Below are 53,644 nucleotides of genomic sequence, written 5' to 3' on the forward strand. Positions count from 1 at the left end.
CTCGACCCGCACGCGGCGCTCGCGACCTACGTCCAGGTCTTCAACCAGATCGGCTGGTTGTCGATTTGGATCGGCGTTGGTTTGGGCGTGGCGTCGCCGCTGCTCCGCTACATGGCGCACCTGAAGGTCATCGACGCCCGCAAGCGCTCAATCCGCGAAGGCGAGGCCGGCTCGCCAGTCAAAGGCTAGAATCGGGTCCCGCCGGCCTTTGGAGGGCCGGCGGGACCGTTTTCCAAATCCGGTATGGGCGGCCTCGGCGCCCGCCACGCCTTGTAATCATTTCGCTTTCGACGCGTCGGTCGCCTTTGGGGTTAACCACAGGCGCGGCCGAAAAATATCAAGATAAATCCTGTCGTTACGAGATTTCCTCGGCCGCCTGCTGGTGTCGCTTATTGCGCGCGCTTAGCTTTCCGGATGAACTGATGGAGCCGAGGGGCGGGGACGCCTTCAAAGCCGCCGGTCCGCCCGAATTGGTCGCTTCCCAGCCTCAATCCGGAACGGCTCTGGTCCAGAATCGAGAACTACACGTGATGCCCGGTCGTCTCCCCAGGACCGGCGCTAAGGAGGTGCTGACATGTCTCGGCCGCGCACGACCCGCTCCCGCAAGAAGCCTCCGGTGGCTTCCGAGCAGGTATTGCGCCCAGAGGTCATGGACCTCCTGCTGGGGTGGAAGCACGAAGACCAGAAGGACCCGATCGGCTTCGGCGCCCCGCGCGCCAACGAGGCCGCGATCCAGGGCGAGGTCCCGATCCTCTACAGCGAGGATCGCCACCTGCTGACCATCGCGCCCACGGGCGCGGGCAAGGGCCGCGGCGTCATCATCCCGAACCTGCTCCGCTTCGAAGGCTCGGTGATCGTCATCGACCCTAAGGGCGAGACTTGGCACGTCACCCATCGCCGCCGGAAGGAGATGGGGCAGGAAGTGCGCCTGCTCGATCCGTTCGGCGCCGTCTCCAAGAAAACCGATGCCCTGAACCCGTTCGATCTGTTCGATCGCCCCGGAGCGCTGCTCGACGCCGACGCCGAAATGCTGGCCTCGCTGCTGGCGGGCGACGTCGGTTTCCACAAGGAGCCCTTCTGGGACAATTGGGGCCGTTCGCTGATGGCCGGCGTCATCGCCGCCGTCGCCGAAACCGCGCCGAAGAGCGAGCGCCATTTCGGCCGCGTCCGCGAAATCCTGATGAGCGACGACGCGGTGTATAATCTCGCCGCGTTGATCGAGAACCACGAGCAGCTCAACCGGTTGTCGAAGCAGAACATCTCGAGCTTCCTGCCGATCACAGAGCAAACCCGTTCCGGCATCCTCTCCACCGCGCAGAGCTATCTGAAGGTGGTGAACTCGGATTCTGCGCTGCGTTCGCTGTCGAAGTCGACCATCGATCTCGGCGCGGTGCGTCGCGGCGATCCGATGACGATCTACATCGTCATCCCGCCGGACAAACTCGAAAGCCACGGCGCGTTGCTGCGTCTCTGGGTCGGCGCGCTGATGCTGACGGTGATGGGCCGCAAGCGCCGTCCGAAGCGCTCGACGCTCTTTCTGCTGGACGAGTGCGCGCAACTCGGCGAGTTCGGCCCGCTGCGGCAATCGATGACGCTGCTGCGCGGCTACGGCCTACAAGTGTGGCCGTTCTTCCAAGATTTGTCGCAGCTGCAGCGGCTCTATCCGAAAGACTGGCGCACCATCTTCAATAACGCCGGCGTGTTTCAACTCTTCGGGGTCGCCAACCACCTGATGGCGAAAGAGAGCTCAGAGCTGATCGGCGACATCAACGCAGACGTTCTCCGCGCCATGGCCAAGGACCGCCAGATTATCTCGGTGTCGAACGAGAAGGCGATGAGCGCGCGCTTGCCGGATTATCTGATGGACGCGCCCTTCGCTGGCCAGTTCGATCCGAACCCGATGTTCGAACCCGACCCTGGCCCGACCAAACGCCGGCCCTCGCGCGCCCGCTAATTCGCGGCGGCGGTTTGGCGCGCCAGTTCAGCTTCAAACGTCGCCTGAAGCCGCGTGTTCAAGCGCTGCAATTCGCCCGCGTCCACGAACGCGTTGGCGTCGCCGGCGATTTGACGCGCACGCTTGCCGACAAGATCGGCAAACTCCGGATGGTTGGTCAGCAGCACGTCTGCTTCAATCGTGCGGAGACGCGCAAACGTGGCGCGAAAATTCTCCGCGATGCCGGGGTAGGCGGGCGGCACGAGTGATCGGCCGGCCAACGTCGTGCTGCAGTGAAAGAACGCACGATGTGGCGCGCCGTCCGCACCGCGCACATCCATGCTCCATGACGTGCAGCCAGGGGTGTGGCCCGCGGTGATCAGCGCCGTCATCGTGACGCCGCCCAGCGTCAGCGTTTCGCCGTCGCCGATCACACGGTCCACGCGCACCCGCGGCGCAATCGCGCCAAACCCGACGCGGCCGGACTCTAACGCCTCGCGGTCGCCCTCGCTCGCCACCATCGTCGCACCGCTTGCTTGTTGAAGCCGCGCCAGGCCGCCGGCGTGATCGATGTGCGCGTGTGAGTTCAGCAGATATTTCACATCACGAATGTTGAAACCGAGCGCCTCGATGTTTGCGATGATCGCCGGCGCACTCTGCGGGAAGGCGCCGTCGAGCAGGAAATGCCCGTCCGGCGTCGTGATCAGAAAGGCGCTGACCCCGCTGACGCCGACATAGTGGATGTTGCCGATCAGCGCGTAGGGCGCGACCGGCGCATTCCACTCGCCCCAATCGTCCTCAAGCGGCGCTTGCTCCGCCGCCGCCATTTCGGCTTCGCTGGCGAGTGGGGGAAGGGGCGCGGGCTCCGGCGCGCTTGGCGCCGCACACGCCGCCAGAGCCACACAAACGAAGAGCGCGCGCAGAGGGATCATGCGCGCGCTCTAACGGTCTTCGTCCCTCTGATCAAACGATCAGAACGAGCCGCTTAGTTCCAGGATGAACCACGGACTGGTCGCGAATTCCCGGTTGGTGAGCTGTTGGGCAACGAGCGGGCCGTTGCGGTCTGGGCCGAAGATGCGGCGATCACGCAACACTTCGCCGTTGCCGATGTTGGCCGCCCACAGACGGAGCTTCATGTTGTTGGGCAACGCTGTCGTTTCCCACCACAGATCGACCCACGGGCCTTCTTCCTGCGTATCGACGTCGGTCAGGCGATAGCCCTGAACTTCGCCTTGCTTGTACGCTTCGATGCCCCAGGACCAGCGCTGCTCGGGGAAGTCTTGTCGGAAGGCGATATCGACCTCCGATTCCGGTTGCCACGAAATGATCCGAGGATTGCCGGTCACTGGGTCGGTGACTTCCGTGTCCCAGAACTCCGCCTCAACGGTGAGCCGCGAATTCGGGATAAAGGGAATGCGCGACGAGAAGTTGAGGTCGAGGCTCCATGCCTCGGCGTCCCCGATATTGCCGGGCGCGTCGAACGGCTCATCGTCACCCGGATCCGGCGTACCCTGGGTATTGATCAGGACAACCAGATCGTTGACGTCGCTGATCTGGTGGTGGACGAGCGCGAAGCCCAGCGCGGCGCCGCCGGGGAATCTCAAGTCGCCGCCCACCTCCGCGCGCCAATCGGTCTGTGGTTGGAGGTCAGGGTTGCCGCCATCGATCAGATCGTCGGCGAGCGAGGTGGATGAAACGAAATCGTCGAAATCAAGCTGGCCGACATCCCGATAGTAACGGAGGCGCAGCTGGTTGTTGCCGCCGAATGTGCGCGTGAGCTGGAATGACGGCTTCCAGAATGAAAGCTCCGTCGTCTGATCGGCGTCACCAGTGAAGGTGAGCGTGGATGTTTCCCACGCCACGCGGGACTCGAGTGACCAACGGTCGTTGGGCCGCCATGTGTGGACAGCGAAAAGGTCTGCGCGTTCTTCTTCGACGGTAACGTTCGAGTTCGGGATTGGGATCACGCTCGGCCCGCCGCCGGTATCGAGTATGAATTGAAACTCGGAATCGAGCGTGTTGACCGCGCCTTCGCCGCCAAACTCGATGCGGTGCTGCGGGCCGAAACTGCGCGAAAGCGTGCCACGCAAGATCGTCTCGATGGTCTCGCGTTCGGAGTTCACGACCGCCGTTTCCGTGACGACGCCTAGCGCATCATACTCGACCGCCGTTTCGTTGTACTCGAACGGGTGCTGCGTGCGCAGGCCAACCAAAGCGAGCGACCACGGACCGAAATCGCGGTCGTAGTTCAACCCAACTTCGGAGAGCGTGCCTTCTTCCTTCCAACGCTGCGTGAGAGAGCCGTCGGGATCGCCCGTGGGCGTTGTGAAGTCGAACGTCTGGCGCTGTGCGTTGAACCAATCCGGATTGATCATGCCGGTGGCGCTAAAGCGGCCGCCAAACAGCGGGAAGGCGATGTTGGCGTTGTAGTAGGGATCCCAGAGATTGCGCGGGTTCGTCATGTCGGCGTGGCGCTGAAGCACGCCTGCGCCATCGTAGAAATCGCGTTCGCCGATGAGATCGCGGTTTTGCGTGATCAGACGCAGACCGACGCCCCATTCGAGTTGCCCGTTGCGCCCGTTGTAGCCGATGTCGGCGCGCGGCATCAGCCGGTCTTGGTTCTGGTTGGAGTACTCAAAGCCGACTTCGTAGACGCCGCTGCCGGCCGTTGGCGCGCGCACGATGTTGATTAGCGTGGCTTGGCCCGATGCGTCGCCCGCGACTTCGGCGCCGCGAAGCACTTCAAGGCGCACGATTTGGTTCGCCGGAATGCGCGCGAGGATGCTGTCGATGCTCTGGCCTTTTGCGGTGGGGCGCAGGCCGTCGACTAGGACGTTGCCGACCGCTCCCGAGAAGCCGCGCCGTTCATCGCCGGAATTGAGCGTGAAGCCAGGCGTGTTGTTGACCATGTCCATCGCGTTCTGCGGGTTGAACCGCGCGTAGAACGCCACCTCATAGACCACCCGATCGTTCGTCGCGCTGGCCGGTGCGCTCGTCGGCGCCGGAACGGGCGTTTCAGTCGGCGCGGTTTGCGCATATGCGACGCCACTCATCAGCGCCAGCGCCGATACCATCATTCGACCAAGCATCTTAGTCCCTCCCGTCGCGCCGTCTCCCGCGGCGTGCGGCGTCCGCTTCATGCGGTGCTGCATGTTTCAAGATGATTGCAGCACGTTTCACAGATGCAGATGCGCGGGCTTTTTCTAGGCAAATGGCAGCGTTTGCGACGAAGCAGCGTCTGGGCGCGACGATCACTAACGAAAACGCCGCCGAAGGTTGCCCCTCGGCGGCGTTCGTTTTCTCTGGAAGGAGAAGAAGTCCTACTTCTTCTTTTTCGCCTTGGCCTTCTTGCCAGCCTTAGCAACCTTCGCAGCTTTCTTTTTCGCAGCCATAGTATCAACCTCCCCAGACCATTGGGATGCTCATAGTCTCTGCGTCGATTCTCTAAATTGTAAATGCACGCTGACGAACTAGCCGCCGCCGACAGTCAGCCCGGTGATGTACAAAGTGGGCTGTCCGACGCCCACCGGAACGCTCTGTCCGGCCTTCCCGCAGGTGCCGACTCCTTCGTCGAGTTGCAGGTCGTTGCCCACCATCGTCACGCGTGTCAGCGCGCTCGGACCATCGCCGATCAACGTCGCGCCCTTGATCGGTGCTTTGATCTTTCCGTCCTCCACCAGGTACGCTTCCGTGCATTGGAAAACGAACTTGCCGGAGGTGATATCGACCTGACCGCCTCCGAAATTAACCGCATAAATTCCGGACTTCAGGCTGGTCAGGATCTCGCCAGGGTCTTTGTCGCCGGCGGTCATGAAGGTGTTGGTCATGCGCGGCATCGGCCGGTGCGCGTAGCTTTCGCGGCGGCCGTTTCCGGTCGCGGCGACGCCCGAGAGACGTGCGTTCATGCGGTCCTGCAAATAGCCTTTGAGGATGCCGTCTTCGATCAAAACGGTGCGCTGAGTCGGCGTGCCTTCGTCGTCGATCGTTAGAGAGCCGCGACGATTTTCGATCGTCCCGTCATCCACAACTGTTACACCGGGTGCGGCAACTCGCTCACCCACCATGCCGGCAAAAGCGCTCGTGCCTTTCCGGTTGAAGTCGCCCTCAAGACCGTGACCGACCGCTTCATGCAGCAGCACGCCAGGCCAGCCCGGACCGAGCACCACATCCATCTCGCCGGTCGGCGCCGGAATCGCGTCGAGGTTCACCAGCGCGATGCGCAGCGCTTCGTCCGCCAGCTTCTTCCAGCGCTCGGGTGAGATGAACACTTCGTATGGCTCGCGACCGCCTGCGCCGGCAGAGCCAGACTCGCGGCGGCCATCACGCTCCACCGTCACCGAGACGTTCACCCGCACCAGCGGCCGGTGGTCTGTCAGTTTCGCGCCGTCCGGCCGCAGGATCGTCAGCCCGCGTCGCGCGCCAGCCAGCGTCGCCGCGACCTGCACGACCTTGGGATCTTTGGCCCGGCAATACGCGTCAATCTCGGCCAGAAGCGCGGTCTTGTCTGTGAACAGCGGAGATTCGATCGGGTCGAAGTCGGCATAGAGCTGCCGGTTCACCTTGGCGGGGCTCACATCGAGCGTGCCCTGATGTCCCATCTTGACCGCGGCGGCGGCTTCGGCCGCCCGTGAGACAGCGTCCGTCTCCAGCACGCTGGCATGCCCATATCCGGCCCGCTCACCTGCCACGACCCGCAGGCCAAAGCCCTGGGTGGCGTCGAATGAGGCCGACTTCAGTCGGCCGTCGTCCCAATAAAAGCTCTCGGTGCGGCTATCTTCCATGAAGATCTCGCCGTCGTCGGCGCCTTGGGTGGCGTTGGCCAGAATGCGCGCGGCGGCGTCCCAGTCCATTTCAGCAGCTTGTTCAGGGGCGGCGCGCAGACCGTCGGCCATAAGTCATTTCTCCGGTGGCGGGGGTGTCGGCCCAATATAGGCGCCGAGTCGGCCGATGGCGTCCCCGAAACGGAGATGTGTCCCTTACGGCGTGGGCTGGTCGGCCAGTACGGTAGCCAAATGATCCCGGCGATTTCGGGCAAACCGGGCCAATTCGGCGTTGGCAGGCCCCCAATCGGGCTGAATTTCCAGGGCTGTGGAATAATCCTCGTACGCCCCGCGCAGGTCGCCCAGGGCCTCACGGGCCGCGCCTCTGTTATAATAGGCCTTGTGCGGCTCTTGAACGCCGAGCCCCAGCGCTTCCGTAATGGCTGCGATCGCGAGCCCATGCCGGTTGAGCTGAACCAGGGCCGCGCCGCGGTTCAGATGCGCTTCTGCGTTGCGGGGTTCGCGAGCGATTACCGCGTCGAAATCAGCCAGCGCCAGTTCACCGTCGCGCCGGCGCAAGTAGACGATGCCGCGATCCACCAGCAATTGGCGTTCGCCGGCGCGGGTGAGGCGCCGATAGCTCAGCGCGCGCGTGCACGCGTCGAGCGTCGCGTCGCTCGAATCGCCTGCGGCGACGTTTGCGATGCACGCCCGGCCGTTGCGGTCGTTGCCAATCACCGTCACGGCGCTCGCGCCGCCGCCACCCATCTGCGCTGACGCGCTCTCAACGCCGAAGGCGATGAAGGCGATCAGCGCTACAGGAATCCAGACGCGAATGCGCATTGGAAGCCAAGCGCGGCTCATGCTAGCAACCCACCCCGTTAGAGAGTTACAGAACCGACAGGCGCGGTCGAATGCCGCGCCCGGCGACTATAGGCGGGGCGCGTCGAGCGCGCCATACCGGCGCTGAATCTCATGGGAGGAGCAGGCGTGAAGCGAGGGGCTTTGATCGCGGCGGTCGCAAGCGCGGCGCTTACCGGTCCTGCGCAGGCGATGGTCGGCGCACCGACGCCCGGCGGGCACGATTTCCAAGAGCCCGCAACGCAAGTGATGCGTGAGATCATCGATTTCCATAACTTCCTGCTGCCGATCATCATTGTCATCTCGGTGTTCGTGCTCGCACTCTTGTTGTGGGTGATCGTGCGCTACAATCGCCGCGCCAATCCGACGCCGCGCAAGTTTACGCACAACATGCTGGTCGAAGTGATTTGGACGATCGTGCCCGTCCTTATCCTTGTCGCCATCGCGTGGAAATCCTTCCCGCTCATCTACATGCAAGAGCGCATCCCCGAGCAGGCCGAGCTGACTCTGAAAGTCACCGGCAATTCGTGGCGTTGGGATTTCGAGTATCCCGATCTCGGCGTGCGCATGACGGCTAACCTGCTGCCGGAAGAAGAAGCGCGCGCGCAAGGCCGTCCTTACCTCTTGGCGACTGATACGCCGCTCCTGGTGCCAGTCGGCGCCACGGTGCGCGTGCTCGTCACCTCAAACGACGTCATCCACGCGTTCGCCGTGCCCGCGTTCGGTGTCAAGGAAGACGCCATCCAGGGCCGCGTCAACGAAACTTGGTTCAACGTCGACCGCGAAGGCGTGTTCTACGGCCAGTGCTCCGAACTCTGCGGTGTGAACCACGCCTACATGCCGCTCGAAATTCACGCGGTGAGTCGCGCCGAGTTTGACGCGTGGGTCGTCGCCAACGGCGGCGCACTTGCTTCAACCGAAACGCCTGCCGAAGGCGCGCCTGCGGAAGGCGCTGCTCCCGCCGAACAACCCGCCGCGCCTGCCGCGACTCCGACGCGCTGAGGACGAACATGACGCACGAAGCAGCACATGCCGCTGATGATCACCACGAAGATCATCGCCCGAGCCTCTATGACTGGAAGCGCTGGGTTTATTCGACCAATCATAAGGACATCGGCACGATGTACCTTATCTTCGCGATCATCGCGGGGTTGATCGGCGGCGCTCTCTCGGGGCTAATCCGCCTCGAACTGGCCGAGCCGGGCGTCGGCATCCTGACGCAATTGCCTTGGATCCACGATATCGACGCGGCCAAGCACTACTACAACAACATCGTCACCATGCACGGCCTGATCATGATCTTCTTCATGGTCATGCCGGCGATGATCGGCGGCTTCGGCAACTGGTTCGTCCCGCTCATGATCGGCGCGCCGGACATGGCGTTCCCGCGCATGAACAATATTTCTTTCTGGCTGCTGCCGGCGTCATTCGCACTGGCGACCATCTCGATGATCGTGCCGGGCAACGGGACCTATCCGGGCTTCGGCGGCGGCTGGACGCTTTATGCGCCGCTCTCAACATCGCCGACGCACCACGGCGGCCCGTCGATGGATCTCTTGATCCTGTCGCTCCATATCGCCGGCGCGAGTTCGATCCTCGGCGCCATCAACTTCATCACCACCATCTTCAACATGCGCGCGCCAGGCATGACGCTGCACCGTATGCCGCTGTTCGTGTGGTCGATCCTGGTCACGGTGTGGCTGCTGGTGCTGGCGCTGCCGGTGCTCGCTGGCGCGCTCACCATGCTGCTGACCGACCGCAATTTCGGCACGCAATTCTTCGAGCCCGCCGGCGGCGGCGATCCGGTCATGTACCAGCACTTGTTCTGGTTCTTTGGTCACCCCGAAGTTTACATTCTCATTCTGCCCGCATTCGGCATGGTCAGTCAGATCGTCTCGACGTTCTCGCGGAAACCGATCTTCGGGTATCTCGGCATGGCCTACGCCATGGTCTCGATCGGTTTCATTGGCTTCGTCGTGTGGGCGCACCATATGTATACGGTCGGCATGGGGCTTGATCTCGAGGCCTACTTCATCGCGGCGACGATGGTCATCGCGGTGCCGACGGGCATCAAGATCTTCTCCTGGATCGCCACGATGTGGGGCGGGTCGATCAGCTTCACCGTGCCTATGCTGTGGGCGATGGGCTTCATCTTCCTGTTCACCGTGGGCGGCGTCACTGGCGTCGTGTTGGCGAACTCGGGCGTCGATACCGCGCTGCACGACACTTATTACGTCGTCGCGCACTTCCACTACGTGCTGTCGCTCGGCGCCGTGTTCGGCATCTTCGCGGGCTTCTTCTACTGGATTCCGAAGATGAGCGGGTACCGCTACAACGGTTTCCTCGCCGGCCTCCAATTCTGGATCATGTTCATCGGCGTGAATGTGATCTTCTTCCCGCAACACTTCCTCGGTCTCCAAGGGATGCCGCGGCGCTACATCGATTACCCGGAAGCCTTCGCGTACTGGAACCACATCTCGTCGATCGGCTACGCGATCACCGCCGTCGGCGTGCTCGTGTTCCTTTTCGTGCTGGCGGAGATGTTCATGGTTCGACGCAAGGCCGGCGACAATCCGTGGGGTGAAGGCGCGACCACCTTGGAGTGGACCTTGTCCTCGCCACCGCCGTTCCACCAATTCAGCGAGCTGCCGGTGATCAAGCCGGACGCGCACCACTGAGGCGACGATGGCGATTGCCGACGTCACGCATGTAAGGCCAGCCAGCGCGAGCGATTACATCGCGCTGCTGAAGCCGCGCGTGATGTCGCTGGTCGTATTCACCGGCCTCGTTGGCTACATGGTTGCGCCGGGGCAGGGCGACGCTGTCCTCGGTTTCGCTGCTATCCTCGCTATCGCGGTCGCCGCCGGCGCCGCCGGCGCGCTCAACATGTGGTACGATTCCGACATCGACGCGATCATGTCGCGCACGCGGACGCGCCCCATTCCCGCTGGCCGCGTTGCGCGCGAAGAAGCGCTCGGCCTCGGCCTCACGCTCTCCATTCTTTCAGTGCTGACCATGCTGCTCGCGGCGAATGCGCTCGCGGCAGCCCTGCTGGCCTTCACGATCTTCTTCTACGTCGTCGTCTACACGATGTGGCTGAAGCGCTCGACGCCGCAGAACATCGTCATCGGCGGTCTCTCCGGCGCGCTGCCGCCCGCGATCGCGTGGGCCGCCAAGACCGGCGCACTGGCGCTCGATCCGGCGATCATGGTCGCCATCATCTTTGTATGGACGCCGCCGCACTTCTGGGCGCTGTCGCTGCTCTCGCACAAGGATTACGCCGACGCGCGCGTGCCGATGCTGCCGGTGACGCACGGCGCCAAGTCCACGCGCCGCCACGTCTTCGCGTACTCGCTGCTGCTTGCGCCGATCGGCCTCGCACCGATGCTGACGGGCCTTGGCGGCCCAATCTATGGCGCCATCGCCGGCCTCGGCGGCGCGCTCTTCCTGTTCCTCGCCTTCCGCGTCCTGAACTCACGCGCCGGCGAGGGCGACAAAGCACAAGACAAGCCAGCGCGCGATCTGTTCGGCTTCTCGATCCTCTATCTCTTTGCGCTGTTCGCCGCGCTCCTGGCTGAGCGAGGTTTCGCGTGAACGAGACCGTGATCCTCACGCCCGAGCAAGTGAAAGCGCGCAAGCGCCGCAATCTTTGGATCGCGCTCACGATTGGCGGCTTCATGGCGCTCGTGTTCGCCATCACGCTGGCGCAGATGAACGCCGGTGTCATCGCGGGGCTGGCGGCGCAATGAACAAGAAGCTCGTCACCGCCGCGATCGCCACGGCAACCGTGCTGGGCATGACCGGCATGGCCTTCGCCGCCGTGCCGCTCTACCAGGCGTTCTGCAAGATCACCGGCTACGGCGGCACCACCCAGGAAGCAACCGCCGCGCCGTCGCACATCCTCGATCGCCGCATCGAAGTCCGCTTCGACGCCAACATCGCCAATGATCTGCCCGTCGAGTTTGAACCGAAGCAGATCAGCGAAAGCCTTCGCATCGGCGAAACCGGCCTCGCGTTCTATCGCATCCGCAATCTCTCGGATCAGCCCATCGTCGCGCGCGCCACTTACAATGTGACCCCGCACATCGCCGGCCAATATTTCGCGAAGCTCGAATGCTTCTGCTTTCAGGACCAAGTGATCGCCGCCGGCGCCGAAGCCGATTTGCCGGTGGTGTTCTTCGTTGATCCCGAACTGGTCAACGATCCCGATACGCGTGATCTCGATACGCTCACGCTGAGCTACACATTCTTCCGCGCCACCTATCAATCGGCGGCGGCGGGACCACCCACTTTGAACCAACGTCAGGCCGAGCCTGGCAACGCGCGCGAGGGATGAGATGTCGCACGGCGATGTGAAACACGACTATCACTTGGTCAATCCGAGCCCGTGGCCGGCCGTCGGCGCAATCGGCGCTTTTCTCGCGGCGACAGGTTTTGTCGTGTCGCAAAAAGGCCTCGTCGCCGACGAGACCAACTTTCTGCTCGGCCAAGGTCAATGGGCGCTGTTCTGGATCGGCGCACTGGTGCTGATCGTCACCTGCATCGGCTGGTGGGGTGACGTCATCAAGGAAAGCAAAGCGGGCGATCACACGCCGGTCGTCGATATCGGCCTGCGTTACGGGATGATCCTCTTCATCGCGTCGGAAGTGATGTTCTTCGTCGCCTGGTTCTGGATGTTCTTCGAACTGGCGATCTTCCACGGTCATCGCGCCGACTGGATCGTGCCGCTCTGGGATGAAAGCACGACCGCCGCGTGGGCCAACTGGCCACCGCCACACGTCGAAACCTTCGATCCCTTCCACCTGCCGCTGATGAACACGCTGATCCTGCTGCTCTCGGGCACGACGGTGACGTGGGCGCACCACGCGCTGCAGACTGGCGACCGAAAGGGCGCACGCAACGGCCTCATCCTCACCGTGCTGCTCGGGATGATGTTCACCTACATCCAGTTCGGTGTTGAGTACCCCGAAGCTGGCTTTGCCTTTGGCAATGAAGGCGATGTGAGCACGGCCAACGTCTACGGCGCGTCCTTTTTCATGGCGACGGGCTTCCACGGCGCGCACGTCATCATCGGCACGATCTTCCTTGCGGTCTGCTTGATGCGTCTGCTCGCCGGTCAGTTCACGCCGACCAAGCATTTCGGCCTCGAAGCCGCGGCTTGGTACTGGCACTTCGTTGACGTGGTGTGGCTCTTCCTCTTCACCTTCGTCTACGTGATGCCGTACCTCACGATGCAGTCGAATTGACGGATCACGCACGTCCAAGCGCATGGGTGGCGGGGTTGAAGCTCCGCTGCCCGCAATGCGGGGAGGGCGAGGTGTTCCAAAGCTATCTCAAATTCCGCGATCACTGCCGCGTGTGTGGCGCCAATTTCAAGGCCGCCGACGCGGGCGATGGCCCAGCCGTGTTCATCATCCTGATCGTCGGCGCCATCGTCACGCCGCTGCTGATTATCCTGCAATTCGGCACGCCGCTTCCAGACTGGCTCGCGCTCACCATCACCATGATCGCCGCGATCGTGCTGTGCCTGGCGCTATTGCCGCCGTTCAAATCCGTCCTTTTTGCGTTGCAGTGGAAACACAAGGCGCGCGAAGCCACAAACGAAGACATCCAATGATCCGTTTCCGTCCGCTTCTCGTGATGACCATCTTCGCGCTCGTCGCGCTCGTGTTTCTGGTCATTGCCGGCCGCTGGCAGTGGGAGAAGTACGAACTGAAAACCGCCGCCGCTGACGAGCCGGTCGCTGAGATGACAATCGCCAGTTACCAGCCGGTGCCCGACGCGATCCAGTTCGTCCACGGCGTCCGCCCCGATACCCGCGAGCAGGGCTGGCGCGTGTTCGCGCCGGTGCAGTACGGCGACACCACAGTGTTCGTTGATGCCGAGTTCATCCCCGAAATCACACCACCCGAACCGAGCGAAGTGCGCGTGCCCGCGCTGCTGCGCCTCGGCGCGCCGATCAACGGCGCCTCGGTGCGCCCCGAGCCGCCAGCGCCGTTCACGCTGTCGCCCGAGCCGTTGCGCCGGCTTTGGTTCGCAATTGATCTCGACGCCATGGGCCGCAACGGCGGCCTCGCCAACGTCGCTGACTATTACATTGCCAGCTCCTATGTCGGCGCCGACGGCCGCGCCACGCCCAACCCGTTCGCCGCAGCGCCCGGCGCCGACGCGCTGCCGCCCGCGCGCCATCTCGGTTACGCGCTCACCTGGTACGGCCTCGCGCTCGTGCTGCTCGTGATCTACTTCGCCTACCACGCCAGCGTCGGCCGTTTCTCACTGCGCCCACCGCGCCCGCCGGAAGAGTGATGGTGCAGTACAATATGGACCGCCGGCGCCCTCGCCGGCATCGCTGTTTCAATGTGCATAGTCATGTCCGGATATGGCCGTGCTGGCCGGCGAGGGCGCCGGCGGTCCATATTTTATGAGCGAACTCGAACTCATCCGGCTCCCCAACGGCGTCCGCATCGCGCTTGACCCGATGCCCGGCCTTGGCACCGCGTCGCTCGGCGTCTGGCAGCGCGTCGGCGCGCGCTGGGAGCCGCCGGAACTCAACGGCATTGCGCATCTGTTCGAGCACATGGCCTTCAAAGGCGCGGGTTCACGCGATCCGCGCCAGTTCGCCGAAGCCATCGAGAACGTCGGCGCCATCATGAACGCCGGCACCGGCTACGAGCGCACTGCGTACTACGCCCGCGTCCTCGCTGAGCATGCGCCGTTCGTGCTTGGCCTCATCGCCGACGTCCTGTTTGAACCGCACTGGGCGCCGGACGATCTCGAAAAGGAAAAGGGCGTCGTTGCCCAAGAACGCGGGGAAGCCTTCGATGCGCCCGACGACCGTATCTTCGAACTGCACCAAGGCGTGCTCTATCGCGGACAGCCGCTTGGCCGCCCCATCCTCGGCGAAGAGGCGACGCTCGCCAACGTCACCGTCGAAAAGCTCCGCGCTTTCCACGATGCGCACATGACGCCCGAGCGCGTGGTCATCGCCATCGCCGGCGCGTTCGATCGCGACGCGTTTGTGGAAGCGGCGGAAAAGCGCTTCGGCCATCTCACAGCCCGCGCGCAACAACAGCGCCCAGACGCTCGTCCGCAATCCGGCGCCGCGGGCGAGACCCGCAAGCTCGAGCAAACCCATCTCGTGTTCTCATGGCCAGCGCCGCCGCAAGGCAGCGACAAGCTCTTCGCCGCGCGTTTGCTCAGCGAAATCTTCGGCGGCGGCATGTCATCGCGGCTCTTCCAAGAAGTCCGCGAAACCCGCGGCCTCGTTTACGCGATCGATTCCTTCATCGACACGGTCGAGGACGACGGCCGTCTCCACGTCTATGCCGGCTGCTCGGCGAAGAACGCCGCCACCGTCGCCACCATCGTCCGCGATCAGCTCGCGCTGATGGCCGAGCACGGCCCGACACCCGCCGAACTCACGCGCGCCAAGGCCGTCGCGCGGGCGTCGATGTTGATGGGCCTGGAAGCGCCGTCCGCGCGCGCCGAAGCCCGCGTCAGCCAAGTTTTCCTCCGCGACCGCCTCGTCGCGTTCGATGAAATCCGCGCAAGAATGGACGCTGTCACAGCCGAGGAAATCCAGGCGCTCGCCCGCGCCGCGTTGGAGGGCCCCGCATGCGCCGCCGCCATCGGCCCTAAGGCGGGGCATGGCGCGCTCGCCGCGTTTGAGGCAAACTCCTGACGTCATGGCCTTGATGCGTAAAGACAACGAAGGCTCGCGCCGCATCGACGGCGAAGGAATCTACCTGCGCTCGCCGGAGCTGCGCGACTACCAGGAATGGGCCGATGTGCGCGAAGCCAGCCGCGCCCACCTGATCCCCTGGGAGCCCACCTGGGCGCAGGACGAAACCTCGCGCGGCTCCTACCGCTACAAACTCCGCCGCTACGCCGAAGACGCGCGCGACGACAAAGCCTACGCGCTGTTCGTGTTCCGCGAAGATGACGATGCGTTGGTCGGCGGCGTCACGCTCTCCAACATCCGCCGCGGCGTCGCGCAGATGGCCTCACTCGGCTACTGGGCCGGCGCTGCGTTCACAGGGCAGGGCTACATCACCGCCGCCGTGCGCGCGAGCGTGCGCTACGCCTTCGAAGACTTGGATCTCCACCGCGTCGAAGCCGCGTGCCAGCCCGACAACATGCCCTCACGCCGCGTGCTGGAAAAAGCCGGCTTCACGCAAGAAGGTTCGGCGCGCGCCTATCTGAAGATCAACGGCAAATGGCGCGATCATTTGTTGTTCGGAATCGTGAACGGGGCCTAAGCGCTGCCGCCATCGCCCATCAGCTGCGACGGTTCAAAGCCCAGCGTCTTGATCGCGGCGCCCCATTTATCTTCGTGCTCATCGCCAAAGATGATTGCGTTGTCGGCATCGACCACGAGCCACGCATTGTGCTTCAGCTCGTCCTCAAGCTGTCCGGCGCCCCAACCCGCGCAACCCAGCGCCAGCAGAAAACGCTCCGGCGCTTCGTGCCCAGCGACTGCCGCCAACACGTCGCGCGTCGCCGTCAAGCGAATGCCCGGCGCCACGTTTTGCGTTGCGTCGCCCGCCGCGAAATCTTCCGAGTGCAACACGTAGCCGCGATCGGGACGCACCGGCCCGCCATCAAGCACGATGCGATCTGCGATCTCCTCATCGGCTTCCAAGCCGAGTTGCTCCAGCACTTCGCTCAGCGTCAGCTCTTCCTTCGGCTTGTTGATCACCACGCCCATGGCGTGCTCGGCATCATGTGCGCACATCATGATAACGGTGCGGTCGAAGCGGGGATCGCTCATCCCCGGCATGGCCACCAGAAGCTTGCCTTGCAGCGTGTCACTCATGGAACCAATGGTCCCGCGTCCGGCTCTTTCGCGCAAGAGGGCGCTCGCATACCGGCGTCCGCCGCCCTACATTAGCCGCGAAAGCGAGGATAGACATGATCAAAGTTGGCGAAAAACTCCCGGATGTGACCTTCAACGTTCCGACGTCGGAAGGCACCAAGCCAATGACGACATCGGACGTGTTCGGCGGCAAGACCGTGGCGCTGTTCGCCGTCCCCGGCGCATTCACACCGACATGCTCAGCGCGTCACTTGCCGAGCTTCCGCGACAAGGTTGCCGAGTTCAAAGCCAAGGGCGTCGATACGATCGCGTGCACCGCGGTCAATGATCACTTCGTGATGGGCGCGTGGGCGCGCGATCAAGGTGTTTTTGAGGATATCGTCATGCTTGCCGACGGCTCCGGCGAGTTCGCGCGCGCTGTCGGCCTTGATGCTGACTTCTCAAAGTTCGGTATGGGACCGCGATCCAAGCGCTATTCAATGATCGTCAAGGATGGCGTGGTATCTCAGCTCAACGTCGAAGAAGGTGGTGAATACAAGGTGTCTAGCGCCGAGTATTTGCTCGATCAGTTAAGCTGATCGCAACGCGCGCTAACACGGCATGAACCGCCGCAGAAGCGGCTGGAGGGCAGGGAAATGACGCCGGTTCTTATTTTCGCCGCGATGGCGCTCGTGCTCGCGTTCAGCGCCATCAAGGTTGTGAACCAGGGCCAGCAATGGACCGTCGAGCGCTTCGGCCGCTACATCCGCACGCTGAAGCCCGGCATTTCGTTTCTTATTCCTTTCGTCGATCGCATCGGCCGCCGCCTATCGATGATGGAAACCGTGCTCGACGTGCCGCGCCAAGACGTCATCACCAAGGACAACGCCGTCGTTTCCGTTGACGCCGTGGTGTTCATTCAGATCATCGACGCGGCCAAAGCCGCCTACGAGGTGCAAAACCTCAATCACGCCATTCTTAATCTCTGCGTCACCAATGCGCGGACCGTCGTCGGCTCCATGGATCTCGACGAAGTGCTGTCGCAGCGCGACTCCATCAACGCGCGCCTGCTCTCGGTGATTGACGCCGCGACTGGCGCGTGGGGCACTAAGGTGCTGCGGATCGAGATCAAGGACCTGGCCCCGCCCGCGGACATTACCCAGTCAATGGCGCGGCAGATGAAAGCCGAGCGCGAACGCCGCGCACAAATTCTCGAAGCGGAGGGCGACAAAGCCGCCGCCGTGTTGCGCGCCGAGGGCGCCAAGCAATCCGCGATCCTGCAAGCCGAAGGCCGCCGCGAAGCCGCCTTCCGTGACGCCGAAGCGCGCGAACGCTCCGCCGACGCCGAAGCCAAGGCGACGGCTGCGGTGTCGGAAGCGATCGCCAAGGGCGACGTCAACGCCATCCGCTACTTCCTCGGCCTGAAATACGTCGAAGCGTTCGGCCAGCTCGCCAGCTCGAACCAGCAGCGCACCGTGATCATTCCCGCCGATCTCTCCGGCCTTGCCGGCCTTGTCGAGGGCCTGCGCGCGCTCAATGCGCAGGGCGAGGGCGCAACGCCGTTGACCGCGCCGCGTCCGCCCACACCGGCGCCGCGCTAGGAACCACTCGCGCAAGCGCGTCCGCATCGCTACATTGGCGCCATGGATAGCTTGATCTCCCTGCTCACGAGCCTCGGCCCGCAGCACTGGGTTATTCTCGGCCTCATTCTTCTAATCGCCGAAATGGCGAGCGGCACGACGTATCTGCTTTGGCCCGCTGTCGCCGCGTTCATCACCGCGCTAGTGGCGTGGCTTGCGCCCACCGGTTGGATCGCGGAGATCGCGCTCTTCGCCGTCCTTATCCTGGCGCTTACCTATTTCGGCCATCCCCTTGTCAAGCGCTTCCGCAACGATGGCGTCGCCAATGGCTTGAACGAACGCGCCGCCTCGCTCGTCGGCGTACGCGGGGTAGTGGCGAATTTCGCCAACGGCGCCGGCGCGGTGAAGGTGCAAGACACGGTCTGGCGCGTGCTGAGCGATGACGCGCTCGAAGCCGGCCAGGAAGTGGAGATCACCGCCGTCGACGGCCCGACGCTGCGGGTCAAGCGCGTCTAATCCCGCGCCGCGTCCAGCACTTGGCGCAGCTTCACCAGAAAGGGCATGGCGTCCGCGAACGCGTCCGCGCCCAGCGCATCGATCAGCGCCCGCATGCCGCGATCGACGCGCCGAATCGCATCCTCACGCGCCCGCACGCCAGCGTTAGTCAGCCGTACGATCTTCGCGCGTGCATCAGCAGGATCAGCCTCGATCTTCACGTATTTCAGCCCTTCAAGCTGCTGCAGCGTGTACGTCATCCCGCCCTTCGTCACCTGAAACGCCCGCGCCAGCTTGGTCGGGCTTTCGCCCTCGATGCCCAGCCGTGCGAAATGGTTCAGCACGCCAAATCCCGCCACCGAAAGCTCCGCCGGCAACGTCTGCCGCAGAGCCGCATCCGCAAGCTGGCCGATGATCGCGATTTCTGAGAGCGCCTGAAATGCCGTGCGCATGGCGTCGACGTGCTTCATGTCCGGACGAACGCCGCGGCGTCGCGGCGCGGCGCGGGCGGCACAGGATCGGCATAACCAACGCGCACCAGCATCTGCGCTGTTTGATCATCCGTGTTCAGCAGCTGACGCGCTTCCGCGTAGAGATCGGCCATCTCCTCGTATTCCTGCAGCGCCTGGCTCCACGGATGGATCGACAACCCCAGCGCCGTCGTCGCCAAATTCAGCCGCGCGTACGCCATGCCGACCAAGAGCCGCGTCTCGGGTCGATCATCCGGCGTCGCCAGCCACATGAACGCGGGCGAACTATCCGCCTTTTTCTTCCAATCCTTCGCCGCCGATTGGTTCATCATCGAGTCCGGATCGATGAAGTCCGCTTCATCCATCATGCCCGCCGCCTTTAGCAAGCCGATCATCGGCCCCTCAATGCCCAACCCGTCGCGATGCTGCGCCATCTCTTCGCGCCCAAACCTTAGCCAGCGATACGTCTCCTCCTGCGCCCCACGCGTCCGCAGCTCGCGGTCAAACGCGCGCCACACCAGATCGCGCAGCGCCGCGACCCGTTCCGGCTGCACCGTCCATTGTGCTCCACCCAGAAACGCCGCGATCGTACTCACCGCGCGTAGCAGCAGCGCGTCGTCCGGCACGCGCTCTACGTCATAAACATTGCGATTGGTGCGCCGCTCGGTGATGAAACGAAACAGCGGGTCCGGCGCTGCGTTCGCCACCGGCGAGAACGTGACATGCGCGATCGGCCGCTCATCCAAGCGTGGCGTTGGCGCGCCCTCGGGAAACATCGTGATCTCCGCGAACTGCCCGATGCTTGAAGCGGCCACGCGATAGAGCTCAAGAAACGCCCCGCACCCCAACGTGATCTGCCGGTCATTCGGATCGGTGAACGGAAGCCGCCGCTCCAGATCGCAATAGAGCGTCATGCCGGTGTCGCCGTCGAACGCGACTTGCCACGGCTGCGTGTTGTGCGGATTGGGTGCGAGGATTGCGTGCGCCAATGCAAAACGGCGCGGATCAGCCAAGCCGGCGCCGAGATCGCGCCAGCTCGCGGCGGCATCGGGACCGGCGCTGCAAGACGCCGCAAACGGCGTGGCGGCGAGCAAAGCAAGCGCATGGCGGCGGGTCGGCATGACGCAACTCCATTGGTTCAATATTGAACTAGATAGTTCGATATTGAACCATAGTCAAATATGGACCGCCGGCGCCCTCGCCGGCATGCACCGGCGTCAGCCGGCGAGGCGCCGGCGGTCCATATTCACCGCACCGTATCGATCGCCGACCGCGCGAGTTCATCAGCGCGGTTGTTCATAACATCGTCGGAATGGCCCTTGACCCATTTCCACGTCACCTCGTGGCGCGCGTTGGCCGCATCGAGCCGCTTCCACAAATCTTCGTTCTTCACCGGCTTCTTATCGGCTGTTTTCCAACCGTTCTTCTTCCAGCCGTGGATCCACTTGGTCAGGCCATCCATCACGTATTTGGAATCTGTGTGCAGCCGCACGGTGCTCGGCTTTGTCAAAGCCTCCAGCGCCGAGATCGCCGCCATCAGCTCCATACGATTGTTCGTCGTCGCCGCTTCGCCGCCGGAGATTTCCTTCTCCGTTTCGCCATAGCGCAATACCGCCCCCCAACCACCCGGACCAGGGTTTCCACTGCAGGCGCCGTCGGTCCAGATATCCACTGTGCTCATGACGCAGGTGTAGGCGGATTCGGCGGATCGCGATCAGGGCGGCGGATGAGCCATGCGAAAACCGCAGTCAGTCCGCCAAGCGAGGCGCCCAGCGAGAGTAGATTAACGACGCCTACGAAGGTGCTGTACCTTGGCTCCGGCGCGCGGTTCTCGGTCACGACTATCAGGGTCAGCGCCAACAGCGCGCCCACGGCGACCGCCGGCAACGCATAGGCCAGCAGACCCCGCAGGCCGAAGACACGGGCGGACGCATGCCAGAATAATCCAATAGTGCTCGCAATGCTGAGGTTGGCGAAGAGCGCGAGTACGCCAAAAGTCGCCATCGCTTGCGGGAAGTCGACGCTTCGCCCGTCGGACGTGACAACATTCAAGATCGCAAACGCTGCAGTCACGATCACCGCCGAAGCAGCGCTACCTACGAGCAATGCGATCAGTATTCTCATTTCGCGACACCTAAGACACGCCGCTCCTCGTCTAACTCCACCACTACATCCGCCACATGCCCACCCGCCATCATGCTGCGCGTAATGCGCTCATAGTGCATCACGAACCGGTCCAGCTTCGCGCTTTCCTCCGCCGACAGCGCGCGCCCCAACAGCTGCGCTTCCTGCTCCCCCCGCCAGCGCCGCACCACATCCCAGCTCGACGGTTTCAGATAAACGATCGCATCAAACCGCGCGAACAACGGCGCGTAGTCGTCTTGCAAAAACACGCGCTGCGCATTGCGCCAGCGCCCGTCGCTATCGATCGACTCCACCGGGTTGAGCGGCCGGCCATCCTCCGGCGCCGTCGCGCCCAGGCACCAACCATCGAACAAAATCGCCTCCGGCCTGCCGCGATAGACCGGCCAATCGCTCTTCGGCTCAGGCTCATCGCGCGCCTTGTCGAACCGCGGCAGCCGCGTCTCGCTTTTGGCGCTCGCGCGCATTAGCGCCGCAATGGTCGCGTTCGCCAAATCCAGATCATGCGTCCCCGGCGGACCGCGTGTCACAAAGAGCGGATGGATCAGCCGCGCCAGATCCGCGCGCTCTTCCTTCGACCAATACACGTCGTCCAACGAGAAATGCGCAAACCGCGGCCGGTTGGACATTTCCAGCAACTGACACGCCGTCGTCTTGCCCGACCCTTGCGCGCCAGCAACGCCAATCAGCACCGGCCGATCGGCATGCAGCGCGCGCTGTTGTTGGATGACGCCGAAAATGATCTCAGCGACGGCAGTGACGTCGCTCACTCCGCCAACACCCGCGGCAGCTTGAACACCACGTCCTCGCGAGTCACCGCCACTTCTTCCACGCGCGCGTCGAACCGCGCCGCGATCGCCGCAATCAGCTCTTCCACCAAATCTTCCGGTGCGCTCGCACCAGCCGTCACGCCAACCACGCGCACGCCTTCGAACCAAGCCCAGTCCACATCCTCAGCCGAACCCACCAAACGCGCATCCCGCGCGCCCGCGCGCTTGGCGACCTCCACCAACCGCACCGAGTTCGAGCTCTTCGGCGAGCCGATGACCAGCACCATGTCCGCATCGCGCGCCATCGCTTTCACCGCGTCCTGGCGGTTGGTGGTCGCGTAGCAAATGTCTTCCTTGTGCGGCGCCGCGATCCCTGGAAAGCGACGTTGCAGCACGCCCACCATCTCGGCGGTGTCGTCCACCGACAGCGTCGTCTGCGTCACGAACGAAAGCTTCGCGGGATCGCGCGGCTGAAACACCTCCGCGTCCTCAACCGTCTCCAGCAGCGTGATCGCGCCCGGCGGCAATTGCCCCATCGTGCCGATCACTTCGGGGTGTCCCGCGTGCCCGATCAGCACGATCTCGCGCGCGGCCTCGAAGTGGCGCTGCGCTTCCACGTGCACTTTCGACACCAGCGGGCAGGTGGCGTCGACGAAGATCATTTCGCGCGCCCGCGCCTCCGCCGGCACCGATTTCGGCACGCCGTGGGCGGAGAACACCACCGGCCGATCCTGCGGGCAGTCATCGAGTTCTTCGACAAACACGGCCCCCAGCCGCTCCAGGCGCTCGACCACGTGCCGGTTGTGGACAATCTCGTGGCGGACATAGACCGGCGCGCCCCACTTGCGGATCGCCTGCTCAACGATCTGGATCGCCCGGTCGACGCCCGCGCAGAACCCGCGCGGGGCGGCTAACAGGATTGAAATCTGGCGTTTTTCGGGCAGCGTCATCGGCTTTGGGGCGAACTTTTCGTGGCAGGCGCCCGGCCGTGTTGCGGGGCGTCACGGGCGAAGCTATCACGGCCCGTCGCCAAATGCCTTCGGGGCGGGGTGAGACACGCAGCCGCCGCTGCGAAGGTCCCCGAAGGGTCGAAGAGGTCAGAATGAAACTCCGCGCCGCAATCGTCCTTTCGCTCGCCGTTTTGGCGCTTGGCGCCTGCTCAAGCCGCAGCGGCCGCACCGTTGAACTCCCTGGCGGCGTGACGCCTGAGCAGGAACGCGCCGCGACCGGCGCAAACAACGTGAGCTTGTTCGACCGCCTGACTGGCAACGATCCGCGCCGCAACGTCGGCCCGTGCCCATTGATGGGCGTGCTCTACGACACGTCGCGCATGGTCGACTTCGCTCAGCCCAACAATGAGCGCTACGCCAACATCGAATTCACCGGCGAAGTTCAGGGCGTGCGCGGCCTTTGCCGTTACGTCGACGCCGACCCGATCCGCATGTCGATCGAAGTCGATATGGCCTTCGGTCGCGGCCCGGCCTCCACCGCCGAGCGCCAGACCTACCGCTATTGGGTCGCCGTCGCCCGCCGCGGCTACGCACCGATCGAGAAAGTCTATTTCGACGTCGAAGCGCGCTGGGACCGCGACGAGCAAGTCGTGCGCTACACCCAGGAAATCGAGGACATCATCATTCCGCGCGCCAACGCGGAAACCTCCGGCGAGAACTTTGAAGTGCTGGTCGGCTTCGACCTGACGGCCGAGCAACTTGCTTTCAACCGCGCCGGCAAGCGCTTCCGCCTCGACGCCGTCACCGGCGCGCCGTCGTGATCTTGAGGCAGTCGGCGGTAGGCAATCGGCAGTAGCGCCGCTTTTCTTGCTTTCCGGCTGCCCACTGCCTACTGCCTACCGCCCATGAAAGATCTCGCCAGCGCACTGACGGCGGCCAACGCCGCCGTGTTCACGTCCCTTGGCCTCGACGCAAAGCACGCGGACGTACGCCGTTCGGATCGTCCGGACCTGGGCGAATTCCAAGCCAATGGCGCGCTGGCCGTCGCAAAAGCCGCCGGCAAGAAGCCGCACGAAATCGCCCAAAGCGTCGCCGCTGGCTGGAGCGCGACCGATCTCGCGCCAACGCCCACCATCGCCGGACCTGGCTTCCTCAATTTCAAAGTCACGCCGCAAGCGCTGAACAAGCGCGCGCAAGCGATCGCCGACGACGTCCACGCCGGCGCTTCGCCCGTTGAGAAAAAGCGCCGCGTCGTCGTTGATTACGGCGGGCCGAACGTCGCCAAGGGCATGCATGTCGGGCACCTGCGCGCTTCCATCATCGGCGAGAGCATCAAGCGCATCTATCGCTTCCGAGGCGACGAAGTCTGGGGCGACGCGCACTTCGGCGACTGGGGCTTCCAGATGGGCCTCGTCATCACCGCGCTCGAAGACGAACTCGGCGGCTTCGACGATCGCGCCAAACTCGATGCGCGGCTCCAATCACTGACGCTCGATCAGCTTGAAGCGATCTACCCGACTTACGCAGCCAAGGTTCGCGACGGCGACATCGAAACCCGTGACCGCGCCCGCAAAGCCACCGCCGCACTTCAAGGCGGCAGCGCACTGCATCGTGAAATCTGGAAGGTCATGCACGACGTCTCTATGTCGGCGCAAAAGCGCGATTTCCACGCCCTCGGCGTCGATTTCGATCTCTGGCTCGGCGAGAGCGACGCCGATCCGTTGATCCCCAACATGGTCAAGGACCTTGAGAAGCAGGGGCTGCTGGAGGATGACCAAGGCGCTCGCATCGTCCGCGTCGCCGGCCCTGGCGAAACCAAGAAGAAGAAGCTGGACGACGGCACGGTCGTCGAAGTCGAAAGCCCCGATCCGCTGTTGGTGGTGTCGTCCGAGGGCTCGGCCATGTACGGCACCACCGATCTCGCCACCATCCTGCAACGCGTCCGCGATCAGAACCCCGACCTGATCCTCTACACGGTCGATCAACGCCAAGCCGATCACTTCGAGCAAGTTTATCGCGCCGCCGCCAAGGCCAACTACATCGCCCGCGACAAGCTCGAACACGTCGGCTTTGGCACCATGAACGGCCCCGACGGCAAGCCGTTCAAAACCCGCGCCGGCGGCGTGCTCAAACTGCAAGACCTGATCGGCCAAGCCGAAGAGAAAGCGCGCCTGCGTCTGAAAGAGAACGAGATCGGCGCGGATTTCTCAGCGGAAGAATTCGAAGATGTCGCCCACAAGGTCGCCATTGCCGCGCTGAAGTTCGCCGATCTTTCGAACTATCGCGGCACCAGCTACGTCTTCGATCTCGACCGCTTCATGAGCTTCGAGGGCAAAACCGGCCCGTATCTGCTCTACCAAGCCGTCCGCATCAAAAGCATCCTCCGCCGCGCCGAAGGCGAGGGCGCCAAACCAGGCTCGATTCAAATCGAGCACGATGCCGAACGCGCGCTTGCGCTTGCGCTCGATGCCTTCGATGGCGCGCTGAAAGCCGCCTACGATAAGAAGGCGCCGCACTTCCTCGCCGAGCACGCCTACACTCTCGCGCAAGCCTTCTCCGGCTTCTACGCCAACTGCGCCATCATGCAGTCCGAAGGCGCCACCCGCGCTTCGCGCTTGGCGCTCGCCGGCGCCACCTTGAACCAGCTGACGCTGACGCTCGACCTTCTCGGTATCGAAGTACCGGAGCGGATGTAGCGGATGTAAAGAAGAGTCATTCCAGGCGGCCGGAGGCCGATCTGGAATCCAGGGCAAACGCACTCCCGCTGGCCCCGGATTCCAGATCACGCTCCGCGTGTCTGGAATGACTCGTCTTTCTTACATGCAGTTCCTCTGCACCGCGCCGTGGCCCCGACTCTGCATGCGTGCGAAATTGGAGTCGTGCTGTGGAAAGCGGTGATGCCGGGCGCGGTTAACGAAGCCATCGAACGCTATCGCGAGGAAGGCTACGCCATCGTGCGCGGCTTCTTCGCGCCTGATGAAGTCCGTGAGATGGCCGCCGCTTTCGATCTCCACTGGTCGGTCGGCATGTCCCACCGCGCCAGCTGGCGCCATGGCAATCTGTTCTATCGCCTGGGCGAGGACGCCGCTCTTGGCAAGGTGCTGAAGATGGTGCAGTGGCCGGCCTACGAGGACGCTGTGCTCGAACGCATCCGACGCGATCCGCGCTGGTTGCCGCTGCTGAAGCCGCTGCTCGGCGGCGACATCAAGCAGATCATCAACCAGATGCATTGGAAGCCGCCCGGCGCGGCCGCTGCCGAGTTCGCGTTCCACCAGGACGTGAAATCCCGCCGGCCGCGTTCGGCCTATCGCAATCTGCCTGACAGTTACGTCCAGACCGGCATTGCCATCGACCCGCACCGCGCCGCCAATGGCGCCATGCGCATTTTGCCTGGTTCGCATCGTCTGGGTGAAGTGCAGCTTGGCGACATGGGCCATTCGCTCGGCCAGGCGCTGGCTGACGATGCACTCACCGCCGCAGGCCTCGATCCCTCCAAGGTGATCGACCTCGAACTCGATCCCGGCGACGTCGCGCTCTGGAACGTGTTTACTGTCCACGGCTCGGGCCGCAACACGACGCAAGGCGATCGACGCTTCTACCTGAACGGCTACGTCCGCGCCGCCGATTGCGACCGCGGCGAGTACACGTTCCGCAACAGTGAACCGGTCGTGCTCGGCGATCCGGTCCTCGTTCACTACGAGGACCTCCACCGCCGTCCCGAACCGCATTTCATCGACGACTAGCTGCATCATTTGCTCGAATAGCGGTGGTGCACTTCGTGCGCCTTCTCTTCCAGCCAATCCATGGCCGCGACGCACACGCCCGAGAAGATGAACGTCACGTGGATGATCACGTACCAGCGCAGCTGCTGCTCGGTGTAGTTGCTGAGATTCATGAAGATCTTCAGCAGGTGGATGCCGCTGATCGCGACGATCGAGGCGATCAGCTTGATCTTCAACCCACTGAAATCGATCGTGCCCATCCATTCCGGCCGGTCGCGATCCTTGTGCGCCATCTCCATCTTCGAGACGAAATTTTCATAGCCCGAAAACAGAATGATCAGCACCAGATTGCCGGCGAGCGAAAGATCGACCAGCGTCAACACTAGAAGAATGATGTCGGTCTCATCCATGGCCAGCACTTGCGGCGCCTGGATGTAGAGTTCGCGGAAGAACGTCACGATCAGGATGCCGAGCGCCGCGATCAGACCGAGATAGACCGGCGCCATCAGCCAGCGGCTCGTATAGATCAGCCACTCGATGGTCGCTTCGAGGAAGTTGGTGCGGTGTCTCGGCGTGTCGTCGTCGCGGCTCATCGTTTCCCTCGCAAAAAAGTTGGCGGAAAACTAGGGGCGCCAGCGAGCCCCGCCAACCCCGCTCGCGTTAGGGGAGGGTTGCGGGGCGCGGGAACCGGGCGGATGATCTCGCCAAGGGGAGGAAACTATGTACGAACATGGAATGATCACGCCGGTCGTTGCGCTTATCGCATGGTCGCTGCTGATGCTGCTCTGGCTCTACGCCACGCGCATCCCGGCGATGTCGAAGGCTAAGGTGAAACCCGGCGAAGCCACCAAGGCGCAGATGGAAGCGCTGTCCAGCGCCAACGTCGCCAACAACTACAATCACCTGATGGAGCAGCCGACGCTGTTCTACGCGCTCTGCTTTGCGCTGCAGCTGCTCGGCCAAGGCGATCACCCGATCAATATCGGGTTGGCGTGGACCTATGTCGTCATCCGCATCATCCACTCGCTGGTGCAAGCGACGGTCAACGTCATCCTGATCCGCTTCTCGATCTTCATGCTGGGCACGCTCGTGCTGATCGCGCTCTGCGTTCACGCCATGATCGCGGTCGGCATGATCCAGTGGGATTTCACGCACTAGCTTCGCAGCGCATCCCTCCCCGCTCAGGGGAGGGTGTCGCGAAGCTCGCTTCGCGACGGGAGGGGCGGCAGCGCCAACGTCTGCAAGCTTTTGCGCTTCCATCCCTCCCGTCAGTTTGTGCTTCGCACAACCTGACACCCTCCCTTGGCAGGGAGGGATCAGTTTGCGCCTTCGTCCATCTCCGCGATCCACGCGCGGATCAGCGCAACGCCGCGCGCATCGACGCGCTGGCGGCCAAGCTCCGGCATCATCACGCCCGGATCGGTCGATTCCATGCGATAGAGCAGGATCGACCGCTCCGGGTGTCCCGGCTCAATCGCGAACTCGTAGCCGGCCGAACCGCGCCCCGCCGCAACCGGCCGCTTCAACACGCCCCACTGCACCGGCTCATGCTGCGACCAGCGCAGATCCAACCCCGACGTATGCGCAGGCCCTTCCGGGTTATGACAATGCGCGCAGTTCACATCGAGATACGCGCGGGCGCGCTGCTCAACTGTATCGACCGTGTCGTAGGCGCTCGCAACGCGCGGTGCATCGGCCGGGGCTTGATCGAGCAAACCGCGATCGATCCACTCGGCCAGTTGGTTGCGCCATACGCCTTGTGCCGTCATGCCGTGAAGCGCCGGCAGTGGCTCGGCATAGGCGTAGTAGGCGCTCCGATTCAAATTCCGCGCACTCGGCCCGATCGGCACGAGATCGCCGGCGCGATCGTGGCAGCCTTTGCACTGGTTGCGGTTCGGCACGGCCCAATCGAACGCGACCGCCGCGCCGTTCTCATCCGTGAAGCTCACGGGAATATCCGCGCCAATCGGCGACAGCCGCGCTTCGGTCTGCGCCTCGTTCCAAACATAAGGCAGGGCGATCCAGCCGTCGGTGCGCCGGATCAGCAGCCGCGTCTCCAAGAAGCGCACGTTTTCGCCCGGCGTCCGCATGTCGGCGGCAAACGCGAACGTCTTGATCAGCACCGTACCAACCGGAAACTCGAACACACCCTCAGCGTCGTACCGCGCCGTCTGCCCCGGCGGGATGTAGACGTAGCGAAACTTCAGCGCTCCGTCAGAATAAAGCGCGGTGTTCAGATCATACGGCGTCACCCGCGCATTCGGCGCGCGCGCGCCCGCATCCCGGAAGAACCGATATTCCGCCAGTATCTGCGGCGGCCGCTCCGCCAGGATCGCTGCAGTATTCACTGCCTGTGGTGATTGTGCGACGGCGCTCGTGGTCAGCACGAACATCGCGACGAAGAGCAGCGCGCGCATCACCCCCGCCCCTTGTGGGCGGGGGCAGGGGGCGGGGTAACGGCGGTGTTGTTTCCGGAGAAAGCGCCGCCGTCACCCCCATCCGCCGACTGCGTCGGCGCCTTCCCCACAAGGGGGAAGGCTCGATTAGTCCGGAGACTCAATCGTCGATCTCCACGCGCTCCGGCTCAGCCAGCGCCATGAGCGGCGGAAACGTCGGATCCGGCGCGGCTTCGGTGTACGGCGATCCCGCCACCGTCAGGCCGAGCGACAAAAAGCTCGCCGTCCCCGTCCGTGTCGAACGATTGTCTTGCACCACGATGCGCACCTGCTCATTTCGCGGCGTGCCGCCGACGGAATAGAGCGTCGCGCCATCCCACAGCACGTCCGGCATCGGCACGCCCGCCTGCGCCAGAGCCGCGATATCGCCAGTCGGCGAGAACCCAGCGTTCCCGAACCGGTTGTCGCGGATCATGATGTTGCGCGGCAGGGGATTGTAGCGCGCGTCCTGAAACTCGGCCCGATACGACGTGACGATTACGTTGGCGGTGCCGTTCTCGCCAATCTCATTGTCGAACACGTGCACATCGCGGTTGGCCATGATCAGCACGCCCGTGCCCGCCGGCACCGACGCCACGATGTTGCCCGCCGGCGCAAAGTTCGCCGTGTTGTTGCCCGATATCGTGTTCTCGAACACCCGCACCGAGTGTCCGCCCATTTGCGGTAGGTCTGGCAGATCGAACACCAAGACGCCGCCCGTGTTGAAGCGCGCCGTGTTGCCGAACACGTCGGCGTTGTAGCTGTTCTCGATCTCGATCCCGGCCACGTTGAACTCGGCCAGGTTGTTGCGGACGATGATGTTGCGCGATTGGCCAACATAGATGCCCGCGTCCGACGCGCCCCGCGCGATCGAGTCCACGATCAGTACGTCCGAACAATTCACCGGATAGAGCCCGTAAGCGCCATTGTTGGAGTCCGGACCATTGGTCCACTCCGCCCGCACGCGCCGGAAGGTGATACCCTGGCAGTCGCGCGCCTTGATGCCGTCGCCGCGCGCGTTCTCCACCGCGAAGTCCCGCAGCGTCACACCGTTCGATGTCACCAGCAGACCTTCAGCGCCGCGGCGCTGATTGCTGAAGGAGAGAATGGTCTCGTCGTGGCCTTCACCGCGGATGGTCACGCGGTCCACATCGAGCGAAAGCCCGGAGGTCAGCTCAATGCGCCCACGCCCCAGCTGCACCGTATCACCCGGTCGCGCTTCGATCAGCGCCGTTTGCAGCTCTTGCTCGGCCTCCGGCCCCGGCCGCACCCGCCATGTCCGCGCGTCCGCGACGCCGACCATGATCAACACCGCCGCAGCAGCTGCGATCACCCGCATGCAAATCCTCCCGCTTTTGCCGGAGCTTTGCCGCCTCAATCGTCAGTGTAAAGCCGTGAGCGCCGCTGCCGCGGCGTCAGCGCCGGCCGAACCGCGCCACGATGCCGATCAGATCGCGCGCCAAAGAGGGATGCCGCGCCGCGAGAATGCCGCCGAGCGCCGTCACCGCCAGCGTCACGATCGGCCGCTCGCGCGCGATATCGCCCAAGCCCAGCGGCAGTTCGTCCATCACTTCGGCCTGCAGCGCCGCCGCCTCGCGCTCGCGCTCCAGTTCGCGCTTGCGGTTGCGCATGGTCACGAACAGCGCGAACAGCGCCACGCCCAAAGTCGCGATCAGCGCCACGATTGCCGCTGCGCCCGCCGGTCCCGCCGTCGGCAGGATCAGCGCGTAGATCGCGAAGCCCGAGGCGAACACCGCCATGACGGCCGCCGCACTCGCGGCCGCCGTTGAAATCACCGACGCCATGGCGCGGTCGAACATTAGCGACGGCTCCCCAAGATCAGCCCGATCAGCACGCCGACGCCCAACGTCGTCGCCGCGACCGCGACCGGGCGCTCTTTCCACTGGCGCTTCAGATAGCGATGCGCTTCATCCAACCCGTCTTCGACCGCCGAATGCGCCGCCCGATAGGCTTCCTCCGCGCGCTCCCGGGCTTCTTCCGCCAGCTCAACTGCCGCTTCCGCCGCCGCGCGCGCTCTGTCCTTCGCCATCTTCAATTGCTCCTTAACCCCAACCTAAAGGACTCCGGCTACGCTTGCGCGCCGGCAAGCCCCTGGGGCGAAACCACAACCACTGTGAGCGCATGAGCGAGCCGAAAGTTCCCGCCAGCCGCGGCACACATTGGCCCGCCATCGTTGCGGTTGCGATTAACCTTGCGCCGATCATCGGCGTCGCGTTCTGGGGCTGGAATGCGTTTGCTCTGATCTTTCTCTACTGGCTCGAGAATCTAGTGATCGGCGCGCGCACGCTGGCCAGCATGGCGGCGAACGCCACAATGGGCGGCGGCCCAGGTCTTGGCATCATGTTCTACGGCCCAGCGTTCGCGCTGCACTACGGCCTGTTTTGTCTCGTCCACGGCATGTTCGTCATGGCGATGTTCGGCAACGGGGCGTGGGGCGCGGGCTGGGGCGATCTCGCCAGCGCCGCGTTTGCCTTGTTCGCCAAAGAGCCCAATCTCGCGGCCGGTTTCGCGTCCATTGTGTTCTGGCAGGTGCTTCAGTTCGGGACGTTCATCACCAACGGCGCAGTGAACGAGACCGATCAGAAGTCCCTGATGCTCTCGCCGTATCCGCGCATTGTGATCTTGCACCTCTCCATCATCTTTGGCGGCTTTCTGTTGCAGATGCTCAACGAGCCCTTAGCCGGCCTATTGGTGCTGGCGCTGCTCAAGACGGCGTTCGACGTCGCCGAAGCAATGGGCAAGATGCCGGACTTCGTCGCCAAGCTTAAAGAACACGCCGCCGATTACGGCCGCTAGCGGACCATCGCTCGGGCTGCTTCGATGATCCGCAGGGTCTCGCTCCAGAGCCCGAGCGTTTCCAGTTCCGCAGCTGCGAAGAAGCGCGCCTCGCGCGCGTCGTCTCCGGCCGTTGGTTCGCCCCCGGTCCAACGTGCGGCGTAGTCGATCAGCACGTAATGACCCCAAGGCGGCGCATCCGCGCCGCGCCGACTCAGCACCGCGTCCACCACGTCAATCAGCCCGGCGATCTCCGCGTCGCAGCCAGTTTCTTCCTTCAGCTCGCGCCGCGCCGCGTCGGCGGCGCGTTCGCCCCATTCGATTCGCCCGCCGGGCAGGGACCAGCTGTCTTCCAGCGGCGGCGTCCCGCGCCGCACCAGCAGCACATCATCGTCCCGCAGGCAGACGACGCCGACCGCAGCGACCGGGACATTGCGCGCCTCGCTCATGCGCCCGCCGGCTTCAGCGCGGTCCACAATATGAACGCGCCGATCACGACGAAGCCCGCACCGGCGACGATTTTTAGCACCGGACCTTCAATGAACTCGCGCGCCACCGATCCGACAATCGTGGCGAGCCCGGCCGACGCCACCAGCGCGGCGGAAGATGCAACGAAAACAAGCCACTTGGGCCGATTGCCCTCTGCGGCGAACAATGCGGTGGCGAGCTGTGTCTTGTCGCCCAACTCGGCGATGAAGACGGAGAGAAACACGGTGAGAAAGGCTGCCATGGCGCCGAACTAGGCCCGCAACGTGCGCCGCTCAAGCACGCCAACAGTCGCGCCAAAAGAAAAGTGCGCGCCGCTCTCGCGACGCGCACTTCTTGTTTCTTTGGAGCACTCCGCGAGCGAAGTGCTCGAAAGCCGTCCCCGAATTAACGGGAGGCGCGCTTGGCCTTGCGCTTCTTCGCGGCCTTACGCGGCGCCTTCTTTGCGGCGGCCTTCTTCTTCGGTGCAGCGCGCTTCTTGGCCTTCTTGGCCACCTTCTTCGCTGCCTTCTTCTTCTTCATAGCCATGCCCTGGCTCCTTCTCAGTATCAGCAATGAACGCCGATTACGTCTTCGGTTTATGTTGTGCAAGCACAATCGTCACGCAAAACTTTTCGCGCGACGAAATTGCAACATCGCATTGCTTCGCATCCGAAGCAAGTTTGTGTGTGCAAGCGATGCAGATGAGCGCGTGAGTCGCGCTGTCGATCACGGCAACAACGCGCGCGGGTTCATCACGTTGTTGGGGTCGAGCGCGCGCTTCACGGCGCGCATCAGCGCGATCGACTCCGGGTCTTTGAAGCGCGCGAGATCGGCGCGCCGCGCCACACCAATGCCATGCTCCGCCGAGATCGAACCGCCCATCGCATCGGCGATGGTATAGACCGTCTGGCTGAGTTGCTCGCCGGGGAACTGATCCGGCGCCATGCCGACCGGCTGCATCGCGGTGTAGTGAAAGTTGCCATCGCCCATGTGTCCGAACGCTACGATGCGCGCGCCGGGGCAACTTGCCTCCATCGCCGCGTCGGCGCGTTCAAGGAAGAGCGGCGTCTGTGAAACCGGCACGCTCACATCATGATTGACTTGCGCGCCCTCAGGCCGATGGCCCGCCGATACATCTTCGCGAATGCGCCAAAAACCCCTTGCCTGGCTTGCATTTTCAGCAATCAGCGCATTCTTCGCTTCGCCCGCATCAATCGCCGCCGCAAGCGCGCCTTCGATCGCATCGCGCAGGCCCGCCGCGTTCATCGCTTCGAACTCGATCAACACCATGAACGGTGCGCCCGGCATCGGATCGCGCCGGTCAGCGACATTCTTAACGACGAGATCGACCGAGAGCCGGTTCATGATCTCAAACGCCGCGACCGCGCCCGTCGCGCCCTTCATCCGGTGCAACAGGTCGAGCGCCGCCCTCGCCGACGGGACCGCCACCAGCGCCACCTCATGCGCGCGCGGACGGGGGAACAGCTTGAGGCAGGCCGCCGTCACCACCCCCAACGTTCCCTCGGCGCCGATGAAAAGCTGCTTCAGGTCGTAGCCAGTGTTGTCCTTCCTCAGACCCTTCAGTCCGGAGAACACGCGACCGTCTGGCAGCACCGCTTCGATGCCCAACACGAGGTCGCGCATCATCCCGTAACGCAGCACATGCACGCCGCCGGCGTTCGTCGAAATCAGTCCGCCGATTGTGGCGCTGCCTTCGCTCGCGAGGCTCAAAGGGAAGAGTCGGTCCGATTCGCGGGCCGAGTTCTGCACAGCGGAGAGAATCACGCCGGCCTCCGCGATGAGTGAGTCGTTGGCGGGATCGACTGCGCGGATGCGGTTCATGCGCTTCAGCGAGAGCAGCACTTCGCCGTCCGGGATTTGTCCGCCGACTAGTCCGGTGTTGCCGCCCTGCGGCGTGATCGCCGCGCCGGACGCTGCACATAACCGCACGACATCAGACACTTCTTCTGTCGAAGCCGGCATTGCGAGGAAGGGAGTCGCGCCCTGATAGCGGCCGCGCCACTCCGTCAGGAATGGGGCAAGCGTTTCCGCATCGGTGGCGAAGCCCTTCGGCCCCAAACGCGCGGCGAGTTGCTCGTAAAGCGTAGACATGGCGTCAACTTAGCCCGCGTCGCCGCCTGAAGCGACCTAACGCGCCCGCGTGGCGTCCACACGGATGGTGAGCTGGATGTCCCGCGAGATCAGATCGTCGCCCGAACCGCCTTCGCCGACGCCAAAGTCATTGCGGTCGATCGTAGTCGAACCGCGCATCGACGCCCGGTCGCCATCGATGGAGAGCGTGAAAGGCAGGCTCACGTCTCGGCTCTGGCCCCGGATCGTTAGCCGCCCACGCGCCTCATACTGATTGCCGCCGCGCGACCGGATCCGTGTCGTCCTGAACTCCGCCATCGGATGAGCGCCCGCGTTGAACCATTCCGCCGACGGCAGCGCCCCGTCGTGCGCTGTGACGCCCGTGGAAGCCGAAGCTGTCTCGATCCGTACCACGGCGGAGGAGGCGTCCAGATTGCTGGGGTCGAACCGGATGTCGGCGCGCCAGCGCGTGAAACGCCCGTTGAACGGCGTCGAACCGTTCTCGTCCTCATACTCGTACGCAAACCCGATCGAACTCGATCGCGCATCCACCGTCCAGCGCGGCACAGCCGTCGGCGCAACCGGTGCGCTGTCCGGCGCCCCAACATTCGGCGTCTCCGGCGCGGTTGGCTCGGCCTCCACCGCTTCGAACGTCGAAGGCGGCGCTTGCGGCGCGGCAGAGCCAAGCGTCGCCACAGTGAACAGCGCCGCCACAGCGGCAACCGTAACCAAACTCAATCCAACACCGAGCACCGCCAGCCGCACAGGGTTCTTCGGCGGTGCTTCTTTCTCAAACGGCGCGCGCACGCCGGGGACCATATGCGCCAGCGTCTCGTCGCGATCGAAGAAGTGATGCTTCAGCGCCGCCGCCACATGCAGCGCAACAAGGCCGAGCGCGGTAAATCCCAGATACGCGTGCGTGGTCAGTGCCGCCTCGGCAGCGTCCTCGCGCACATCGAGCGAGGCCTGGTTCAAGCCGAACAAATGCGGGACTTCGAATAGACCGAACCAATGCGTCGGCACCGGCAACGGCGCCTCATCATGGATCGACCAACCGGCGGAGACATAAAGCCAGCCGGTCAAGGGCAGGGCGATTATCAGCGCGTAGAACGCCCAGTGCGTCAGCTTCGCGACGAACTTTTCCCAGCCCGGCATATGCACAGGCAAAGGCGGCGGCGGATTGGCCAAGCGCCAGCCCAGTCGCACAACGCTCAGCGCCAACACTGTCAGCCCAATCGACTTGTGCAGCTGATAGGCCTCGAACAAACCCTGGCTTACATTCCCGTTCTCGGCCTCTTCGTGCATCCAGAGGCCCAGCGGGATCATGAACAGGATTGCTGCCGCGATCGCCCAATGCAGGACGATCGCGACCGCGGTGTAGCGCTGAGCCGTGGCGCTCATCAGTTCACCGGTTCAGCGGTCGGGCGATCCGGTGTGGGGACGCCCTCGATCGGCTTCGAGAATAGAGCCTCGATGGTGATCGTGACGCGATCGCCGGAGCCGTCCTGAGCGTCTGGCGACGACGGCATCATCTCATCGACTCCGAACTGTGACCGTTGGATTTCTCCCGTCGCCGTGAAGCCAATCGAAGAAATCTGCATGCCGACCGGATGCGGGCTGTGGCTGCCATTGTACGTGGCGTCCAACGTGACGGGCTGCGTCACGCCATGAAGCGTCAGATCGCCCGTGACCCGTGCTGTGTTCGGGCCGGTGCTTTCAACCGACGTGGATCGAAACGTCGCCTGCGGGAACGCGGCGCTATCCAACCAGGATGAGTTCTGCAGCTCCGCATCAAAATCCCGCTCGCCGGAATAGGGCGTGTCCAGCGACGTCACATCCACAGTCGCCTCGACCGAGGACTGCGCCGGCGCCTCCGCATTAAAGTGCAGCGTGCCAGAGACCGTGTTGAAGCGTAGCGTGTAGTTGGAAATGCCAAAGCGGCGCACGGATACTGTGACCGTCGAGTGGTTCGGATCGAGCGCATAATCCCCGGACGGTGCGTTCACCGGCAGCTGCGCTTCCGGCGCAGGCGTCCCGGGCGTCTCCGCCGGTTGCGAACAGGCGACCAGCGCCAGAGCGGCCGAGGCCGCGATCCAAACTCTCATGAACGTCTCCCAGTTGAACCAATCAATCTAGGCTTCGCGCGCCCAGGCTCACGCCTTCACGAATTCCGCCTCGATCACAATCTGCACCGCGTCGCCCGTGAACGCGTCCCACTCGGTCACGCCCCATTGCACGCGGTCGATTTCGCCGTGGGCGGAGAATCCAAGCACCTGATTGCCGCCGCGCAGCGGGTCGATAGCAGCGCCATCGAAGGTGGCCTCCAGCGTCAAGGGATGAGTCTGCCCGTTCATCGCGAGATCGCCCGTCACGCGCGCCGTGTTCTGACCCGTGCGCTCAATCGCTGTGGACGTGAAGGTGATCCGCGGCGCTTGAGCCGCGCCAAGCGCGCTGGCGATCTGCCGGTCGAAGCCGCGCTCGCTGTCGCGGTTGAGCACGCCTGTGTTGACCGATGCCGCATCGACGCTTGCGGTCAATCGCGATCGCGAAAGATCCGCCGGATCAAGTTCGAGAGACCCCGCTTCAGTATCGAAGCGCGCCGTGAACCAAGCGAGGTCCATGTGCCGAATGCGGAAGAGCACGGTCGCGTGGCGCGGATCGATCCGGTACGCGCCCGCCGGCAGGTTTACCGGCTCGAATGTCGTCGGTGCCGAGGACGCAGCGGCCGATGGCGCGTTGGCGCCGGTGAAGGGCGGCGGCGCATCGCCAGCGCCCTCCACACTGGCGCACGCGAAGAGACCCAAGCTGGCGGCAATCACCCAAGCGCGCATATTAAGCCTCCACGTGCCCCCGGGGCGAAATCTAGGTGCGCCCGTACCGTCGTCCAGGACGCATCGACGACTTGTCGCATCGCCCGTTAAGGTAGGTCCGAGGGAGAGCCGGAACTATGACCTACGTCGCGCCGATCGCCGACTTTCGCTTCGCATTGGAGGCCTGCGCCGACTTCTGGTCGCTGTGCGAACGCTATCCCGATCTCGACGCCGACCTGCTCGCCGCAATCCTCGATGGCGCCGGCGCCCTGGCGAGCGAGACGCTCGCCCCCATCAACCGCAGCGGCGATCGCGCCGGCGTAAAGCTCAACGGCGATGTCGTGACCGCAGCGCCCGGTTTCCGCGAAGCATACGAAGCGTTCAAGCAAGGCGGCTGGCAGGGCCTCGCCGCCGATCCAACCTATGGCGGGCAGGGACTCCCTCGTGCGCTCGCCATCGCCGTGATGGAAACAGTGCACAGCGCCAACATGAGCTTCGCGCTGCTGCCGATGCTCACGCTTGGCGCCATCGAAGCCATCGAGCAGCACGGCGCACCAGACCAGAAGAAGCTCTATCTCGAAAAGCTCGTCTCCGGTGAATGGTCCGGCACAATGAACCTGACCGAACCGCAAGCTGGCTCAGACCTCGGCGCCATCACCACCAAAGCCGTCGCGCAAGCCGACGGCAGCTACGCCATCACCGGCCAGAAGATATTCATCACTTGGGGCGAGCACGATTGCGCCCCCAACATCATCCACCTTGTCCTCGCCCGCATAGAAGGCGCGCCCGCCGGATCGAAGGGCATCTCGATGTTCATCGTCCCGAAGTTTCGCGACGAGGACGGCTCGCGCAACGCCGTGCGCTGTATCGGTCTCGAAGAAAAAATGGGCATCCACGCTTCGCCCACCTGCACGCTTGCCTACGAAGGCGCGACCGGTTGGCTGATAGGCCAAGAGAACAAGGGCCTCGCCGCCATGTTCACGATGATGAACGCAGCGCGGATCAATGTCGGCATGTCCGGCGTCGGCGTCGCTGAAGCGGCGTACCAAAAAGCGCTCGCCTACGCCCGCGAGCGCAAACAAGGCGGCAAGCTCATCATCGAGCACCCCGACGTCCGCCGCATGCTCATGACCATGCGCGCCAAAATCCAAGCCGGCCGCGCCATCTGCTACGCCACCGCCGTCGCCGCTGATGCCGGCGAGAAAGCCCGCGAAGATTTGCTCACCCCCATCGCCAAAGCCTGGTGCACCGATCTGGGCGTCGAAGTCTCTAGCCTCGGCGTGCAAGTGCACGGCGGCATGGGCTTCGTCGAAGAGGGCGGCGCCGCGCAATTCTACCGCGACGCCCGCATCGCCCCGATCTACGAAGGCACAAACGGCATCCAAGCTATCGATCTCTACGGCCGCAAACTCTTGAGCGACCGCGGCGAAGCGATGCGCCAGCTGATCGAAGAAGCGGGCGCCGTCGCCGGCTCAACCCACCCCTATCTTTCAGCCGCGATTGACGCGCTGGTCGACGCCACGGACTACATGCTCGCGGCGTCGCGCGACGACGCGCTAACAGGCGCCAACGCCTATCTCCAACTGGCTGGCGACGTTGTCGGCGGCATGTTGCTGATCAAAGGTGGCGCCCGCGACCCCAACGCCGAGCAACGCGCGCTGCTGCGCCACTACGCGCGCACGGTCCTCGCCCGCGCGCCATCGCGCGTGGCCGAAATCAGGATCGGCGCCGAATTCTTGGATGCGAGCGCGCTATGACGCTCCGTTTCAACAACGCCATCGTCCGCACCCCGTCGCGCTCCGTGACGCAAGGTCTCCGCGCCGTGGATACCGGCGCGCCTAACTACGAAACGCTCCTCGCCGAACACGCCGCCTACGTCGCCGCCCTCGAACAAGCCGGCGTTGCCGTCGACGTGTTACCGCCGCTCGAAGCCTACCCAGACTCCGTCTTCGTCGAAGATGCAGCACTCGTGTTCACCAACGCCGCCATCCAACTCCGCCCTGGCGCACCAACCCGCGCCGGCGAAGCCGCAGAGATCGCGCCAACTCTCGCTCGCCGCTTCGAACGCGTGCTGCAACTCGAAGCCGGCACGGCCGAAGGCGGTGACATCCTCACCACGCCCCGCGGTGTCCTCATCGGCCAATCCGCGCGGACCAGCGCCGAAGGCGCCCAAGCACTCGTCGCACTCCTCGCGCAACTCGGCCTCAAAGGCATCCCCGTCCAAACCCCGCCCGGCGTGCTGCACTTCAAATCCGATTGCTCACTGCTCGATGACGAGACTATCCTCGCTACGCCGGCGCTCGCCGCCTCCGGCGTGTTCGACGGCTTCCGCGTCGTGCTCACGCCCGACGGCGAAGAGGGCGCGGCCAACGCCATCCGCGTCAACGACCGTGTCTTCCTCAGCGCCGGCTACCCGCGCGCCGCCGATGCGCTCACTCAACTCGGTTTCCGCATCGTCACATTACAAACGCGCGAAATCGCCAAGATTGACGCCGGGCTCTCCTGCATGTCGCTGCGCTGGCGCGGATAGATTGATCTCCGCCCCTTGTGGGCGGAGACAGACCGCAGCGAAGCGAAGGTCAGAGGCGGGGTGCTGGCGCGGGATTTTAAAGTCCGGCGCTGGTACCCCTCGCCTGCGTTTGCGCGCGCAAACGCTGTCCTCTCCCCCAAGGGGAGAGGACCATGGATAGCGTTTCGCCGTCGCGGCCTCTAAACTCGCCCCATGTCCATGGACGGCGTTGACGATACCGAAGTCGCGGAAGCGCGCATCAGACCCAATCTGGTCTATCCGCTAGGCGACCCACCCGAAGCCGGCGTCACGCGCGAGATTGCGCCGGGCGTGCACTGGATTCGCATGCCGCTGCCGTTCGCGCTGAAATGGATCAATCTGTGGCTGCTCGAAGACGGCGACGGCTGGACCATCATCGACACCGGCGTCGCCATGGAGCAATCGCGCGAATACTGGCGTAAGATTTTCGACGAGACACTCGGCGGCAAACCGGTCACGCGCGTGATCTGCACGCACATGCATCCCGATCACGTCGGCCTCGCCGGCTGGATCTGCCGCAAGTTCGACGCCTCGCTCTGGATGAGCCGTCTCGAATACATCACCTGCCGCGTCTTGGTGGCCGATACTGGCCGCGAAGCGCCGGAAGAGGGCGTCGCCTTCTATCGCGCCGCCGGCTGGGACGAAGATCTGATCGACTCCTACAAGATCCGCTTCGGCGGCTTCGGCAAGGCCGTGTCGCGCGTGCCCGACGCATACAAGCGCATGGCCGACGGCGACATCGTCGAGATCGGTGGCCGCCCTTGGCGCGTCATCACCGGCAACGGCCATTGCCCCGAGCACGTCTGCCTCTGGCAAGAAGAGCTGAAGCTCTTCATCTCCGGCGACCAAGTGCTGCCGCGCATCAGCTCCAACGTCTCCGTCTTCCCGACCGAGCCCGATGGCGATCCGCTCGCAGACTGGATCAGTTCCTGCAAGAAGCTCCTGGACGTCATGCCAAACGACGTCCTCGTGCTCCCATCGCACAACGAGCCGTTCATCGGCCTACACGAGCGCCTGCACAGTCTGATCGACGGCCACGAGCGCACGCTGAAGCGCATTCTTTCGCGCCTCAACGAACCGAAGCGCGCCATCGATCTCTTCGGCGCCATGTTCGCGCGCAAGATCGGCAGCGACGTGATCGGCATGGCCACCGGCGAAGCCATCGCGCACGTCAATTGCCTCGTCGGCCGCGGCCTCGCGCGCCGCGTCACCGACGAACAAGGGATCACCCGCTATGTCGCCGCCTAACGCACCCAACCCCGAACGCAGCTCCAACGTCGCGATCTGGTTGGTCTGCGGCGGCATTGGCCTATCGATCCTCTCTTGGTTTCTCGGCGTCGGCGCCGTTATGGCGCTCGCGCTCAGCGGGCAGGAAGACCCGCACGTCATCATCGCAGCGGCATTCGGTGCGATCGGCGTCATGCTGCTCGGCGCACTTGGCGTGCTGCTCACCATCATCGGCGGCGTTTGGATGCTCGCCCAAGTCATCGCCGACCAACGCGGCGGCGAAGAGAAGCGCTATCGCAATGTCGAGCGCTGAATTTCACGGGCGAAATCGGGCATTTCTTGCTATCGCACTCATCGGCCTAGCGAATATCGTCATAGGATATTCGGTGGTGTACGGGATCGCCTTCTTCTACCCGACGGTTAGGGATGCCTCCGAACTTCCTCTTGTCGCGAACCTCATGAGCATTCTCGCCAGCATAGCCATTCTGCTCGGCGGCTCATTTTTAGCCGTGGCCTTCGTCGTACGAATTCTTATGTGTTTTCGAAAAGTGGAGACGAACGACATATGATTCTCTCAACCACCTTCGAAGTCCACGGTCGCACTGTCGCGCAACACCTTGGCCTCGTCCGCGGCAACGTCGTGCGCTCGCGCTTCATCGGCCGCGACATCGTCGCCGGCCTGCGCATGATCGTCGGCGGCGAGATCCACGAATACACCAAGCTATTGGCCGAGAGCCGCGAGCAGGCGATGGATCGCATGGTCGAACAGGCCGAGGGTTTAGGCGCCGACGCCATCGTAGGCGTCCGCCTCGAAACCACCGATGCAGGGCAGGGCCAAGCCACCGAAGTGCTTGCGTACGGAACGGCTGTGAAGCTGGCTTAAGTCGTCGGAGCCGGCAAAGCGGGCCTGAAAACTCGCGCCCCGAACGGCGCCGCATGCACAAGCCGCCACGCCATCAACGCAAACACGCCGGCTGAAACGTCGATCATCAGCCCAAAGCCAAGCGCGAACACGATGTGGTGCGAGAGCAAATGCGCCGCTGGCGCCGTCGCGAGCTCACCGAGCCGCCAATCCGCCGCCCGCTGCAGACCCCAGTCGAACAACCCGCCCGCGGCGATCACGCCAGCCGCCAGCGGCACGTAATAAGGCACGTGCGGCAGATCGAGCGGCAAACCCGCAATCATGTGCGGCGCGGTGAACGCAACGGTCGTCACGCCATAGAACGGCGTCGCCCACGCGTGCGCCAAAGCTGTGAACTGGGTTTCGGCTGGCCGTCCCGCCGCCATAGCCAAACGTTTCGCCTCAGCAACGCTCCAGCTCGTGTCTGCATACACGCGCCACACGAACAGCACGCCGATCGCGCCGGCCAGACCAACAAATGCGCCAACAATCAGCGAAGCCACAACCGGCCCCGCCATCTGCGCGAAATCGATCCGCGCTTCGCCGCGCATCAGCACGCGCGCGCCTAACAGCGCCAGGACCAATAACGCGAGTGGCGGCCACAGCAACGCCGTGCCGCCCGCGCAGAGCGCGATCAGCAACGGCGTCACCGTTTGGTCAGGATTTTTGCCCGTCATGGTTCATGGGGTATGAACCATCGTTGTGAAAGGCGCGTAAATGCCATGATAACCAAGCGTTTACGCTGATTGACGGAAACCTTTTGTTAGTGTTGCACCCGCCGCCGGCGCGCCTCGCGGTCAATTTCTTCCTGCGTTTGCGCGTTTTGCGCATCGGCCGCCGCGTTGGCGGCGGCGTTCTGGGCGCCGAGGCGCTCGGCGTCAGCTTGGAACGTGGCGTCGTTCGGATGGCCGACTGACCGCATCACAGCGTCATAGGTTTGCGTCGCGTCCGGGCCACCATAGGTCATGCAGAGCGTCATCAGCTCGAAGCCGGGGCGCATTTCAAACCCTGCTTGGATCGGCGCCGTGAGATCAGACCGCTGCGGGGACTGAATAACCGCGCGCTGGATCGGCCAGAATTGCGACGAATCCTGGCTGTGCGACTGCACTTGGGCAGAGTTGGCGGGAAATATCCTGCCGAAGCCATTGGCCAGAGTCTGCCAGAACGCGTCGTTGAACTGCGCATCGTTCGCCCCTGCTACCCGCACCGCCGCAGCAGAAACCGTCGCCGTGCGCGGGCTCGGCCGCGAAATGATGTGGCACTCATTGTTCGCGGTGCCGGTCACGACGTAGGTGTATTCCCCGCTTTGTTCGACGCTCGTCGTCCAGCCCGCAGGCGCATCAAACACCAACCGCCCGTTCGGGTCGCTCCAAGGCGCCGCAGAGGCGGCGCCAGTGACGAGGGCAAAGCCAAGAGTGGCCGCGATCAGAACCCGCATTAAAGTTTCTCCAGCACGTCTGTCCCTTGCGCCTCATTTCCACCCGAGTACGGCATCGGTCAAGCTAGCTCGTCAGCGCCTTGGGGATGGGCGGCTTCAACCTAACGCCCCGATTTTGTTACTGTGAACGGCCCACAGCTTCCATCGCCCGGTCCTGCAGCGTGTTCCGCATGGCCTCATCCATCGCGGAACGGGACCCCGCATCGCGCGCTTCCTGGTCTCTGCGGCGACCGCGCCGGCGGTCGTCAATATTGGCCTGGAGTTCGGCGTCGGTCGTGCCGGCAATCGAGCGAAGCACGCCCTCATAGGTGGCGGCGTCGTCGGCGCCGGTACGGCTGAAGCAGAAGCCCCAGAATTCTACGCCCGGCCGGAATTGGATCGCGGCGTGAACGACTTGACCTTGCGAATTGTAGTCCGCGCGCTGCACCGGCCAGAACGCCGAGGTATCGACGGAGCTTTGCGTCACGGCTGCGTCCGCAGCGAACACGGTCGGCAGGGCGCCGGGGATTTGCGCCCATGCGGGGTTTCCAATGGGCGTCTCGCCACCGGCGCGAATGCGTTCAGGCGATATTTCTGCCGTCTCGGGCCGTTGCGACGCCAAGATGTGGCATTCCTTGCTCCCAGCGTCGGCCAATATGTAGGTCATGCCCTCGGCGGGCAGTTGGCGCACGTTCCAGCCGTCGGGAGCGACGAACGCCAAGTGTGACGCTTCATCTGACCATGGCCCCGCCGAAGCCGGTGTCGCGAGCGCGATCGCGGCCACAGCCGCTGCAAGCATCATTCGCATGGAGCCCCTCCCAACGATTGTGTCGAGCCCAGACCGTAGCGCTCGGCGCTCTCCTGTCAAAGTCAACGCGACGACTTGCGCGGAACCGATTTGCCGACCTGACAGAGGCGCGTATTGTTCTGGCAAAGAAGGAAAATGCAGCCATGAGCCTCGCCGGAAAAACGCTTTTCATCACCGGCGCCAGCCGCGGCATCGGGCTGGCCATCGGCCTCCGGGCCGCCCGCGACGGCGCCAATGTCGTCATCGCGGCCAAAACCGCCGAACCCCACAAAAAACTCCCTGGCACCATCTACACGGCCGCCGAAGAGATCGAAAAGGCGGGTGGCCAGGCGCTGCCCGTCGTGGTCGACGTGCGAGAGCCGGAGAGCGTCAATGGCGCCGTCGAGGCCGCGGTCGCCCGCTTTGGCGGCATCGACATCCTCGTCAACAACGCCAGCGCCATCCAGCTCACAGGCACGCTGCAGACCGACGTCCGCCGCTTCGACCTGATGAACCAGGTCAACGCCCGCGGCACCTTCATCACCTCGCGCGCCTGCATCCCGCACCTAAAGCAATCCTCCAATCCGCACGTGCTGATGCTATCGCCGCCGCTCGACATGAGCCCGCGCTGGTTCGCCGGCCACGTTGCCTACACCATGGCCAAGTTCGGCATGTCGATGTGCGTGCTCGGCATGGCCGAGGAGTTCAAGGACGACGGCATCGCCTTCAACGCGCTCTGGCCGCGCACCGGCATCGCCACCGCCGCCATCGAGTTTGCGCTGACGGGCGAAGAGGGCCTCCGTCACTGCCGCTCCGTCGACATCATGTCGGATGCCGCCTACGCCATCTTCAACAAGCCGTCCCGCCAATGCACCGGCAACTTCTTCATTGACGACGTGTTTTTATACCAGGAAGGCGAACGCGATTTCGATAAGTACCGGGTCGATCCTACAAAGGATTTGATGCCGGACTTTTTCGTCCCCGCCGATACGCCGCTGCCGCCGGGCGTCTCCATGAAGGCCAAGGCGTGATACGCGCCGCCGCCGTAGCGCTGGCCGCGTCGGCGCTGGCCAGTTGCGTCGTTCTCCCCGAAGAGCCGCCGCCACCGCCGCCATGCAACGTCACCGTGGATGGTTCGCTCAACGTCTCGGAATGGCAGGGCGCGCAACGCATCGACCTCACCAGCGGCGCCGCGCTCTGGCTCAAGCAAACGCCGTCTCACGTGTGCTTCGCCGTCGAGCCTGGTGAAGCCGGCCCGCGTTACGTCGATGTCTTCATCGCCGACCGCGCCGGTACGCTCCACAATCTCCACGCTTCCATGCAAGTCGGCGAACGCACGCTGCCGCAGCGCCGTTGGACCGACGAAAATCCGGAAACCGCCTGGGGCCAAACCACCGGCTGGAGCGCAAACGCCGCCACCCAATTGGACCCGGAAACCCACGCGCCCTCCATCGAACAGGTGGTGCCCTTTGACGGCTACGAGTTCGTCATTGATCGCGCTCAGCTAAACCCCTGGCGCATCCGCATCGAGGTCCGCGATTTCGACGGCGAAGCGCGCGACATCGTCTGGCCCGCGCAATCGCGACGGACTGACATCGCGACCTGGGCGCCGTTGCCTTAGGCGTCACCGCGCAACCGCGCGCTCATCGTCCGCGCCGGGCCGTCACGGCCGTCGAGCCAAATCCCGAAGAACGCGCGCCGGAAACCCGGCCACTGCACGTCGCAACGCTCAGCGCCATTGTAGTAGAACGTCGCCGTGTTCGTCCCAGTGCTCACGGCTGTTACGCGGTCGCCGCGCGCGATGTCCGGAAAGCAGCGCGCCAGCTGCGCTCGCAACGGCGCCAGCGTCCGCGCATTGCCCGCCCCGCGCTGCGTCATCTCGCTGATCGACCGGTTCAGCAGCGTCGATTGCCGCGCGGCGCGGTGGTAGCTGAGCGTCAACGCAAACGGCCGGTTCCACGAGAAGTCGCCGCCGGCTGCGTAGGCTTCGGCGTCAAACAGGTGGATGCCGAGCACATGGTAGCTGGCTTCGCCGGTCTTCTGCGCCCCTGGCAGCGCGCGTTCGACCTCGCTCGGGCTCGCCCACGCGGGCAAGGCCGCGAGCGAGATCGCCAAGGCTGCAAGGGCGGCGCGGATCGGACGCATGAAAAACTCCGGCTTTGGCTGCCTAACGCCCCATACGGACGAACGGCGCCAAGGGATTGGCGCCATTCCGGCCCGGCGCGGCAAGCGGCTAGCGCATCCAGGGCGTGAAAGTCACGCCCACCAGGAGGCCCTCCGGGCTGAGCAAGCGGCCCACCGTCTGACCCCACGGCTCCTCACGCGCATCGACCAGCAATGTGTAGCCCCGCGCTTTCAGCGCCGCGCATGCCTCGGCGACATCGTCCACATCGAACTCGATCCATGCATTTGGCGCCGACGTATGCGACGGCCAGGCATCGGCGCCGAAGCACGATTGCGCAGCTTGCGACAACGGCCACAGCGCAAAGTGCCGAACGCCATCCAGCTTCTCGGAATGATAGTAGCCTTCGATGTCGCCTTGCTGTTCAAGCGCGATCCCGAGCGCGTCGCCGTAGAGCGCCTTACTCGCGCCGTCCTTCACGATGGGTCCAAACCCTGCGACGAACTTCACCTTCACATCGGGCATGGCGTTGCTCCTCACGCATTTCTCGCGTCGCTATACGAGCGTCCAGAGCCAATCGCTAGCGCGCCCGCGCCGCCGCGACTTCGTCCGGCGTCAGCGCCACGGTCGAGATATCGATCTTCGCCGAACCTTCCACGATCTCGCGCGAGTGCGAGACATACACGATCGAGAGGTTCTCTAGATCCACAATCCGCCGCAGCGCTACGTTCTTGAAAAAGAGGCTCTGCCGTTGCGAGAAAATCTCTTCGCCCGAGCGGTCCATGTCCAACCCGGCCAACGAGATCGGCCCAATCCGCTGGCACGAGACCGCTGAGTTCGACGGGTTCTCGAACCAATTGCCCTGCCGCAGCCGGTCCAGCGCGCTACGGTCGAAATAGGTCATGTGGCAGACCACGTTCGGAATCTCCGGATCGTGCAGCGCCTCGACCATGATCTCGTTGCCGAGAAAGTCGTTGGAAAATTCCCCAACCGAGCCTTCCCGGTCGCCACAAGCGGCCATCGCGAGGAGGGCGAGGCATGCGATCATGATGCGAAAATGAGCCACTGGGTTCCCTCCGTTGCTGCGCCGCCAGACAAATCCTACCGCCCGGCAATGGTTCCAAGCTAAGACAGGGCGGGGGATACGATGGACATCTGGATTTGGGCGGCCGCCGCCTTCGCACTTCTTCTTCTGCTCGGCGGTTTGGCATTCGTGTTCGCGCCTGCGCGCACGACCATCCTCGTCGACACCGCGACGTCGACCGCCCGCGTGGAGCAGAAGCTGCTCTGGGGCGCCGGACCTCTGACCTACAAGCGCATCTTGCCGCAAAGCGAGCAGGGCGTGCCGATGGCCGTGTTCTACGATCCGTCGCACATTGGCGCGGCGTTGATGACGCCCGGTCTCGCCGACGCCACCTACCGCGCCGTGCAAGGACTCTTCGCGCTTAAGCCAGGTCTCGCGCGGTTCGAACTGCTGATGAACTTGCCCGATCCGGCGCAAACGCGCGTGATCGACACCGCCGCGCACGCCGCAATGGCCGTCGCGCCGGTTGCTCTGCGTGACAGCGTCGTCATCGGCAAATGCGAAACACCCGGCGCCGAGCTGCACGCGAAGTTCGAACTGATGGCCACGCCCGGCCAGATCAACACTATCTACAACAATCTGAAGGAGTCGCGTTCGGGCCGTGAGTTTGCCAAACGCCTGAAGCGCAAACCCAAACCCGTGCGCCGCCCCGTCCGCGAAGTGCGCGCACCCTAACGCTCGGCGCCGCTACCCCGGTTCAAGAACTTCGACAGCGCTTCAAGCGTATCCGCATCGCTCGGCTTCTTGTCCCAGCGTATTCGCGATATCCGCGGAAACCGCATCGCCACGCCACTCTTATGCCGCGTCGAACGCTGCAAGCCCTCGAACGCCACCTCCAGCACCATGCCTTTGTCAGCCGTGTGCGTGACCTCACGCACCGGCCCAAAGCGGTTTTCCGTATTGTTGCGCACGAAGCGATCGAGCTGCGCCAGCTCTTCATCGGTAAAGCCAAAATACGCCTTGCCCACCGGCGCCAGCGCGCCTTCATCGGTCCAAACCCCAAACGTATAGTCCGAGTAGAACGAGCTACGCTTCCCCGAGCCGCGCTGCGCGTACATCAGCACCGCATCGATCACCATCGGATCGCGCTTCCACTTGAACCAATAGCCCTTGGGTCGCCCGGCTAGATACGGCGCATTGTGCCGCTTGATCATCACGCCTTCGACAGCTTCCGCATCCACACCCGCGCCACCCGCCGCCGGATCAGCGCGCGCAAACGTAAGCTCATCCCAGGTCTCAAACGGAATCATTGGCGATAGATCGATCGGCGCCAGCGGACGATCGCGCACGAACGTCTCAAGCTTCGCTCGCCGCTCCGCGAACGGCAGCGTCCGCAAATCCTCATCGCCGAGCGCCAGCAGATCGTAGACACGGATGAACGCCGGAAACTCCGCCATCATCTTCGCCGTCACCGTCTTGCGGTTCAGCCGCTGCTGCAGCGTGTTGAAATCCTGCACCCCACCGCCGCGTCTGATCAGCAACTCGCCATCCAGCACCGCGTCAAAATCGAATCCCGCCACCAAGTCCGGAAACGCGCCCGACACATCGTCGCCCGTCCGCGAATAGAGCCGCGCCACCCGTTTGCCGCCGGCGTCCTTGCCCGCCGCCGCTTGAACGCGAATGCCATCCCACTTCCACTCAGCACAAAACTCCGCCGGATCGAGTGCCGCTAATTCCTCTGGCTCGATCGGATGCGAGAGCATCGGCGGATAAAACCGCACCGTGGTCGCCAATGTCGGTGCCGCGCCGCGCCCCTCTAGCCACGCAAACAGATGCGGGTAGGGCGCAGCATCCGCGTGCCAGACATCCTCGATCTCGTCCGGCTCCTTGCCACCCAACCGCGCCAACGCCGTCCGCGCCAGCCGCGCCGAAACCCCAATCCGTAACGCGCCCGTAATCAACTTCAACAGCGCCCAACGGCCATTCTCATCCAGCCGATCCAGCCAGTTCGCCACCGTCGCCGGCAAATCCTCCTTCGCCGTCGTCTGCAAACCCTCGACCACATCCGTGATCGTCAGCTGCGCATTCGCGCGCGTTTGATCCGCCGGCCACATCAGCGAAACCGTCTCCGCCATGTCGCCGACGAAATCCCACGACAGCGCGAAGAGCACCGGGTCGGTGCGCTCCTCAGCCAGCGCACGCACCAGCCCCGGCTTCGCGTTCTTAAACGTCAGCCCGCCTGTCATCGCCGCCAGCGCCCAGCCGCGATCGGGATCTGGCGTGGTGCGGAAATAGTCTTCAAGCAGCGCAAGCTTGCCCAAGCGCCGCGGTTCGTACGCGAGCGCGTCCAGAAGGGCCGCGAACCGGTTCATGCAGCCGCGCCCGGTTCGGCGCCCGCGGGCTCGCCTTCATCACCATAGCCGACAAGGTGCAACGCTTTCGCCTTCAGCCCTTGGCCTTCACACCAATGCGCCAGCGCGTCCGCTTCTCCGTGCGTGATCCAAATCTCGCCGGCGCCGGTGTCTTTGATGGTGCGCCGCAGATCGCCCCAATCGGCGTGATCGGAGATGACCAGCGGTAGCTCCGCGCCCTGCTGGCGCGCCCGCGCCCGTATCCGCATCCAGCCGGACGCGACCGACGTCACCGGATCAGGAAACCGCCGCACCCATGGCGTCTGCAACGCCCCAGGCGGACACAGCACAATCGCGCCCTCGTATGCGCTCTTCTTCGCATCTGTAACGTGGCGGATCTCACCGAGTTCAACGCCCAGCTTCTGATACAAGTCCGTCAGCGCCATCAGCGCGCCGTGCACATAGATCGGTTTGTCCCATCCACACGCCCGCAACGTCGCCATCACACGCTGCGCTTTACCGAGCGCGTAGGCGCCGACAATGTGCGCCCGCTCCGGAAACATCGCGACGGACGCCAGCAGCTTCCGCACCTCATGCTCCGCGCTCGGATGCGTGAACACGGGCAGTGCAAACGTCGCTTCAGTGATGAACACATCGCACGGCACCACCTCAAACGGCGCGCAGGTCGGATCAGGCTGACGCTTATAGTCGCCGCTCGCCACCACGCGTGTCCCGCCGCATTCAGCCGCCGCTTGCGCCGAGCCCAGCACGTGCCCCGCCGAGTGCAGCGAGAACGTCACGCCGTTGATGTCCAGCCGTTCGCCATAGCGCAGCGCCTGCGCCGAGCCTGCGAACTCGGCCCCATAGCGCGCGCCCATGATGGCCAGCGTCTCCGCCGTCGCCAGCACGCGGCCGTGACCGGCGCGCGCGTGATCCGAATGCCCGTGCGTGATCAACGCCCGTTCCACCGGCCGCGTTGGATCGATGTAAAGGTCCGCCTTCGGGCAATAGATGCCCTGCGGGCGGGGTTGTAGGATTTGAGCCGGCTGCATCGTCTTTGAGATAAGGCGTCAGGCGGACGATTTCCGCATTACGTCTCCGGATTATCGAACGCCACTAGCCCCAGCCGGTTTCCCGCCTTATGTCCGCCGCTCCCGAGCCATCACCCCCGAGTCGAATTTTGCAACCCATCATTTCCGTGAAGGACGTGAGCAAGACTTATAAGTCTGGCTTGCAGGCCCTGAAGCCCATCAATCTCGACATCATGCAGGGCGAGATCTTCGCGTTGCTCGGCCCCAACGGCGCCGGCAAGACGACGCTCATCAACATCATCTGCGGCATCGTCACGCCCTCCAGCGGCACGATCACCGCCGACGGTCACGACACCCAGCGCGACTACAAACAGGCGCGCAAGAAAATCGGCCTCGTCCCGCAAGAATTGCACACCGATGCGTTCGAGCGCGTGATCGACACCGTCACCTTCAGCCGCGGCCTATTCGGCTTTCCCGCCAACCCCGGCCACATCGAGAAAGTGCTCCGCGATCTCTCGCTTTGGGACAAGAAAGACGAGAAGATCATGGCGCTCTCGGGCGGCATGAAGCGCCGCGTCATGATTGCCAAAGCGCTTAGCCACGAGCCGAAGATTCTCTTCCTCGACGAACCCAGCGCCGGCGTCGACGTCGAACTCCGCCGCGACATGTGGGAAATGGTGCGCGCCCTTCGCGGGCAGGGCGTTACCATCATTCTCACCACACACTACATCGAAGAAGCCGAAGAGATGGCCGACCGCGTCGGCGTCATCAATCAAGGCGAACTCATCGTCGTCGAAGAGAAGAAGGCGCTGATGCGCCGTATGGGCAAGAAGAAGCTCACGCTCGATCTGCCCGCGCCGATCGCTGCGCTGCCCGAAGGCTTGAACGGTTTCAATCTCGACCTCTGCAGCGAAGGCCGCCAGATCGTTTACAGCTTCGACGCCCAAGCTGAAGACACCGGCATCCCCGCGCTCCTAAAGCGCCTCACCGAACTCCACGTCGACTTCAAGGACCTGCACACCGATCAGAGCTCGCTTGAAGACATCTTTGTTTCCCTGGTGCACAGCAAATGAACCTCTACGGCGTCCAAGCCATCTACACGTTCGAAATGGCGCGCTGGTTTCGCACCATTGGCCAGAGCCTGTTCTCGCCCGTGCTTTCGACCTCGCTCTATTTCATCGTGTTCGGCGCAGCGATCGGCTCACGCATGATCGACATCGGCGGCGTCAGCTACGGCGCCTTCATCGTGCCGGGCCTGATCATGCTGACCATCCTGATGGAAAGCGTCTCCAACGCCTCGTTCGGCATCTACATGCCGCGCTGGGCCGGCACGATCTACGAATTGCTTTCCGCGCCCGTGGCGCCCATTGAAGCCGTGCTCGGCTATGTCGGCGCCGCCGCAACGAAGAGCGTCGTCATCGGCCTCGTCATTCTCGCCACGGCGCGCCTGTTCGTGCCGTTCGAGATCGAACACCCGATCCTGGCGGTGCTGTTCCTGATCCTGATCGCGGTCACATTCTGCTTGTTCGGCTTCATCCTCGGCTTGCTCGCCGACGGCTTCGAACGTCTGCAGATCGTGCCCATGCTGATCCTGACGCCGCTCACGTTCCTCGGCGGCACGTTCTACTCGCTCGATATGCTGCCGCCGCTTTGGCAGAAGCTCACGCTGTTCAACCCGATCGTGTATCTGATTAGCGGCTTCCGTTGGGCGTTCTACGGCGATGAAGCCGCCGACGTGGACATCTGGATTAGCGTCGCGGCGACGAGCGCCTTCCTGCTGCTCTGCCTCAGCATCATCTATTGGATCTTCAAGACTGGCTATCGGCTGAAGAACTGAGCGCAAACAAAAAGCGGCCCGTCACCGGGCCGCTTTCCGTTTCTGCTTGGATCGAGAGACTACCGCCCGCGCCCCGCCGCGCCGCGCCGCGCGATCCATTGCTCCACCGCCGGCATCGCATCGCGCACCGTGCGCGCCTTGAGCCGGATGCTCGCCGCAATGCCTGCCGCCGTCCGCTGCGCGCCTTCCGGTTGGTTCGACGCATACTGGATCAGCGCGTCGGCCACGGCCGGATCGGAGCTGTTGTCGGCAATCGTGGTCGGATATTCGAGCCGCGACAGCGGATCGAGGAACGCTTCCACCGCCGCGCGATTGGCGACTAGGAAGTCCCACGCCAGGCGCGGATGCACTTCCGCCACATCGCTCAGCACCGTTGGCCGCAGCTGACGCGTGATGTCATCGCCCAGCACCATTTGGAGGCTGCGCCGCGCCAGCGCCTCATCCTGCGCTTTCGCCACGCGATCCCACAGCCGCCGCTGTTCCACGAAGTCCGTGGTGGAGCGCGCTTGCTGGACCAACGCCTCGTACTCGGCCTCGGTGGCATTCGCCGCTGCAACCGTCAGCACCGCATCGCGAATACCCGCCTGCACGGCGTCTGGAGTGGCCGCACGGCGCCGCGCTTCGGCGATCACCGCCTCATCGCCCACCGCCGCCAGCGAGCCAATCAAGGTCGCGCGCAGCTTGCCCTCGTTTGAGCTTTCACCCTGACGCGCATCCCAGCCGACGCGCGCGAAATAGGGCTGCAGCCGCCCGCGCACATAAGCCCGTACGGCGTCCTCGCTCGGCCGGCCATGTGCATACGTCGCCAGCGCCACCAGCGACTCTGCCGTGTTCGTGATCACGACCGGGTCGGCGCTCGCGGGCACTCGGTCGGCGAGTTCGAGAAAGTCCGTCATCGGCGCATCGCCCGAACGGCCGAACGCGAAATAATCGAGCAACAGGCCCAACTGGTCCGCCGCGTCGAGTTGCGGGAACGCTTCCACCAGGCGGCGGAAGTTCGTCTCGTCGTACTTCACGCGGAAGAACGCGCTTTGCCCCGCGTTGACGATGTACGTGCCGCACGCGCCGACATCGATCGTCGACTGCGCTTGCGGCGGCAGCACCGCGCGCACCGGCTCGCCGCCGACACGCTGCGCCACCACCGGGATCGACCACAACTCGTTCGTGCGCGACACCTCGTCCAGCGCAAAGCGGCGCTGCGTGATCCGGATCGTGCCGTCACTGTTGCGGCCACGGCAGTCGGCGCCTTGCACGGTCAGCAGTGGGAAGCCCGGCTGCGTCGTGTAGCTGCGCGCGATTTCCAGCACCGGTTGGCCCGACGC

At 64.1% G+C, this 53,644-nt stretch carries 63 protein-coding genes (2 of these 63 running past the window's edge); 31 read left to right on the plus strand and 32 right to left on the minus strand.

Features of this window, described 5'->3' with window-relative positions; genetic code table 11:
• Positions 1–189, plus strand: partial view of a peptide MFS transporter gene (locus DSM104635_RS06620; RefSeq protein ID WP_158765450.1) — the final stretch only. 1,659 nt of this gene lie to the left of the window's left edge; only the last 189 of its 1,848 coding nucleotides appear in the window; its start codon lies beyond the left edge, outside the window; its stop codon occupies positions 187–189.
• Positions 190–616: 427 nt separating this feature from the next.
• The gene (locus DSM104635_RS06625) at positions 617–1,954 is read left to right on the plus strand and encodes a type IV secretory system conjugative DNA transfer family protein (RefSeq protein ID WP_158765451.1); all 1,338 of its coding nucleotides are present in this window, start codon (positions 617–619) and stop codon (positions 1,952–1,954) included.
• Here the strand turns inward: DSM104635_RS06625 and bla are convergent.
• The 4 genes from bla to DSM104635_RS06645 form a co-directional block, all read right to left on the minus strand.
• Positions 1,951–2,865 (minus strand): subclass B3 metallo-beta-lactamase, encoded by a 915-nt coding sequence (gene bla, locus DSM104635_RS06630; protein ID WP_158765452.1) that lies wholly within the window; start codon positions 2,863–2,865, stop codon positions 1,951–1,953. The two genes, DSM104635_RS06625 and bla, sit on opposite strands and share 4 nt — an antisense overlap.
• Before the next feature lie 39 nt (positions 2,866–2,904).
• Positions 2,905–5,022 carry an outer membrane beta-barrel protein gene (locus DSM104635_RS06635; protein WP_158765453.1) on the minus strand — a complete coding sequence of 706 codons (2,118 nt, stop codon included), beginning with the start codon at positions 5,020–5,022 and terminating at the stop codon, positions 2,905–2,907.
• A 381-nt stretch (positions 5,023–5,403) separates the two neighbouring features.
• Positions 5,404–6,825, minus strand: coding sequence for a metalloprotease TldD (gene tldD, locus DSM104635_RS06640; RefSeq protein WP_158765454.1), 1,422 nt, complete (start codon positions 6,823–6,825; stop codon positions 5,404–5,406).
• 84 nt (positions 6,826–6,909) lie between these two features.
• The gene (locus DSM104635_RS06645; protein ID WP_158765455.1) at positions 6,910–7,557 is read right to left on the minus strand and encodes a tetratricopeptide repeat protein; all 648 of its coding nucleotides are present in this window, start codon (positions 7,555–7,557) and stop codon (positions 6,910–6,912) included.
• 126 nt (positions 7,558–7,683) lie between these two features.
• Here DSM104635_RS06645 and coxB point away from each other — a divergent pair, with 126 nt between their 5' ends.
• From coxB to DSM104635_RS06695, 10 genes are all read left to right on the plus strand, one after another.
• Positions 7,684–8,556: a cytochrome c oxidase subunit II gene (coxB, locus tag DSM104635_RS06650; protein WP_158765456.1), complete on the plus strand. Its 873-nt coding sequence runs from the start codon at positions 7,684–7,686 to the stop codon at positions 8,554–8,556.
• An 8-nt stretch (positions 8,557–8,564) separates the two neighbouring features.
• Positions 8,565–10,232 carry a cytochrome c oxidase subunit I gene (gene ctaD, locus DSM104635_RS06655; protein WP_158765457.1) on the plus strand — a complete coding sequence of 556 codons (1,668 nt, stop codon included), beginning with the start codon at positions 8,565–8,567 and terminating at the stop codon, positions 10,230–10,232.
• A gap of 7 nt (positions 10,233–10,239) precedes the next feature.
• Positions 10,240–11,148 (plus strand): heme o synthase, encoded by a 909-nt coding sequence (gene cyoE, locus DSM104635_RS06660; protein ID WP_158765458.1) that lies wholly within the window; start codon positions 10,240–10,242, stop codon positions 11,146–11,148.
• Positions 11,145–11,303: a cytochrome c oxidase system small membrane protein gene (locus DSM104635_RS06665; RefSeq protein WP_158765459.1), complete on the plus strand. Its 159-nt coding sequence runs from the start codon at positions 11,145–11,147 to the stop codon at positions 11,301–11,303. The genes cyoE and DSM104635_RS06665 overlap by 4 nt, the downstream gene beginning before the upstream one ends.
• A complete protein-coding gene (locus DSM104635_RS06670) occupies positions 11,300–11,890 on the plus strand; it encodes a cytochrome c oxidase assembly protein (RefSeq protein ID WP_158765460.1) in 591 nt (196 codons plus the stop codon). Before DSM104635_RS06665 ends, DSM104635_RS06670 begins: the two co-directional genes overlap by 4 nt.
• A gap of 1 nt (position 11,891) precedes the next feature.
• The gene (locus tag DSM104635_RS06675; RefSeq protein WP_158765461.1) at positions 11,892–12,800 is read left to right on the plus strand and encodes a cytochrome c oxidase subunit 3; all 909 of its coding nucleotides are present in this window, start codon (positions 11,892–11,894) and stop codon (positions 12,798–12,800) included.
• 71 nt (positions 12,801–12,871) lie between these two features.
• Entirely contained in the window at positions 12,872–13,171 is a 300-nt protein-coding gene (locus tag DSM104635_RS06680; protein ID WP_158765462.1) for a DUF983 domain-containing protein, read from the plus strand.
• Positions 13,168–13,860, plus strand: a complete 693-nt coding sequence (locus tag DSM104635_RS06685; protein ID WP_158765463.1) for an SURF1 family cytochrome oxidase biogenesis protein — start codon at positions 13,168–13,170, stop codon at positions 13,858–13,860. Before DSM104635_RS06680 ends, DSM104635_RS06685 begins: the two co-directional genes overlap by 4 nt.
• Positions 13,861–13,933: 73 nt before the next feature.
• Entirely contained in the window at positions 13,934–15,235 is a 1,302-nt protein-coding gene (locus DSM104635_RS06690) for a M16 family metallopeptidase (protein ID WP_158765464.1), read from the plus strand.
• A 13-nt stretch (positions 15,236–15,248) separates the two neighbouring features.
• Entirely contained in the window at positions 15,249–15,812 is a 564-nt protein-coding gene (locus tag DSM104635_RS06695) for a GNAT family N-acetyltransferase (RefSeq protein WP_228445911.1), read from the plus strand.
• Here DSM104635_RS06695 and DSM104635_RS06700 read toward each other — a convergent pair.
• Positions 15,809–16,369 (minus strand): YqgE/AlgH family protein, encoded by a 561-nt coding sequence (locus tag DSM104635_RS06700; RefSeq protein ID WP_158765466.1) that lies wholly within the window; start codon positions 16,367–16,369, stop codon positions 15,809–15,811. The two genes, DSM104635_RS06695 and DSM104635_RS06700, sit on opposite strands and share 4 nt — an antisense overlap.
• 95 nt (positions 16,370–16,464) lie before the next feature.
• Here DSM104635_RS06700 and DSM104635_RS06705 point away from each other — a divergent pair, with 95 nt between their 5' ends.
• The 3 genes from DSM104635_RS06705 to DSM104635_RS06715 are packed head-to-tail and all read left to right on the plus strand — an operon-like array spanning position 16,465 to position 18,444.
• Positions 16,465–16,947, plus strand: a complete 483-nt coding sequence (locus tag DSM104635_RS06705; RefSeq protein ID WP_158765467.1) for a peroxiredoxin — start codon at positions 16,465–16,467, stop codon at positions 16,945–16,947.
• Positions 16,948–17,004: 57 nt separating this feature from the next.
• Complete coding sequence (locus tag DSM104635_RS06710) at positions 17,005–17,949, plus strand: SPFH domain-containing protein (protein ID WP_158765468.1); 945 nt, start codon at positions 17,005–17,007, stop codon at positions 17,947–17,949.
• Positions 17,950–17,991: 42 nt separating this feature from the next.
• Positions 17,992–18,444, plus strand: a complete 453-nt coding sequence (locus tag DSM104635_RS06715; RefSeq protein ID WP_158765469.1) for an NfeD family protein — start codon at positions 17,992–17,994, stop codon at positions 18,442–18,444.
• Here the strand turns inward: DSM104635_RS06715 and DSM104635_RS06720 are convergent.
• The 6 genes from DSM104635_RS06720 to ispH all read right to left on the minus strand — a co-directional run bounded on the left by DSM104635_RS06720 (position 18,441) and on the right by ispH (position 22,755).
• Positions 18,441–18,893 carry a MarR family winged helix-turn-helix transcriptional regulator gene (locus tag DSM104635_RS06720; protein WP_158765470.1) on the minus strand — a complete coding sequence of 151 codons (453 nt, stop codon included), beginning with the start codon at positions 18,891–18,893 and terminating at the stop codon, positions 18,441–18,443. The genes DSM104635_RS06715 and DSM104635_RS06720 overlap by 4 nt on opposite strands.
• Positions 18,890–20,014 carry an Acg family FMN-binding oxidoreductase gene (locus DSM104635_RS06725; protein ID WP_158765471.1) on the minus strand — a complete coding sequence of 375 codons (1,125 nt, stop codon included), beginning with the start codon at positions 20,012–20,014 and terminating at the stop codon, positions 18,890–18,892. Before DSM104635_RS06725 ends, DSM104635_RS06720 begins: the two co-directional genes overlap by 4 nt.
• 125 nt (positions 20,015–20,139) lie before the next feature.
• Positions 20,140–20,574, minus strand: coding sequence for a ribonuclease HI (rnhA, locus tag DSM104635_RS06730; protein ID WP_158765472.1), 435 nt, complete (start codon positions 20,572–20,574; stop codon positions 20,140–20,142).
• On the minus strand, positions 20,571–21,017 hold the full coding sequence (locus tag DSM104635_RS06735; RefSeq protein ID WP_158765473.1) for a hypothetical protein: 447 nt from the start codon (positions 21,015–21,017) through the stop codon (positions 20,571–20,573). The genes rnhA and DSM104635_RS06735 overlap by 4 nt, the downstream gene beginning before the upstream one ends.
• Positions 21,014–21,805 (minus strand): kinase, encoded by a 792-nt coding sequence (locus tag DSM104635_RS06740; protein WP_228445913.1) that lies wholly within the window; start codon positions 21,803–21,805, stop codon positions 21,014–21,016. The genes DSM104635_RS06735 and DSM104635_RS06740 overlap by 4 nt, the downstream gene beginning before the upstream one ends.
• Entirely contained in the window at positions 21,802–22,755 is a 954-nt protein-coding gene (gene ispH, locus DSM104635_RS06745) for a 4-hydroxy-3-methylbut-2-enyl diphosphate reductase (protein WP_158765474.1), read from the minus strand. The genes DSM104635_RS06740 and ispH overlap by 4 nt, the downstream gene beginning before the upstream one ends.
• Before the next feature lie 152 nt (positions 22,756–22,907).
• Here ispH and DSM104635_RS06750 point away from each other — a divergent pair, with 152 nt between their 5' ends.
• The 3 genes from DSM104635_RS06750 to DSM104635_RS06760 all read left to right on the plus strand — a co-directional run bounded on the left by DSM104635_RS06750 (position 22,908) and on the right by DSM104635_RS06760 (position 26,498).
• A complete protein-coding gene (locus DSM104635_RS06750; protein ID WP_228445915.1) occupies positions 22,908–23,576 on the plus strand; it encodes a Tat pathway signal sequence domain protein in 669 nt (222 codons plus the stop codon).
• An 84-nt stretch (positions 23,577–23,660) separates the two neighbouring features.
• Positions 23,661–25,451, plus strand: a complete 1,791-nt coding sequence (gene argS / locus DSM104635_RS06755; RefSeq protein WP_158765475.1) for an arginine--tRNA ligase — start codon at positions 23,661–23,663, stop codon at positions 25,449–25,451.
• A 201-nt stretch (positions 25,452–25,652) separates the two neighbouring features.
• Positions 25,653–26,498, plus strand: a complete 846-nt coding sequence (locus DSM104635_RS06760) for a phytanoyl-CoA dioxygenase family protein (RefSeq protein WP_158765476.1) — start codon at positions 25,653–25,655, stop codon at positions 26,496–26,498.
• A gap of 5 nt (positions 26,499–26,503) precedes the next feature.
• Here DSM104635_RS06760 and DSM104635_RS06765 read toward each other — a convergent pair whose 3' ends face one another.
• On the minus strand, positions 26,504–27,070 hold the full coding sequence (locus DSM104635_RS06765; RefSeq protein WP_158765477.1) for a TIGR00645 family protein: 567 nt from the start codon (positions 27,068–27,070) through the stop codon (positions 26,504–26,506).
• Positions 27,071–27,197: 127 nt separating this feature from the next.
• Here DSM104635_RS06765 and DSM104635_RS06770 point away from each other — a divergent pair, with 127 nt between their 5' ends.
• A complete protein-coding gene (locus tag DSM104635_RS06770) occupies positions 27,198–27,635 on the plus strand; it encodes an MAPEG family protein (RefSeq protein WP_158765478.1) in 438 nt (145 codons plus the stop codon).
• Between the two features lie 158 nt (positions 27,636–27,793).
• On the opposite strand, the gene DSM104635_RS06775 is transcribed toward DSM104635_RS06770, so the two are convergent.
• The 4 genes from DSM104635_RS06775 to DSM104635_RS06790 form a co-directional block, all read right to left on the minus strand.
• On the minus strand, positions 27,794–28,894 hold the full coding sequence (locus tag DSM104635_RS06775; RefSeq protein WP_158765479.1) for an SO2930 family diheme c-type cytochrome: 1,101 nt from the start codon (positions 28,892–28,894) through the stop codon (positions 27,794–27,796).
• A gap of 139 nt (positions 28,895–29,033) precedes the next feature.
• The gene (locus DSM104635_RS06780; protein ID WP_158765480.1) at positions 29,034–30,251 is read right to left on the minus strand and encodes a parallel beta-helix domain-containing protein; all 1,218 of its coding nucleotides are present in this window, start codon (positions 30,249–30,251) and stop codon (positions 29,034–29,036) included.
• A 76-nt stretch (positions 30,252–30,327) separates the two neighbouring features.
• A complete protein-coding gene (locus tag DSM104635_RS06785) occupies positions 30,328–30,732 on the minus strand; it encodes a hypothetical protein (protein ID WP_158765481.1) in 405 nt (134 codons plus the stop codon).
• Complete coding sequence (locus DSM104635_RS06790; RefSeq protein ID WP_158765482.1) at positions 30,732–30,962, minus strand: hypothetical protein; 231 nt, start codon at positions 30,960–30,962, stop codon at positions 30,732–30,734. Before DSM104635_RS06790 ends, DSM104635_RS06785 begins: the two co-directional genes overlap by 1 nt.
• Positions 30,963–31,054: 92 nt before the next feature.
• Between DSM104635_RS06790 and DSM104635_RS06795 the strand changes: the two genes are divergently transcribed.
• Positions 31,055–31,729 carry a DUF6498-containing protein gene (locus DSM104635_RS06795; protein ID WP_158765483.1) on the plus strand — a complete coding sequence of 225 codons (675 nt, stop codon included), beginning with the start codon at positions 31,055–31,057 and terminating at the stop codon, positions 31,727–31,729.
• On the opposite strand, the gene DSM104635_RS06800 is transcribed toward DSM104635_RS06795, so the two are convergent.
• The 7 genes from DSM104635_RS06800 to DSM104635_RS06830 all read right to left on the minus strand — a co-directional run bounded on the left by DSM104635_RS06800 (position 31,726) and on the right by DSM104635_RS06830 (position 37,098).
• A complete protein-coding gene (locus tag DSM104635_RS06800; protein ID WP_158765484.1) occupies positions 31,726–32,157 on the minus strand; it encodes an NUDIX hydrolase in 432 nt (143 codons plus the stop codon). The two genes, DSM104635_RS06795 and DSM104635_RS06800, sit on opposite strands and share 4 nt — an antisense overlap.
• On the minus strand, positions 32,154–32,438 hold the full coding sequence (locus tag DSM104635_RS06805; RefSeq protein ID WP_158765485.1) for a TMEM165/GDT1 family protein: 285 nt from the start codon (positions 32,436–32,438) through the stop codon (positions 32,154–32,156). Before DSM104635_RS06805 ends, DSM104635_RS06800 begins: the two co-directional genes overlap by 4 nt.
• 143 nt (positions 32,439–32,581) lie before the next feature.
• On the minus strand, positions 32,582–32,722 hold the full coding sequence (locus tag DSM104635_RS06810; RefSeq protein WP_187448172.1) for a hypothetical protein: 141 nt from the start codon (positions 32,720–32,722) through the stop codon (positions 32,582–32,584).
• Positions 32,723–32,902: 180 nt separating this feature from the next.
• A complete protein-coding gene (locus tag DSM104635_RS06815) occupies positions 32,903–34,288 on the minus strand; it encodes an FAD-binding oxidoreductase (RefSeq protein ID WP_158765486.1) in 1,386 nt (461 codons plus the stop codon).
• 36 nt (positions 34,289–34,324) lie between these two features.
• Entirely contained in the window at positions 34,325–35,668 is a 1,344-nt protein-coding gene (locus DSM104635_RS06820; protein WP_158765487.1) for a bifunctional cytochrome b/YceI family protein, read from the minus strand.
• On the minus strand, positions 35,668–36,372 hold the full coding sequence (locus DSM104635_RS06825) for a YceI family protein (RefSeq protein WP_158765488.1): 705 nt from the start codon (positions 36,370–36,372) through the stop codon (positions 35,668–35,670). The genes DSM104635_RS06820 and DSM104635_RS06825 overlap by 1 nt, the downstream gene beginning before the upstream one ends.
• Positions 36,373–36,420: 48 nt before the next feature.
• The gene (locus tag DSM104635_RS06830; protein ID WP_158765489.1) at positions 36,421–37,098 is read right to left on the minus strand and encodes a YceI family protein; all 678 of its coding nucleotides are present in this window, start codon (positions 37,096–37,098) and stop codon (positions 36,421–36,423) included.
• Positions 37,099–37,214: 116 nt separating this feature from the next.
• Here DSM104635_RS06830 and DSM104635_RS06835 point away from each other — a divergent pair, with 116 nt between their 5' ends.
• The 6 genes from DSM104635_RS06835 (at position 37,215) to DSM104635_RS06860 (ending at position 41,735) form a co-directional block, all read left to right on the plus strand.
• On the plus strand, positions 37,215–38,834 hold the full coding sequence (locus tag DSM104635_RS06835) for an acyl-CoA dehydrogenase family protein (RefSeq protein ID WP_158765490.1): 1,620 nt from the start codon (positions 37,215–37,217) through the stop codon (positions 38,832–38,834).
• Positions 38,831–39,607 carry a dimethylarginine dimethylaminohydrolase family protein gene (locus DSM104635_RS06840; RefSeq protein ID WP_158765491.1) on the plus strand — a complete coding sequence of 259 codons (777 nt, stop codon included), beginning with the start codon at positions 38,831–38,833 and terminating at the stop codon, positions 39,605–39,607. Before DSM104635_RS06835 ends, DSM104635_RS06840 begins: the two co-directional genes overlap by 4 nt.
• A gap of 192 nt (positions 39,608–39,799) precedes the next feature.
• A complete protein-coding gene (locus tag DSM104635_RS06845; protein ID WP_187448173.1) occupies positions 39,800–40,873 on the plus strand; it encodes an MBL fold metallo-hydrolase in 1,074 nt (357 codons plus the stop codon).
• A complete protein-coding gene (locus tag DSM104635_RS06850; protein ID WP_158765492.1) occupies positions 40,860–41,165 on the plus strand; it encodes a hypothetical protein in 306 nt (101 codons plus the stop codon). Before DSM104635_RS06845 ends, DSM104635_RS06850 begins: the two co-directional genes overlap by 14 nt.
• The gene (locus tag DSM104635_RS06855; RefSeq protein WP_158765493.1) at positions 41,152–41,421 is read left to right on the plus strand and encodes a hypothetical protein; all 270 of its coding nucleotides are present in this window, start codon (positions 41,152–41,154) and stop codon (positions 41,419–41,421) included. Before DSM104635_RS06850 ends, DSM104635_RS06855 begins: the two co-directional genes overlap by 14 nt.
• Positions 41,418–41,735, plus strand: a complete 318-nt coding sequence (locus DSM104635_RS06860) for a YbjQ family protein (protein WP_158765494.1) — start codon at positions 41,418–41,420, stop codon at positions 41,733–41,735. Before DSM104635_RS06855 ends, DSM104635_RS06860 begins: the two co-directional genes overlap by 4 nt.
• Here DSM104635_RS06860 and DSM104635_RS06865 read toward each other — a convergent pair.
• From DSM104635_RS06865 to DSM104635_RS06875, 3 genes are all read right to left on the minus strand, one after another.
• Positions 41,732–42,430: a hypothetical protein gene (locus DSM104635_RS06865; protein WP_158765495.1), complete on the minus strand. Its 699-nt coding sequence runs from the start codon at positions 42,428–42,430 to the stop codon at positions 41,732–41,734. The two genes, DSM104635_RS06860 and DSM104635_RS06865, sit on opposite strands and share 4 nt — an antisense overlap.
• A gap of 86 nt (positions 42,431–42,516) precedes the next feature.
• Positions 42,517–43,191 carry a hypothetical protein gene (locus DSM104635_RS06870; protein WP_158765496.1) on the minus strand — a complete coding sequence of 225 codons (675 nt, stop codon included), beginning with the start codon at positions 43,189–43,191 and terminating at the stop codon, positions 42,517–42,519.
• 118 nt (positions 43,192–43,309) lie between these two features.
• On the minus strand, positions 43,310–43,978 hold the full coding sequence (locus DSM104635_RS06875) for a hypothetical protein (RefSeq protein ID WP_158765497.1): 669 nt from the start codon (positions 43,976–43,978) through the stop codon (positions 43,310–43,312).
• Positions 43,979–44,121: 143 nt separating this feature from the next.
• On the opposite strand from DSM104635_RS06875, the gene DSM104635_RS06880 reads away from it, so the two are divergent.
• Positions 44,122–44,988, plus strand: coding sequence for an SDR family oxidoreductase (locus tag DSM104635_RS06880; protein ID WP_158765498.1), 867 nt, complete (start codon positions 44,122–44,124; stop codon positions 44,986–44,988).
• The gene (locus DSM104635_RS06885) at positions 44,985–45,578 is read left to right on the plus strand and encodes a hypothetical protein (protein WP_158765499.1); all 594 of its coding nucleotides are present in this window, start codon (positions 44,985–44,987) and stop codon (positions 45,576–45,578) included. Before DSM104635_RS06880 ends, DSM104635_RS06885 begins: the two co-directional genes overlap by 4 nt.
• Here the strand turns inward: DSM104635_RS06885 and DSM104635_RS06890 are convergent.
• From DSM104635_RS06890 to DSM104635_RS06900, 3 genes are all read right to left on the minus strand, one after another.
• A complete protein-coding gene (locus tag DSM104635_RS06890) occupies positions 45,575–46,102 on the minus strand; it encodes a chalcone isomerase family protein (protein WP_158765500.1) in 528 nt (175 codons plus the stop codon). The genes DSM104635_RS06885 and DSM104635_RS06890 overlap by 4 nt on opposite strands.
• Before the next feature lie 88 nt (positions 46,103–46,190).
• Positions 46,191–46,604, minus strand: a complete 414-nt coding sequence (locus tag DSM104635_RS06895) for a VOC family protein (protein WP_158765501.1) — start codon at positions 46,602–46,604, stop codon at positions 46,191–46,193.
• Between the two features lie 55 nt (positions 46,605–46,659).
• Positions 46,660–47,145 carry a CreA family protein gene (locus tag DSM104635_RS06900; protein ID WP_228445917.1) on the minus strand — a complete coding sequence of 162 codons (486 nt, stop codon included), beginning with the start codon at positions 47,143–47,145 and terminating at the stop codon, positions 46,660–46,662.
• An 81-nt stretch (positions 47,146–47,226) separates the two neighbouring features.
• Here DSM104635_RS06900 and DSM104635_RS06905 point away from each other — a divergent pair, with 81 nt between their 5' ends.
• Positions 47,227–47,838: a hypothetical protein gene (locus DSM104635_RS06905; protein WP_158765502.1), complete on the plus strand. Its 612-nt coding sequence runs from the start codon at positions 47,227–47,229 to the stop codon at positions 47,836–47,838.
• Here DSM104635_RS06905 and DSM104635_RS06910 read toward each other — a convergent pair.
• Both DSM104635_RS06910 and DSM104635_RS06915 read right to left on the minus strand, forming a co-directional pair.
• Positions 47,835–49,475 carry a cisplatin damage response ATP-dependent DNA ligase gene (locus DSM104635_RS06910; protein ID WP_158765503.1) on the minus strand — a complete coding sequence of 547 codons (1,641 nt, stop codon included), beginning with the start codon at positions 49,473–49,475 and terminating at the stop codon, positions 47,835–47,837. The genes DSM104635_RS06905 and DSM104635_RS06910 overlap by 4 nt on opposite strands.
• On the minus strand, positions 49,472–50,506 hold the full coding sequence (locus DSM104635_RS06915) for a ligase-associated DNA damage response exonuclease (RefSeq protein WP_158765504.1): 1,035 nt from the start codon (positions 50,504–50,506) through the stop codon (positions 49,472–49,474). Before DSM104635_RS06915 ends, DSM104635_RS06910 begins: the two co-directional genes overlap by 4 nt.
• An 89-nt stretch (positions 50,507–50,595) precedes the next feature.
• On the opposite strand from DSM104635_RS06915, the gene DSM104635_RS06920 reads away from it, so the two are divergent.
• Entirely contained in the window at positions 50,596–51,558 is a 963-nt protein-coding gene (locus tag DSM104635_RS06920) for an ABC transporter ATP-binding protein (RefSeq protein WP_158765505.1), read from the plus strand.
• A complete protein-coding gene (locus tag DSM104635_RS06925) occupies positions 51,555–52,322 on the plus strand; it encodes an ABC transporter permease (RefSeq protein WP_158765506.1) in 768 nt (255 codons plus the stop codon). The genes DSM104635_RS06920 and DSM104635_RS06925 overlap by 4 nt, the downstream gene beginning before the upstream one ends.
• 59 nt (positions 52,323–52,381) lie before the next feature.
• Here the strand turns inward: DSM104635_RS06925 and DSM104635_RS06930 are convergent, their stop codons facing one another.
• Positions 52,382–53,644: the 3' portion of a M1 family metallopeptidase gene (locus DSM104635_RS06930; protein ID WP_158765507.1), read on the minus strand. Its footprint extends 1,356 nt past the window's final position; the window shows 1,263 of its 2,619 coding nt (coding positions 1,357–2,619); the start codon falls outside the window, past its right edge; it ends in the stop codon at positions 52,382–52,384.

The sequence above is a fragment of the Terricaulis silvestris genome (assembly GCF_009792355.1).
GTDB lineage: Bacteria > Pseudomonadota > Alphaproteobacteria > Caulobacterales > Aquidulcibacteraceae > Vitreimonas > Vitreimonas silvestris.

Coding starts and splice junctions, on each gene's coding strand:
- bla (WP_158765452.1), bottom strand. CDS start 2,865: ATGATCCCTCTGCGCGCGCTCTTCGTTTGTGTGGCTCTGGCGGCGTGT.
- DSM104635_RS06635 (WP_158765453.1), bottom strand. CDS start 5,022: ATGCTTGGTCGAATGATGGTATCGGCGCTGGCGCTGATGAGTGGCGTC.
- tldD (WP_158765454.1), bottom strand. CDS start 6,825: ATGGCCGACGGTCTGCGCGCCGCCCCTGAACAAGCTGCTGAAATGGAC.
- DSM104635_RS06645 (WP_158765455.1), bottom strand. CDS start 7,557: ATGAGCCGCGCTTGGCTTCCAATGCGCATTCGCGTCTGGATTCCTGTA.
- ctaD (WP_158765457.1), top strand. CDS start 8,565: ATGACGCACGAAGCAGCACATGCCGCTGATGATCACCACGAAGATCAT.
- cyoE (WP_158765458.1), top strand. CDS start 10,240: ATGGCGATTGCCGACGTCACGCATGTAAGGCCAGCCAGCGCGAGCGAT.
- DSM104635_RS06670 (WP_158765460.1), top strand. CDS start 11,300: ATGAACAAGAAGCTCGTCACCGCCGCGATCGCCACGGCAACCGTGCTG.
- DSM104635_RS06675 (WP_158765461.1), top strand. CDS start 11,892: ATGTCGCACGGCGATGTGAAACACGACTATCACTTGGTCAATCCGAGC.
- DSM104635_RS06685 (WP_158765463.1), top strand. CDS start 13,168: ATGATCCGTTTCCGTCCGCTTCTCGTGATGACCATCTTCGCGCTCGTC.
- DSM104635_RS06690 (WP_158765464.1), top strand. CDS start 13,934: ATGGCCGTGCTGGCCGGCGAGGGCGCCGGCGGTCCATATTTTATGAGC.
- DSM104635_RS06695 (WP_228445911.1), top strand. CDS start 15,249: ATGCGTAAAGACAACGAAGGCTCGCGCCGCATCGACGGCGAAGGAATC.
- DSM104635_RS06700 (WP_158765466.1), bottom strand. CDS start 16,369: ATGAGTGACACGCTGCAAGGCAAGCTTCTGGTGGCCATGCCGGGGATG.
- DSM104635_RS06705 (WP_158765467.1), top strand. CDS start 16,465: ATGATCAAAGTTGGCGAAAAACTCCCGGATGTGACCTTCAACGTTCCG.
- DSM104635_RS06710 (WP_158765468.1), top strand. CDS start 17,005: ATGACGCCGGTTCTTATTTTCGCCGCGATGGCGCTCGTGCTCGCGTTC.
- DSM104635_RS06715 (WP_158765469.1), top strand. CDS start 17,992: ATGGATAGCTTGATCTCCCTGCTCACGAGCCTCGGCCCGCAGCACTGG.
- DSM104635_RS06720 (WP_158765470.1), bottom strand. CDS start 18,893: ATGAAGCACGTCGACGCCATGCGCACGGCATTTCAGGCGCTCTCAGAA.
- DSM104635_RS06725 (WP_158765471.1), bottom strand. CDS start 20,014: ATGCCGACCCGCCGCCATGCGCTTGCTTTGCTCGCCGCCACGCCGTTT.
- rnhA (WP_158765472.1), bottom strand. CDS start 20,574: ATGAGCACAGTGGATATCTGGACCGACGGCGCCTGCAGTGGAAACCCT.
- DSM104635_RS06735 (WP_158765473.1), bottom strand. CDS start 21,017: ATGAGAATACTGATCGCATTGCTCGTAGGTAGCGCTGCTTCGGCGGTG.
- ispH (WP_158765474.1), bottom strand. CDS start 22,755: ATGACGCTGCCCGAAAAACGCCAGATTTCAATCCTGTTAGCCGCCCCG.
- DSM104635_RS06750 (WP_228445915.1), top strand. CDS start 22,908: ATGAAACTCCGCGCCGCAATCGTCCTTTCGCTCGCCGTTTTGGCGCTT.
- argS (WP_158765475.1), top strand. CDS start 23,661: ATGAAAGATCTCGCCAGCGCACTGACGGCGGCCAACGCCGCCGTGTTC.
- DSM104635_RS06760 (WP_158765476.1), top strand. CDS start 25,653: ATGCCGGGCGCGGTTAACGAAGCCATCGAACGCTATCGCGAGGAAGGC.
- DSM104635_RS06765 (WP_158765477.1), bottom strand. CDS start 27,070: ATGAGCCGCGACGACGACACGCCGAGACACCGCACCAACTTCCTCGAA.
- DSM104635_RS06770 (WP_158765478.1), top strand. CDS start 27,198: ATGTACGAACATGGAATGATCACGCCGGTCGTTGCGCTTATCGCATGG.
- DSM104635_RS06775 (WP_158765479.1), bottom strand. CDS start 28,894: ATGCGCGCGCTGCTCTTCGTCGCGATGTTCGTGCTGACCACGAGCGCC.
- DSM104635_RS06780 (WP_158765480.1), bottom strand. CDS start 30,251: ATGCGGGTGATCGCAGCTGCTGCGGCGGTGTTGATCATGGTCGGCGTC.
- DSM104635_RS06785 (WP_158765481.1), bottom strand. CDS start 30,732: ATGTTCGACCGCGCCATGGCGTCGGTGATTTCAACGGCGGCCGCGAGT.
- DSM104635_RS06790 (WP_158765482.1), bottom strand. CDS start 30,962: ATGGCGAAGGACAGAGCGCGCGCGGCGGCGGAAGCGGCAGTTGAGCTG.
- DSM104635_RS06795 (WP_158765483.1), top strand. CDS start 31,055: ATGAGCGAGCCGAAAGTTCCCGCCAGCCGCGGCACACATTGGCCCGCC.
- DSM104635_RS06800 (WP_158765484.1), bottom strand. CDS start 32,157: ATGAGCGAGGCGCGCAATGTCCCGGTCGCTGCGGTCGGCGTCGTCTGC.
- DSM104635_RS06805 (WP_158765485.1), bottom strand. CDS start 32,438: ATGGCAGCCTTTCTCACCGTGTTTCTCTCCGTCTTCATCGCCGAGTTG.
- DSM104635_RS06810 (WP_187448172.1), bottom strand. CDS start 32,722: ATGGCTATGAAGAAGAAGAAGGCAGCGAAGAAGGTGGCCAAGAAGGCC.
- DSM104635_RS06815 (WP_158765486.1), bottom strand. CDS start 34,288: ATGTCTACGCTTTACGAGCAACTCGCCGCGCGTTTGGGGCCGAAGGGC.
- DSM104635_RS06820 (WP_158765487.1), bottom strand. CDS start 35,668: ATGAGCGCCACGGCTCAGCGCTACACCGCGGTCGCGATCGTCCTGCAT.
- DSM104635_RS06825 (WP_158765488.1), bottom strand. CDS start 36,372: ATGAGAGTTTGGATCGCGGCCTCGGCCGCTCTGGCGCTGGTCGCCTGT.
- DSM104635_RS06830 (WP_158765489.1), bottom strand. CDS start 37,098: ATGCGCGCTTGGGTGATTGCCGCCAGCTTGGGTCTCTTCGCGTGCGCC.
- DSM104635_RS06835 (WP_158765490.1), top strand. CDS start 37,215: ATGACCTACGTCGCGCCGATCGCCGACTTTCGCTTCGCATTGGAGGCC.
- DSM104635_RS06840 (WP_158765491.1), top strand. CDS start 38,831: ATGACGCTCCGTTTCAACAACGCCATCGTCCGCACCCCGTCGCGCTCC.
- DSM104635_RS06845 (WP_187448173.1), top strand. CDS start 39,800: ATGTCCATGGACGGCGTTGACGATACCGAAGTCGCGGAAGCGCGCATC.
- DSM104635_RS06850 (WP_158765492.1), top strand. CDS start 40,860: ATGTCGCCGCCTAACGCACCCAACCCCGAACGCAGCTCCAACGTCGCG.
- DSM104635_RS06855 (WP_158765493.1), top strand. CDS start 41,152: ATGTCGAGCGCTGAATTTCACGGGCGAAATCGGGCATTTCTTGCTATC.
- DSM104635_RS06860 (WP_158765494.1), top strand. CDS start 41,418: ATGATTCTCTCAACCACCTTCGAAGTCCACGGTCGCACTGTCGCGCAA.
- DSM104635_RS06865 (WP_158765495.1), bottom strand. CDS start 42,430: ATGACGGGCAAAAATCCTGACCAAACGGTGACGCCGTTGCTGATCGCG.
- DSM104635_RS06870 (WP_158765496.1), bottom strand. CDS start 43,191: ATGCGGGTTCTGATCGCGGCCACTCTTGGCTTTGCCCTCGTCACTGGC.
- DSM104635_RS06875 (WP_158765497.1), bottom strand. CDS start 43,978: ATGCGAATGATGCTTGCAGCGGCTGTGGCCGCGATCGCGCTCGCGACA.
- DSM104635_RS06880 (WP_158765498.1), top strand. CDS start 44,122: ATGAGCCTCGCCGGAAAAACGCTTTTCATCACCGGCGCCAGCCGCGGC.
- DSM104635_RS06890 (WP_158765500.1), bottom strand. CDS start 46,102: ATGCGTCCGATCCGCGCCGCCCTTGCAGCCTTGGCGATCTCGCTCGCG.
- DSM104635_RS06895 (WP_158765501.1), bottom strand. CDS start 46,604: ATGCCCGATGTGAAGGTGAAGTTCGTCGCAGGGTTTGGACCCATCGTG.
- DSM104635_RS06905 (WP_158765502.1), top strand. CDS start 47,227: ATGGACATCTGGATTTGGGCGGCCGCCGCCTTCGCACTTCTTCTTCTG.
- DSM104635_RS06910 (WP_158765503.1), bottom strand. CDS start 49,475: ATGAACCGGTTCGCGGCCCTTCTGGACGCGCTCGCGTACGAACCGCGG.
- DSM104635_RS06915 (WP_158765504.1), bottom strand. CDS start 50,506: ATGCAGCCGGCTCAAATCCTACAACCCCGCCCGCAGGGCATCTATTGC.
- DSM104635_RS06920 (WP_158765505.1), top strand. CDS start 50,596: ATGTCCGCCGCTCCCGAGCCATCACCCCCGAGTCGAATTTTGCAACCC.
- DSM104635_RS06925 (WP_158765506.1), top strand. CDS start 51,555: ATGAACCTCTACGGCGTCCAAGCCATCTACACGTTCGAAATGGCGCGC.